57 protein-coding genes and 1 pseudogene (2 of these 58 cut by a window edge) are annotated in these 55,511 nt (G+C 67.1%); 31 read left to right on the top strand and 27 right to left on the bottom strand.

Annotated elements, in window-relative coordinates; all coding sequences use genetic code 11:
- The 6 genes from phnK to phnG all read right to left on the bottom strand — a co-directional run.
- A protein-coding gene (phnK, locus tag G5V65_RS12605) for a phosphonate C-P lyase system protein PhnK (protein ID WP_165050695.1) crosses the window boundary here: on the bottom strand, positions 1-661 show its 5' portion. The gene continues 116 nt to the left of window position 1, outside the view; the window shows 661 of its 777 coding nt (coding positions 1-661); the start codon lies at positions 659-661; its stop codon lies beyond the left edge, outside the window.
- Positions 662-693: 32 nt separating this feature from the next.
- Positions 694-1,572 (bottom strand): alpha-D-ribose 1-methylphosphonate 5-phosphate C-P-lyase PhnJ, encoded by an 879-nt coding sequence (locus G5V65_RS12600; protein ID WP_165050595.1) that lies wholly within the window; start codon positions 1,570-1,572, stop codon positions 694-696.
- Entirely contained in the window at positions 1,569-1,913 is a 345-nt protein-coding gene (locus G5V65_RS12595) for an endonuclease domain-containing protein (protein ID WP_165050593.1), read from the bottom strand. Before G5V65_RS12595 ends, G5V65_RS12600 begins: the two co-directional genes overlap by 4 nt.
- 188 nt (positions 1,914-2,101) lie before the next feature.
- The gene (locus tag G5V65_RS12590) at positions 2,102-3,196 is read right to left on the bottom strand and encodes a carbon-phosphorus lyase complex subunit PhnI (RefSeq protein WP_165050591.1); all 1,095 of its coding nucleotides are present in this window, start codon (positions 3,194-3,196) and stop codon (positions 2,102-2,104) included.
- On the bottom strand, positions 3,196-3,765 hold the full coding sequence (phnH, locus tag G5V65_RS12585) for a phosphonate C-P lyase system protein PhnH (protein WP_165050589.1): 570 nt from the start codon (positions 3,763-3,765) through the stop codon (positions 3,196-3,198). Before phnH ends, G5V65_RS12590 begins: the two co-directional genes overlap by 1 nt.
- Positions 3,762-4,190 carry a phosphonate C-P lyase system protein PhnG gene (gene phnG, locus G5V65_RS12580; protein ID WP_165050693.1) on the bottom strand — a complete coding sequence of 143 codons (429 nt, stop codon included), beginning with the start codon at positions 4,188-4,190 and terminating at the stop codon, positions 3,762-3,764. Before phnG ends, phnH begins: the two co-directional genes overlap by 4 nt.
- 167 nt (positions 4,191-4,357) lie before the next feature.
- On the opposite strand from phnG, the gene phnF reads away from it, so the two are divergent.
- Positions 4,358-5,074, top strand: a complete 717-nt coding sequence (phnF, locus tag G5V65_RS12575) for a phosphonate metabolism transcriptional regulator PhnF (protein ID WP_165050586.1) — start codon at positions 4,358-4,360, stop codon at positions 5,072-5,074.
- Between the two features lie 46 nt (positions 5,075-5,120).
- Positions 5,121-6,329: an alpha-D-ribose 1-methylphosphonate 5-triphosphate diphosphatase gene (locus G5V65_RS12570; RefSeq protein ID WP_241250556.1), complete on the top strand. Its 1,209-nt coding sequence runs from the start codon at positions 5,121-5,123 to the stop codon at positions 6,327-6,329.
- A 1-nt stretch (position 6,330) separates the two neighbouring features.
- Here G5V65_RS12570 and G5V65_RS22685 read toward each other — a convergent pair.
- From G5V65_RS22685 to G5V65_RS12535, 7 genes and pseudogenes are all read right to left on the bottom strand, one after another.
- Positions 6,331-6,954, bottom strand: a pseudogene (locus tag G5V65_RS22685) (chloramphenicol acetyltransferase).
- A complete protein-coding gene (gene phnE / locus G5V65_RS12560; protein ID WP_165050584.1) occupies positions 6,954-8,279 on the bottom strand; it encodes a phosphonate ABC transporter, permease protein PhnE in 1,326 nt (441 codons plus the stop codon). Before phnE (G5V65_RS12560) ends, G5V65_RS22685 begins: the two are co-directional and overlap by 1 nt.
- Before the next feature lie 2 nt (positions 8,280-8,281).
- Positions 8,282-9,160 (bottom strand): phosphonate ABC transporter, permease protein PhnE, encoded by an 879-nt coding sequence (gene phnE / locus G5V65_RS12555; RefSeq protein WP_165050582.1) that lies wholly within the window; start codon positions 9,158-9,160, stop codon positions 8,282-8,284.
- Between the two features lie 61 nt (positions 9,161-9,221).
- Positions 9,222-10,121 carry a phosphonate ABC transporter substrate-binding protein gene (gene phnD, locus G5V65_RS12550; RefSeq protein WP_165050580.1) on the bottom strand — a complete coding sequence of 300 codons (900 nt, stop codon included), beginning with the start codon at positions 10,119-10,121 and terminating at the stop codon, positions 9,222-9,224.
- Positions 10,122-10,174: 53 nt separating this feature from the next.
- Positions 10,175-10,999: a phosphonate ABC transporter ATP-binding protein gene (phnC, locus tag G5V65_RS12545; RefSeq protein ID WP_394352242.1), complete on the bottom strand. Its 825-nt coding sequence runs from the start codon at positions 10,997-10,999 to the stop codon at positions 10,175-10,177.
- Between the two features lie 115 nt (positions 11,000-11,114).
- Positions 11,115-12,392, bottom strand: coding sequence for a sensor histidine kinase (locus G5V65_RS12540; protein ID WP_165050578.1), 1,278 nt, complete (start codon positions 12,390-12,392; stop codon positions 11,115-11,117).
- Positions 12,389-13,042 (bottom strand): response regulator transcription factor, encoded by a 654-nt coding sequence (locus G5V65_RS12535; RefSeq protein ID WP_165050576.1) that lies wholly within the window; start codon positions 13,040-13,042, stop codon positions 12,389-12,391. Before G5V65_RS12535 ends, G5V65_RS12540 begins: the two co-directional genes overlap by 4 nt.
- Positions 13,043-13,157: 115 nt before the next feature.
- On the opposite strand from G5V65_RS12535, the gene G5V65_RS12530 reads away from it, so the two are divergent.
- Positions 13,158-14,864 carry a phosphoethanolamine transferase gene (locus tag G5V65_RS12530; protein WP_165050573.1) on the top strand — a complete coding sequence of 569 codons (1,707 nt, stop codon included), beginning with the start codon at positions 13,158-13,160 and terminating at the stop codon, positions 14,862-14,864.
- Positions 14,865-14,934: 70 nt separating this feature from the next.
- On the opposite strand, the gene G5V65_RS12525 is transcribed toward G5V65_RS12530, so the two are convergent.
- Positions 14,935-15,894 carry a helix-turn-helix domain-containing protein gene (locus G5V65_RS12525; protein WP_165050571.1) on the bottom strand — a complete coding sequence of 320 codons (960 nt, stop codon included), beginning with the start codon at positions 15,892-15,894 and terminating at the stop codon, positions 14,935-14,937.
- Positions 15,895-16,138: 244 nt separating this feature from the next.
- Here G5V65_RS12525 and G5V65_RS12520 point away from each other — a divergent pair, with 244 nt between their 5' ends.
- Complete coding sequence (locus G5V65_RS12520) at positions 16,139-17,569, top strand: mannose-1-phosphate guanylyltransferase/mannose-6-phosphate isomerase (protein ID WP_165050569.1); 1,431 nt, start codon at positions 16,139-16,141, stop codon at positions 17,567-17,569.
- A 10-nt stretch (positions 17,570-17,579) separates the two neighbouring features.
- Here the strand turns inward: G5V65_RS12520 and G5V65_RS12515 are convergent, their stop codons facing one another.
- On the bottom strand, positions 17,580-18,644 hold the full coding sequence (locus tag G5V65_RS12515) for a glycosyltransferase family 4 protein (protein WP_165050567.1): 1,065 nt from the start codon (positions 18,642-18,644) through the stop codon (positions 17,580-17,582).
- A 146-nt stretch (positions 18,645-18,790) separates the two neighbouring features.
- Here G5V65_RS12515 and G5V65_RS12510 point away from each other — a divergent pair, with 146 nt between their 5' ends.
- Positions 18,791-19,681, top strand: a complete 891-nt coding sequence (locus tag G5V65_RS12510; RefSeq protein WP_165050565.1) for a lysophospholipid acyltransferase family protein — start codon at positions 18,791-18,793, stop codon at positions 19,679-19,681.
- Here the strand turns inward: G5V65_RS12510 and G5V65_RS22680 are convergent.
- The 3 genes from G5V65_RS22680 to G5V65_RS12495 form a co-directional block, all read right to left on the bottom strand.
- A complete protein-coding gene (locus tag G5V65_RS22680) occupies positions 19,665-20,999 on the bottom strand; it encodes a 3-deoxy-D-manno-octulosonic acid transferase (RefSeq protein ID WP_206526786.1) in 1,335 nt (444 codons plus the stop codon). The genes G5V65_RS12510 and G5V65_RS22680 overlap by 17 nt on opposite strands.
- Positions 21,000-21,072: 73 nt before the next feature.
- On the bottom strand, positions 21,073-21,267 hold the full coding sequence (gene hemP, locus G5V65_RS22425) for a hemin uptake protein HemP (RefSeq protein ID WP_241250554.1): 195 nt from the start codon (positions 21,265-21,267) through the stop codon (positions 21,073-21,075).
- A complete protein-coding gene (locus G5V65_RS12495; RefSeq protein WP_165050563.1) occupies positions 21,264-21,425 on the bottom strand; it encodes a hypothetical protein in 162 nt (53 codons plus the stop codon). The genes hemP and G5V65_RS12495 overlap by 4 nt, the downstream gene beginning before the upstream one ends.
- Before the next feature lie 213 nt (positions 21,426-21,638).
- Between G5V65_RS12495 and G5V65_RS12490 the strand changes: the two genes are divergently transcribed.
- Positions 21,639-23,009, top strand: coding sequence for a phosphomannomutase (locus G5V65_RS12490; protein WP_165050561.1), 1,371 nt, complete (start codon positions 21,639-21,641; stop codon positions 23,007-23,009).
- A 330-nt stretch (positions 23,010-23,339) separates the two neighbouring features.
- Here the strand turns inward: G5V65_RS12490 and G5V65_RS12485 are convergent, their stop codons facing one another.
- Complete coding sequence (locus G5V65_RS12485) at positions 23,340-24,848, bottom strand: UxaA family hydrolase (RefSeq protein WP_165050559.1); 1,509 nt, start codon at positions 24,846-24,848, stop codon at positions 23,340-23,342.
- Between the two features lie 56 nt (positions 24,849-24,904).
- Between G5V65_RS12485 and G5V65_RS12480 the strand changes: the two genes are divergently transcribed.
- Complete coding sequence (locus tag G5V65_RS12480; RefSeq protein ID WP_165050557.1) at positions 24,905-25,633, top strand: GntR family transcriptional regulator; 729 nt, start codon at positions 24,905-24,907, stop codon at positions 25,631-25,633.
- A gap of 13 nt (positions 25,634-25,646) precedes the next feature.
- On the top strand, positions 25,647-26,612 hold the full coding sequence (locus G5V65_RS12475) for a sugar phosphate isomerase/epimerase family protein (protein ID WP_165050555.1): 966 nt from the start codon (positions 25,647-25,649) through the stop codon (positions 26,610-26,612).
- 134 nt (positions 26,613-26,746) lie between these two features.
- On the opposite strand, the gene G5V65_RS12470 is transcribed toward G5V65_RS12475, so the two are convergent.
- Both G5V65_RS12470 and G5V65_RS12465 read right to left on the bottom strand, forming a co-directional pair.
- Positions 26,747-27,580 (bottom strand): amidohydrolase family protein, encoded by an 834-nt coding sequence (locus tag G5V65_RS12470; RefSeq protein WP_165050553.1) that lies wholly within the window; start codon positions 27,578-27,580, stop codon positions 26,747-26,749.
- Between the two features lie 11 nt (positions 27,581-27,591).
- Entirely contained in the window at positions 27,592-28,614 is a 1,023-nt protein-coding gene (locus G5V65_RS12465) for an aldo/keto reductase (RefSeq protein ID WP_165050550.1), read from the bottom strand.
- A 93-nt stretch (positions 28,615-28,707) separates the two neighbouring features.
- Here G5V65_RS12465 and G5V65_RS12460 point away from each other — a divergent pair, with 93 nt between their 5' ends.
- From G5V65_RS12460 to G5V65_RS12445, 4 genes are all read left to right on the top strand, one after another.
- Positions 28,708-29,520: a BtpA/SgcQ family protein gene (locus G5V65_RS12460; protein WP_165050548.1), complete on the top strand. Its 813-nt coding sequence runs from the start codon at positions 28,708-28,710 to the stop codon at positions 29,518-29,520.
- A gap of 165 nt (positions 29,521-29,685) precedes the next feature.
- On the top strand, positions 29,686-30,765 hold the full coding sequence (locus G5V65_RS12455) for a M42 family metallopeptidase (protein WP_165050545.1): 1,080 nt from the start codon (positions 29,686-29,688) through the stop codon (positions 30,763-30,765).
- Positions 30,766-30,769: 4 nt separating this feature from the next.
- A complete protein-coding gene (locus G5V65_RS12450; RefSeq protein WP_165050543.1) occupies positions 30,770-32,251 on the top strand; it encodes an FGGY-family carbohydrate kinase in 1,482 nt (493 codons plus the stop codon).
- A complete protein-coding gene (locus G5V65_RS12445) occupies positions 32,251-32,982 on the top strand; it encodes a creatininase family protein (protein ID WP_165050540.1) in 732 nt (243 codons plus the stop codon). Before G5V65_RS12450 ends, G5V65_RS12445 begins: the two co-directional genes overlap by 1 nt.
- Before the next feature lie 12 nt (positions 32,983-32,994).
- Here G5V65_RS12445 and G5V65_RS12440 read toward each other — a convergent pair whose 3' ends face one another.
- From G5V65_RS12440 to G5V65_RS12420, 5 genes are all read right to left on the bottom strand, one after another.
- Positions 32,995-33,450 (bottom strand): RbsD/FucU family protein, encoded by a 456-nt coding sequence (locus tag G5V65_RS12440; protein ID WP_165050538.1) that lies wholly within the window; start codon positions 33,448-33,450, stop codon positions 32,995-32,997.
- A gap of 91 nt (positions 33,451-33,541) precedes the next feature.
- On the bottom strand, positions 33,542-34,465 hold the full coding sequence (locus G5V65_RS12435) for a carbohydrate ABC transporter permease (RefSeq protein WP_165050536.1): 924 nt from the start codon (positions 34,463-34,465) through the stop codon (positions 33,542-33,544).
- Positions 34,462-35,568 (bottom strand): ABC transporter permease subunit, encoded by a 1,107-nt coding sequence (locus tag G5V65_RS12430; protein WP_165050533.1) that lies wholly within the window; start codon positions 35,566-35,568, stop codon positions 34,462-34,464. The genes G5V65_RS12435 and G5V65_RS12430 overlap by 4 nt, the downstream gene beginning before the upstream one ends.
- A gap of 346 nt (positions 35,569-35,914) precedes the next feature.
- Positions 35,915-36,553: a hypothetical protein gene (locus G5V65_RS12425; RefSeq protein WP_165050531.1), complete on the bottom strand. Its 639-nt coding sequence runs from the start codon at positions 36,551-36,553 to the stop codon at positions 35,915-35,917.
- A gap of 106 nt (positions 36,554-36,659) precedes the next feature.
- Positions 36,660-38,291 (bottom strand): extracellular solute-binding protein, encoded by a 1,632-nt coding sequence (locus G5V65_RS12420; RefSeq protein WP_165050529.1) that lies wholly within the window; start codon positions 38,289-38,291, stop codon positions 36,660-36,662.
- A 261-nt stretch (positions 38,292-38,552) separates the two neighbouring features.
- Between G5V65_RS12420 and G5V65_RS12415 the strand changes: the two genes are divergently transcribed.
- The 18 genes from G5V65_RS12415 to G5V65_RS12330 all read left to right on the top strand — a co-directional run bounded on the left by G5V65_RS12415 (position 38,553) and on the right by G5V65_RS12330 (position 53,451).
- A complete protein-coding gene (locus G5V65_RS12415; RefSeq protein WP_165050526.1) occupies positions 38,553-39,605 on the top strand; it encodes an ABC transporter ATP-binding protein in 1,053 nt (350 codons plus the stop codon).
- A gap of 81 nt (positions 39,606-39,686) precedes the next feature.
- A complete protein-coding gene (locus G5V65_RS12410) occupies positions 39,687-40,139 on the top strand; it encodes an RbsD/FucU family protein (protein ID WP_165050525.1) in 453 nt (150 codons plus the stop codon).
- Positions 40,140-40,155: 16 nt separating this feature from the next.
- Entirely contained in the window at positions 40,156-41,079 is a 924-nt protein-coding gene (gene rbsK / locus G5V65_RS12405; RefSeq protein ID WP_165050523.1) for a ribokinase, read from the top strand.
- A gap of 325 nt (positions 41,080-41,404) precedes the next feature.
- Positions 41,405-42,091: an HAD family hydrolase gene (locus tag G5V65_RS12400; protein ID WP_165050520.1), complete on the top strand. Its 687-nt coding sequence runs from the start codon at positions 41,405-41,407 to the stop codon at positions 42,089-42,091.
- Positions 42,088-43,044 (top strand): sugar-binding transcriptional regulator, encoded by a 957-nt coding sequence (locus tag G5V65_RS12395; protein ID WP_165050518.1) that lies wholly within the window; start codon positions 42,088-42,090, stop codon positions 43,042-43,044. Before G5V65_RS12400 ends, G5V65_RS12395 begins: the two co-directional genes overlap by 4 nt.
- Positions 43,045-43,255: 211 nt before the next feature.
- Complete coding sequence (locus tag G5V65_RS12390) at positions 43,256-44,566, top strand: ABC transporter substrate-binding protein (protein WP_165050515.1); 1,311 nt, start codon at positions 43,256-43,258, stop codon at positions 44,564-44,566.
- A gap of 126 nt (positions 44,567-44,692) precedes the next feature.
- Complete coding sequence (locus G5V65_RS12385) at positions 44,693-45,565, top strand: carbohydrate ABC transporter permease (RefSeq protein ID WP_165050513.1); 873 nt, start codon at positions 44,693-44,695, stop codon at positions 45,563-45,565.
- A gap of 8 nt (positions 45,566-45,573) precedes the next feature.
- The gene (locus G5V65_RS12380; protein ID WP_165050510.1) at positions 45,574-46,404 is read left to right on the top strand and encodes a carbohydrate ABC transporter permease; all 831 of its coding nucleotides are present in this window, start codon (positions 45,574-45,576) and stop codon (positions 46,402-46,404) included.
- A gap of 7 nt (positions 46,405-46,411) precedes the next feature.
- Positions 46,412-47,410 carry an ABC transporter ATP-binding protein gene (locus G5V65_RS12375; protein WP_165050508.1) on the top strand — a complete coding sequence of 333 codons (999 nt, stop codon included), beginning with the start codon at positions 46,412-46,414 and terminating at the stop codon, positions 47,408-47,410.
- Positions 47,407-48,177, top strand: coding sequence for an L-iditol 2-dehydrogenase (locus G5V65_RS12370; RefSeq protein WP_165050506.1), 771 nt, complete (start codon positions 47,407-47,409; stop codon positions 48,175-48,177). The genes G5V65_RS12375 and G5V65_RS12370 overlap by 4 nt, the downstream gene beginning before the upstream one ends.
- Before the next feature lie 93 nt (positions 48,178-48,270).
- Positions 48,271-49,713 carry a mannitol dehydrogenase family protein gene (locus G5V65_RS12365; protein WP_165050504.1) on the top strand — a complete coding sequence of 481 codons (1,443 nt, stop codon included), beginning with the start codon at positions 48,271-48,273 and terminating at the stop codon, positions 49,711-49,713.
- Positions 49,714-49,901: 188 nt separating this feature from the next.
- Positions 49,902-50,741 (top strand): urease accessory protein UreD, encoded by an 840-nt coding sequence (locus G5V65_RS12360; protein ID WP_165050501.1) that lies wholly within the window; start codon positions 49,902-49,904, stop codon positions 50,739-50,741.
- Positions 50,738-51,040, top strand: coding sequence for an urease subunit gamma (locus G5V65_RS12355; RefSeq protein ID WP_165050499.1), 303 nt, complete (start codon positions 50,738-50,740; stop codon positions 51,038-51,040). The genes G5V65_RS12360 and G5V65_RS12355 overlap by 4 nt, the downstream gene beginning before the upstream one ends.
- A 12-nt stretch (positions 51,041-51,052) precedes the next feature.
- Positions 51,053-51,625, top strand: a complete 573-nt coding sequence (locus G5V65_RS12350) for a HupE/UreJ family protein (RefSeq protein WP_165050497.1) — start codon at positions 51,053-51,055, stop codon at positions 51,623-51,625.
- 14 nt (positions 51,626-51,639) lie between these two features.
- Positions 51,640-51,945, top strand: a complete 306-nt coding sequence (locus G5V65_RS12345; protein WP_165050495.1) for an urease subunit beta — start codon at positions 51,640-51,642, stop codon at positions 51,943-51,945.
- Positions 51,946-52,045: 100 nt separating this feature from the next.
- Positions 52,046-52,861 carry a cyclase family protein gene (locus G5V65_RS12340; RefSeq protein WP_165050493.1) on the top strand — a complete coding sequence of 272 codons (816 nt, stop codon included), beginning with the start codon at positions 52,046-52,048 and terminating at the stop codon, positions 52,859-52,861.
- On the top strand, positions 52,861-53,265 hold the full coding sequence (locus G5V65_RS12335; RefSeq protein ID WP_165050491.1) for a carboxymuconolactone decarboxylase family protein: 405 nt from the start codon (positions 52,861-52,863) through the stop codon (positions 53,263-53,265). The genes G5V65_RS12340 and G5V65_RS12335 overlap by 1 nt, the downstream gene beginning before the upstream one ends.
- A 6-nt stretch (positions 53,266-53,271) precedes the next feature.
- Positions 53,272-53,451, top strand: coding sequence for a hypothetical protein (locus G5V65_RS12330; RefSeq protein ID WP_165050489.1), 180 nt, complete (start codon positions 53,272-53,274; stop codon positions 53,449-53,451).
- A 26-nt stretch (positions 53,452-53,477) separates the two neighbouring features.
- Here G5V65_RS12330 and G5V65_RS12325 read toward each other — a convergent pair whose 3' ends face one another.
- Positions 53,478-54,344 (bottom strand): c-type cytochrome, encoded by an 867-nt coding sequence (locus G5V65_RS12325; RefSeq protein ID WP_241250553.1) that lies wholly within the window; start codon positions 54,342-54,344, stop codon positions 53,478-53,480.
- 163 nt (positions 54,345-54,507) lie between these two features.
- Between G5V65_RS12325 and ureC the strand changes: the two genes are divergently transcribed.
- On the top strand, positions 54,508-55,511 hold the 5' portion of the coding sequence (gene ureC / locus G5V65_RS12320; protein WP_165050487.1) for an urease subunit alpha. 739 nt of this gene lie beyond the right edge of the window; only the first 1,004 of its 1,743 coding nucleotides appear in the window; the start codon lies at positions 54,508-54,510; the stop codon falls past the right edge of the window.

Genomic DNA, 55,511 nt, shown 5'->3' with positions numbered 1-55,511 from the left:
GATCCGCCAGCAGACGCACCACCGCAAGGTCATGGGTGACGATGATCGCCGAAAGCCCCATCTCGCGCACCAGCCCGCGCAGCAGATCCAGAAGCCGCGCCTGCACGCTGACATCCAGCCCGCCGGTCGGTTCATCCATGAAGACAAGCCGCGGCCCGGTGACAAGGCTCCGCGCGATCTGCAGCCGCTGCTGCATGCCGCCCGAAAAGGCGCTCGGCCGGTCGTCGATCCGCTCGGCGGCGATCTCCACCCGCTCCAGCCAGTCCGTCGCCCGGGCGCGGATGTCGCCGTAATGGCGCGCGCCGACAGCCATCAGCCGCTCGCCCACATTGCCGCCCGCGCTCACCCCCATGCGCAACCCGTCGCGCGGATTCTGATGCACGAAGGCCCAGTCGCCGCGCGACAACCGCCGCCGTTCCGCTTCGGACATGGCCAGCACGTCGCGCGGGCCCGCGCCGGTGGCAAGGATCACCTCGCCCGCATCCGGCACCAGATGCCCCGCCAGACAGGAAAGCAGCGTCGATTTCCCCGATCCGCTCTCGCCCACGATCCCCATCACCTCGCCCGGCCACAGATCGAAGGACACATCCGCACAGCCGATCCGCGCGCCGTAAAACCGCGTCAGCCCGCGAACCGAAAGCAGCGGACCCTCGGGCTTCATCCCGGCGGAAATACCCAATTCCACGGCCCCCATCACGCCCTCCCCGCGGGCAGGGGTGCGGCCAACCGCCCCGAATGCCCCGCCGCCCGGCGGCACGTGCAGTGATCCGTATCGGAACAGACGAACATCCGCCCGCCCCGGTCATCGGTGATCACCTCGTCCAGATAACTGTCCACCGCACCGCAGAGGTCGCAGTCATGCGGGGCCTTGCCGGGATCGAAGGGGTGATCCTCGAAATCCAGGCTCACCACCTGCGTATGGGGCGGCAGCGCATAGATGCGCTGCTCGCGCCCCGCCCCGAAAAGCTGGATCGCCGCGCAGTCCGACAGCCGGGGATTGTCGAATTTCGGGATGGGCGAGGGATCCATGACATAGCGCCCCTCCACCCGCACCGGATAGGCATAGGAGGTGGCGATGGTGCCATGCCGGGCGATGTCTTCATAGAGCTTCACATGCATCAGGCCGTATTCCTCCAGGCTGTGCATCCTGCGCGTCTCGGTCTCGCGTGGTTCCAGAAAGCGCAGGGGTTCGGGGATCGGGACCTGGAAGACCAGGATCTGCCCCTCGCGCAGCGGATGTTCCGGAATGCGGTGGCGGGTCTGGATCACCGTCGCCGCGGTGGTAGAGGTGGTGGTGGCAACATGCGCGGTGCGTTCGAAGAACCGCCGGATCGAGACGGCGTTGGTGGTGTCATCCGCCCCCTGGTCGATTACCTTCAGCCGGTCCTCGGGCAAGAGACAGGCCGCCGTCACCTGCACCCCGCCGGTGCCCCAGCCATAGGGCATGGGCATCTCCCGCGCTGAAAAGGGTACCTGATAGCCCGGAACAGCGATCCCCTTCAGGATGGCGCGGCGGATCATGCGTTTTGTCCCTTCGTCCAGATAGGCGAAGTTGTAGCCCGGCCCGGTCATGCGGTGATCTCCCTTGCAAGGCGTCGCAGGGTTGCGGGAAGGTCGCCCAGCACATCGCGGGGCGGCAGGTGCAGACAGCGATATCCCAGAAGGGCAAGGCCCGATGCCGGGGCCCGATCCGCTGCGCGGTCATGGGTCTCGTCGATCAGGTCGATCGCGAAGCGATGGGCAGGGATCAGGAAATCCACGATCCAGGGCCCCACCGGGGCCTGCCTGCGCACCGCAAGCCCATGGAAGCGATGGCTCCGCAGGGCCTGCCACAGGGCCTGCTCCGCCGGGGTCATCGACGCGCGCAGGGCGCGGGCATGCAAACGCTGGCTGTCGTTGCGATAGGCCGGCATCCCGGATACCCCCTCCCCGACCCTCCCCCGTTCCGGGGGAGGGAGTGTGCAGGCCAGGCTTTCGCATGTCAGGGTTAACGTCATGTGAAGCGCGCCCCGGGTGATCGCAGGCCAGACTCTCCCTCCCCCGGAACGGGGGAGGGTCGGGGAGGGGGTGGCGCACGTCGCCGAGGAGGGGGTGACGCATCTCATTCCGCCGCCTCCGGCTCTGCGGCCGTTTCGGCCCGCAGCCTGCGCAGCAGTTCAAGCTCGCTCTGGAAATCCACGTAATGGGGCAGCTTGATATGTTCCAGAAAGCCCGTCGCCTGCACATTGTCGGCATGCATCAGCACGAATTCCTCGTCCTGCGCCGGGGCACCGGTGCCATCCTCGCCCAATTCCTTCCAGCGCAGCGCACGGTCCACCAGGCTCATGGCGATGGCCTTCCGCTCGGTCTGGCCAAAGGTCAGCCCGTAGCCCCGGGTAAACCGGGGCGGCGCGCCGCGCGATCCCAGAAACTGGTTGACCGTCTCGCATTCCGTCACCTCCACCTCGCCGATGGTCACGGCAAGGCCCAGTTCCGGGATCTCCATCGCGACATCCACCCAACCGATGCGCAATTCGCCCACAAAAGCATGGGTGCGGCCATAGCCGCGCTGCGTCGAATAGGCGAGCGACAGCAGGAACCCCTCATCCCCCCGCGCCAGCGCCTGCAACCGCAGCGCCCGTGTCGCGGGCAGTTCCATCGGCATCCGCGTCAAATCGGGCGGCGGCGTGTCGTCGCGGGGTGCGCCTTCGATCAGATCGTCCCGCTCCAGCAGTGCCGCCACATGCGGCACCGGCCCCGCCGCCGCCATGGCACGCGGGGTATCAGAGGGGGGAACGGCGCCGGGGCCATCGGCGGCCAGCCGGAAATCCAGCAGCCGGTGGGTATAGTCGAAGGTCGGCCCCAGCATCTGGCCACCCGGCACATCCTTGAAGGTGGCGCTGATCCGGCGCATCAGCCGCATCGCGGCGGTGTCGATCGGCTGCGACGCGCCAAGCCGGGGCAGGGTGGTCCGATAGGCGCGGATCAGGAAGATCGCCTCGATCAGATCGCCCCGGGCCTGCTTGATGGCCAGCGCCGCCAGATCCGGATCATGCAGGCTGCCCTCGGCCATGACGCGCGTCACCGCCAGGTGCAGTTGTGCGCGGATCTGCGCGACCGTCAGTTCCGCCACGCCCGGATCGCCGCGCCGCGCCTCGGCCAGCAGGGCATGGGCATTGTCGATGGCCCGCTCGCCACCCTTCACCGCGACATACATCAGACGTCCTCCACGCGGGTTGATCGGGGCAGGCCGGCGATCCGGTCGCCACAGGTCAGAAAGGCATCAAACCCCAGCGGGAACCGCGCCCGGTTGGCGCGGAAGGCGGCGATCTCGGGCAGCGACAGCCGCGCCTCGCCGCGAATGCCCGGGCCGCGCAGGCGCGCGCCCTCTGCCTCCAGCCGCGGGCAATCGATCACCAGCGTGGCCGCCCGGTCGGGATAGTCGGGCGTGCCGATGGCAAAGCGCGCGACAGGGTGCAGATCCTCCCAGCGGCCAAAGGCGAAGGCCGCCTCCTCTGCCCCGACCAGCGGCGCGCCGCAGTGAAAGGCCAGCCAGTCGCGCAGGTCGGGGCAATCATGCCCCCCCGCCAGATGGACCGGCGTCGTCCGGTCGAGCAGCACCAGCGCCAGCACCCCCGCAGCGGCCCCCAGCGGTGCCGGGGGCGCAGCCCCCCCCAGCCGCAGGATCAGCCCCGGCCGCGCCAGAACCTCCAGCAGCCCGCGAAAGCCGCGCGCGGCCTCTTCCGCGGGCCGGGCAAAGCCACCGGCAAGCGCTTCGGGCGTCATCTGTCCTCTCCCCTGACCATGGTGAAGAATTCGACCTTCGTCGCCGCCGCCTTCTCGGCCGCCACCTGTCGCCGCGCGGCCTCGTCCCGTGCCAGCGGGGCCAAGCATCGCACCCGCAGCACCTCCGCCGCTTCGGTCTGCATCAGCGCGTCGATCAGCGCTGCCCGCAGGGCATGGTCGCGGTCGCGCCCCTGAACATAGGCATGGCCCACCGCGCCCGAGGCGATGCGCAGCGAACAGCGCGTCACCGTCATTTCGCCCAGATTGAAGGGTGCCCCTGTCCCGCCGATCCGCCCCTGCACCATCACTGACCCGATTTCAGGCGCGCGCAGCAGATCATGCGCGGGCAAGGGCGCGGGGAACAGCGCGGCAAGCCGCGCGGGCCGCGCCCGGGCCAAAAGCGACATCCAGCCCTGCCGCGACATCGGCGGTGCATCGGCCGCGCTTTCAGGAGGCGTTTCGGGATCAGGGCCAGTGTCGGACATCAGGGCTTGCCGCCATTTATAGACAACTATACAAATCCCTATAGCGCAGGCCGCATGTCGCCGGTGCGAAGCTTTGGTGAAACTTCCATGACGATGGCGGGGGGCAGATGGGCAGACCGGCGATCTGGCACGAGATTGCCGAAACCCTGGCGCAGGAAATCGCCCGCGGCCATGCCCGCCCCGGCGACCGCCTGCCGACCGAGGCCGACCTTGCCGCGCGGTTCGGGGTGAACCGCCACACCGTCCGCCATGCGCTGGCCGATCTGGCCGCGCGCGGCCTAGTCCATGCCCGGCGCGGGGCAGGGGTCTTCGTCACCGCGCGCCCGGTCGATTATCCGCTGGGCCGCCGCGTCCGCTTTCACCAGGCGGTCGAGGCTCAGGGGCAGGTGCCCTCGCGCCAGTTGACCCGGATCGAAACCCACCCCGCCGACCGGGCCGAGGCCGAGGCGCTGGCGCTTGCCCCCGGCGACCCTGTCCATGTCGTCGAGGGCGTCTCCAGCGCGGATGGCCAGCCGCTCGCCGCCTTCCGCTCGGTCTTTCCCGGCTGGCTTGATGGCCTGCCCGAGGCGCTGCGGCAGGGCAACTCGGTCACCGCGGCGCTGGCGGCCTGCGGCGTGGCCGATTATACCCGCGCCGTCACCCGGCTTACGGCCAAATCGGCCCGGGCGGTGCTGGCGCTGCGTCTGCACCTGCCCGAAGGCGCGCCCATCCTGCGGGCCGTGGCGATCAATGTCGATCCCGCCGGGCGGCCCGTGGAATACGGCACCACATGGTTCGCCGGGGATCGCGTCTCGCTCACCATCGGTGACGACGCATCGTCATAGCCATGTTGCATGGCCCGGTTATCCACAGGCGAACCGCAACCTCCGGATGATCACCATGCCGCCCTTCCTGCCCCCGCTCTGCCTGACCGGTGCCGAGGTCCTGACCGGCGACACTCTCGTTCCGCGCCCCGTCGGGATTGCGGCAGGCCAGATCGTCGCGGCGCAGGGCGCGCAGGGGCAGGGCCTGCCTGCGGTCGATCTCTCGGGCTTCCTCCTCCTGCCCGGCATCATCGACCTGCATGGCGACGGCTTCGAACGCCAGCTGTTTCCCCGCCCCGGCGCGGCCTTCCCGCTGACCGCCGCGCTGGACGCCGTGGATCGCGAGGCCGCGGCCCATGGCATCACCACCGCCTATCTCGCCCAGGGCTGGAGCTGGGAAGGCGGCCTGCGTGGCCCCGATCAGGCCGAAACCCTGATGCAGGCGGTGCTGGATCATCGCGCCCGGGCGCTGACGGATCTGCGCGTGCAACTGCGCGCCGAAACCCATCTCGTGGCCGAAGCGCCGCGCCTGATCGCCGCCGTGGAACGCTTCCGCGTCGATTACGTCATCTTCAATGATCATCTGGAAGAAGGCTTCCGCATGCGGCGCGACAACCCCGATGCCTTTGCCCATTGGGCGCGGAAGGCCGGGCTGGATACCGCCGCGCTCACCGCAAGGATGGAGGCCGCGCGCCTTGCCGCCCGGCAGGTGCCGCGCGCTCTTTGCCTGATGGCCGATGCCTTCGACAGGCTGGGTGTCACCTATGGCAGCCATGACGATCCCGATGCCGAAACCCGCGAGGTCTATCGCATGATCGGCGCGCGCGTGGCGGAATTCCCGACCACCCGCCGCGCCGCCGCCGCTGCCCGCGCGGCAGGCGATCCGGTCCTTCTGGGTGCGCCCAATGTGGTGCGCGGCGGCTCGCAGGCGGGCAATGTCGCGGCGGCCGAGCTGATCCGCGCCGGGGCCTGCGACGGGCTTCTGTCGGATTACCACATGCCCGCCCTGCCGCTGGCGCCCTGGCGGCTGGCCGATGACGGGATCCTGCCCTTTGCCCGGGCCTGGGCTCTGGTGTCCTCGGGTCCGACGCGGGTGTTGCGCATGGTGGATCGTGGCACCATCGCCGAAGGGCTGCGCGCCGATCTGGCCATCGTCGATCCGGCCCGCCGCGAGGTGGTGGCAACCATTGCAGGCGGGCGGCTGTCACATCTCGCAGGCCGGGTGGCAGAGCGCTTCCTGCGCCTGCCAGACCTGGCCCGACTGGCTGCCGAATAGGTCAGGTCGCGCCTTCGTGACGGTCGAGGAATTCTTCCGCCCTCAGCCTGCGGAAATCGGCCAGCGCCGCGCGCAAGCGCGCATGGTCCCAGTCCCACCAGGCCAGCGCCAGCAGGCGGTCGATCACCCCGGGCGCAAAGCGCGCGCGCAGTGGTTGGGCCGGCACGCCCGCGACGATCATGAAGGGCGCGACATCCCGCGTCACCACCGCCCCCGCCGCCACGATGGCACCGATGCCCACCGTCACCTCGGGCTTGATGATCGCGCCATGGCCGATTCAGCAATCCGCGCCCAGCACCGTGCGCCGCGCCGCGCGGGCGGCGAAGAAGGCATCGTCATCCGACGCATCCTCCCAGTAATAGCTCGAACGATACAGGAAATGATGCTGCGCGGCATGGCTGAAGGGATGGTCGGTCGGCCCGATCCGCGTCATCGCCGCGATGTTCGAGAACTGCCCCACCGAGGTATTCGCGATATCGGCGAAGCGGTCGCAATAGGCATAGTCCCCGAAGCTGGAATTCAGGACACGCGCGCCCGCGCCGATCTCCACCCATGCGCCGAAGGTGGCGTTCTCCACCGTCGCGCCGGGATGCAGCAGGGGGTCGGTTGCGGAAAGCTTCGGCATCACGCCCCCTTGATCAGCTTGCGGCGCAACCAGCCCGAAAGGCTGTCCATCGCCATCACCATCAGCACGATCAGCACCATGTAATAACAGACCTCCTCCCAGTCCTTCTGGGTCTGGATCGCCTGGGTCAGCAGCAGCCCGATCCCGCCGCCGACAATGGCCCCCACCACCGTCGCGCTGCGGGTGTTCGATTCCAGCGCATAAAGAACCTGCGACAGCAACACCGGCAGGATCTGCGGCAGCATCCCGAACCGCGCCCGCTGCACGCCGTTTGCGCCGGTCGACCGGATGCCCTCGACCTGCTTCTCGTCGATGTTCTCCACCGCTTCCGAGAACGTCTTGCCGAAACTGCCCATATCCGTGATCAGGATCGCCAGCGCCCCCGTCATCGGCCCCGGCCCCCAGGCGCGCGACAGGATGATCGTCCAGATCAGCCCGTCCACCCCGCGCACGAAATCGAAGACGCGGCGCAGGGCAAAGCGGGCAGGGCCCAGCGGATTGACACCGCGCGCCGCCAGAAAGGCCAGGGGCAGCGACAGCACCGCCGCCCCGAAAGTGCCAAGGATCGCCATCAGCATCGTCTCGAAGATCGCCCAGGCCACATCGCCATGCCGCCACATCGGGTTGAACCAGAAATCCCCTGCCATGGCCGCGATATTGGCGCGCGCCGGATCGACCCTCTCTCCCCACAGCACCAGCCCGGCCAGTTCCAGCGGCCCCTTGCCGTGAAAGGGGCTGTCCAGCGTGAAGAAGAACAGCTCCCACCCCGGGAAATAGCGGAAGGTCTCCACCTTCGCGCGGGTATAGGCGAAACGGCCCTGCGCCGTGGTCACCGAGACGCGGTTGTCCGTTGCGCTGATCCAGTCGGGCAGGGGCAGCGGCGCGGTCAGCCGCAGACCGCCGCCTTCCGGGGCGATGTCGATGGTCCCGTATCCCGGCACCACATAGCGCGCCCCCGCCGGATCATAGGTCACGACATGGCCCGCGCCCAGATCAATGGTCGTGACTGCGCCCTGCACGCGCACCCAGTCGGGATAGCTGCCGTCGGGATAGCGCCCCTTCGCCTCGCCCTCGACGGCGGCGCTGACCGCGCCGCTGCGATTGTCGCGGGTGACATGCACCTTGTGCGACAGGAAATCCGACAGCAGGATCGCGGCATTCTCCATCCGCGCGCGCTGGGCAAGGCCCGGAATGTCAAAGGCCAGCACGACATAGCCCAGATAGACCAGCAGCAGCGCCGGGATCGCCAACGCGATCCTGCGGCGGCGGCGCAGCCTGTCCAGCAGCGCCTCTGCCCCCGACGGGGCATAGGGAATGGTGGTCATGGTCAGGACCCTTTCACAAGCCGGTGCCGCCAGTGATCCGACAGCCGGTCGATCACCACGATGGTCAGGAACAGCAGCAGGAAGATCGCGACGACCTGGTCATAGCGCCCGCCGCCCCATTGCATCGCGATCTTCAGCTCGTATCCGATACCCCCGGCCCCCACGAAACCCAGGATGGCCGAGGCCCGCAGGTTGATCTCCAGCCTGAGCAGCGCATAGGACAGCCAGTTCGGCGCCACCTGCGGGATCACCCCGAACCACATCCGCTGCGCCCAGGTCGCCCCGACCGAGGCCAGCCCCTCGACCGGTCGCAGATCGGCATTCTCCGCCACTTCCGAAAACAGCTTGCCCAGCACGCCCAGCGTATGGATCGTGATGGCGATCATGGCCGGAACCGGCCCGCCGCCCAGGATATAGATCAAGACCAGCGCGATCACGATTTCCGGGATGGCGCGCAGCGCATCGGTCACCCGGCGCAACAGCCCGATCAGCCGCGGCCAGCGCGCCAGCCCGCGCGTGATCAGCAGCGACAGGACCCCCGCCCCGATCACCCCCAGCAGGGTGGAGACCAGCGCGATATTGATCGTCTCCAGCAACGATCCCGCATTCTGCCACATCAGCCCCGGCAGGTTGGCCCGCTTGTCCCAGGCCTCTGTCAGAACCTCGGCCGGAAAATCGTCCAGCCGGTGCAACCCGTCGAGGAACCCCCCGGCATTGCGCTCCTGCGCCACAAGGAAGCCGGACGCCATGCTTGCCGCGAAGAAGACGAACAGAACCCCGCCATAAAGCCGCTTCCTGCGCGTCGCGGCCAGATAGGCCGCCCCGGGCGTGCCCGCATCGGGGCGCTTGCCCGGTTCCGGTCCGAAGGCGATATCGACCATGCTCCCCCCAGAAATGAAACGGCCGGACCCGTCGCAGGGCCCGGCCAGGATTGCATCCGTCTCAGTTCGAGGCTTCCTGCAGCTTGCGCGCCTCGATGATGCCCAGATAGTCCTCATGCCGCACCGGCACGAAATCCAGCGCCTCGCCCGCCGCCACGTTATAGGCACAGTCCTTGTCGGTCTCGTGCAGGTCGGCGACGATCTGGGTGACCTTGTCCTTCACCGCCTCTGGCAGCGCCTTGCGCAGCACGACCGGGCCTTCCGGGATCAGCGCCGACTGCCAGATCTGGACCAGATCGTTCATGTCCACCAGCCCGGCATCCGAAGCCTTGCGGAAGGCCCCCGAATTGAAGCCGTCCTCCCAGTTGCCCAGCCCGTCGGCCCAGCTCACGCCTGCGTCGAAATCGCCATTGGCGACGCCCACGATGGATTGCTCATGCCCGCCCGAGAATTTCACATCCGCGAAATACTGCTTCAGGTCGCCCAACTGCCCCTGCAGTTCCGCCGCAGGCACCAGATAGCCCGAGGTGGAGTTCGGATCGGCAAAGGCAAAGGTCTTGCCCTTGGCCTCTTCCATCGAGGTGATGCCGCTGTCGGCGCGGGCAAAGCCGAAGGCGTAATAGCCGGTGGTGCCGTCCACATTCTGCTTGGTCAGCCGCACCTCGACCGCTTCGGGATCGGTCAGATAGGTCTTGGCATAGGCCGAGGCCCCCAGCCATCCGAAATCCAGCGTCCCGCCCAGCAGGCCCTGGATCACGCCATCATAATCGGCCGGGGCAAAAAGCTTGACCGGAACGCCAAGCGCCTCTTCGATCTTGACGCGAAAGCATTCCTGGTTGGTCAGACGGTCCTGGGCATTCTCGCCGCCAAGGATGCCGATGTTGAATTCGGCGATCTCCTGCGCGGCGGCAGCCCCGGAAAGGGCAGAGGTGGCCACAAGAAGGGCAAGCAGCTTCTTCATCTTCGTCTCCATCTGGAAAGGGCCCCGGTCGCCGGGGCGCGGGGGGGGGGAAGTCAGGCCAGCAATTCGCGGGCATAGGCATCGTCGCCCCGCGTCCCGAGCGCCTCGATCGAGGTCGATGTCGCCGTCTCGGAAAACGAGGCATCGGCCCCGTAGATGTCGCGCGCCACGCCGGTGGTCAGCTGGTCGGGCGTGCCGTCAAAGACGATCCGCCCGTCGCGCATCCCGATCACCCGGTCGCAATAGCGCCGCGCGGTATCCAGCGTGTGCAGGTTGGCGATGACCAGGCGGTTGTCCTCGTCATGGATGCGCCGCAGGGTATCCATCACCACCTGGGCATTCATCGGATCAAGGCTGGCGATGGGCTCATCGGCCAGGATCACCTTCGGATCCTGCATCAGCGCCCGCGCAATGGCCACGCGCTGCTGCTGCCCACCCGAAAGCGCCTCGGCCCGCTTGGCGGCCTGTTCGGCGATGCCCAGCCGGTCAAGGATCGCCAGCGCCTTCAGCACGTCGTCATCCGGCCAGAAGCCAAAGATCGAAGGCAGCGTCGCCCGATGCGCCAGCCGCCCGTGCAGCACGTTCGAGACGACATCCATCCGCGGCACCAGATTGAACTGCTGGAAGATCATCGCGCATTGGCTCTGCCAGGCCCGCATCTCGGCCCCGCGCAGGGCAAGGATATCCCGCCCCTCGAAACGGATTTCCCCCGCGCTGGCATCGGTCAGGCGGTTCATCATGCGAAGGAAGGTGGATTTCCCCGCCCCCGACCGCCCGATCACCCCGACAAAGCCCGTCCGCTCCACCGAAAAGCTGATCCGGTCGACCGCGGCCTTCGTCCCGAACAGACGCGAGACATTCCTGACATCGAGCAGCATCCGAACCCCCTTCGGAATTGACTGCCCCCTCCCTAGGCGGGGAAGGTGACAGGCAGGCTGCACTTTGATGAAGCTTTTCCAAAACCCGCCGCTGCGGGCCCCGGGACGCCGCCGCTCAGGCCGCCGCGTCGGGCGGAAGCGGGAAGTCGAGGTCGATCTGCACCCGGCCGTTCCCGGCGCGCCGCGCCATGCGCACCCCCATGCTGCGCACCAGCGCCTCCGAGATCGACAGGCCAAGGCCAAGCCCCGCCGACCCTGCCCCCCGCGCAAAGCGCCCTTCGGGCAGGTCCGTCACGGCGGCGGGATTGGCGATGCTCAGTCGCCCGTCGCCCCGCAATTGCAGATCGACAGGGCCGGTTCCGTGCTGCTGGGCGTTCTCGATCAGGTTGCGCAGCAGGATCGCCACCGCATCCGCATCCGCCGCCACGTCCAGCCGCTCCAGATCCCCGTCATCCAGCCGGATCGGCTGGCCGCCACCCGCTCGCAGATCGGCCACCACCAGATCCAGCACCCGCCGCAGGTCGCAGGGCCCCCGGCCAAGGCCCAGCCCCGCTTCCTGCCGCGCCAGTTGCAGCAGCCGCTCCACCCGTCGGCTCAGCCCGTCCACCGCCTCCACCGCCGCCGCGGCATCGGGATCGGGCGAAAGCTCCAGCCGCCCGCGCAGGGCCGCCAGCGGCGTGCGCAATTCATGCGCGGCATTGGCGATGAAATCCCGCTCTGACCGGCGCAGCGCCTCGATCCGGCCCAGATAATGGTCGAAGGCCAGCGCCAGCGGCCGCAATTCCCGCGGCAGCCCCTCGGCCCCCACCGGCGACAGGTCGTCCGTGCTGCGCCCCGACACCGCCCCCGCCAGCCGCGCGACCGGCGCCGTGGCCTCGGCCACGATCCGCCGCAGGCCCCAGACCAGAAACCCGATCAGCGGCAGGGCCAGCAGAAGGAAGGCCGAGGCCGCCTCAAGCTTTTCCTCGCGCCGCAGATCGGTGGCATGGGCGGCCTCGATCACCACCCCCTCGGCGCTGCGCCGCAACACGCGCCAGCCCGGCAGATCATGGAAGCCATCCCCCTCCAGCGCGGGCCAGGGCGCCGGGGCAGGGGGCTGATCCGCGGGCAGGATACGCAGCACACGCTCGCTGTCGCTGGTCTGCACGCCCAAAGTGCGGGGGATGCTGCCTGCCTGCGCGGTGTCCAGATACAGAACCGTCGTCTCGACCAGCGCCTGCAACTCGCCGTCGAACATCTCGGTCATCTCGTGGTCCAGCACCACCGCTGACGCCAGGATCGTGGCCAGCCACCCTACCGCCACCAGCGCCAGCACCCGCCGCGTCAGCCGCCGCCGCAGCGACCAGGCGGGCGCGGAAGCGGGTTCAGGCGATGGCGCGGCCCCCTTCGTCATGGCAGCACATATCCCAGCCCGCGCCGCGTCTCGATCACGCCCGCGCCCAGCTTGCCCCTCAGACGCGAGACATAGACCTCCACCGCATTCCCCTCGATGATCGCGTCGAAACTGCCCAGCACCTCTTCCAGCGCGGCCTTGCTCAGCACCCGGCCCCGCGCGCCCAGCAGCGCATCGAACAGGGCCCATTCGCGCGATGTCAGGCGGATCTCCGCCCCGTCGCGCCACAGCCGCGCGGCGGCCCGGTCCACTTCCAGCCCCGCCAGCCCGATCCGCGTTTCCGGCAGCCCCTGGCCGCGCCGCGCATGGGCGCGGATGCGGGCCGACAATTCGCGCAGGTCAAAGGGCTTCACCACATAGTCATCCGCCCCCGCATCCAGCCCTGCGATCCGGTCGCTGATCTGGTCGCGCGCCGTGGCGATCAGTACCGGCGTCCGGTCCCCGGCCCGGCGCAGCGCCTTCAGCACCTCGATCCCCGGCCTGTCCGGCAGGCCCAGATCGAGGATGACGCAGGCATAGTCCGCCACCGCCAGCGCGGCCTCGGCCGTTTCGGCATCGGCGGCATGGTCCACCGCATGCCCTTCGCCCCGCAGGAACCGCAGGACGGTCTGCGCCAGATCCTCGGTATCTTCCACCAGCAAGAGCCGCATGCCCCCTTCTAGCGCAGCCCGCCCCACCGCGCGAGGGGGCATTCCGTAAGCTTGCTGCAAGCTTCGGCTGCGACAGGGCGCGAAAGACGATCCAACAGCAAGCCGCGAAAGACCCATGACCGACCATCCCGATGACAGCCGCGCCCCCCTTTCGGGCGCCGCCCTTGCCACCCGCCTGCCGGGCCTTCTCGCGGGCCTCCGCTCCCACCCGCTGCCGCGCCCCATCATCGGCCATACCGCGCTCAACCTGATCGTCTCGGCCTATATCCTTGCCATGCTGAATGCGGGCTTCTGGCGGCATATGGGGGAAATCTTCGGTGACACGCCGCTGCAATACGCGCTTTTCACCCTGTCGATCTTCGCGCTGACCATGCTCACGCTGGAATTCTTCGGACCCGGCCGCCTGCAGCGCCCCATCGCCGCCCTGCTGATCCTGGTATCGGCCAGCGCGAACCATTTCGAACAGAGCATGGGCATCCTCATCGACCGCGAGATGGTGCGCAACATCTTCGAAACCACCGTCACGGAATCGCGCCACCTCGTCACGCCGGGCGCGCTGCGCGCCATCATCCTGACCGGGGTCCTGCCCGCCGCGCTGGTCTTCTGGCCGCGCGTCGCGCGCGTCGGGCGCTGGCACCAGCTTTGGCGCTGGCCCCTTGGCGTGACCCTGTGCCTTGCCGTCCTTGTTGGCGGTTTGTTCAGCGATTTCAAAACATTCTCTGCCGTTCTTCGCGAAAGGAAGGAACTTCTCGCCGCCTATCAGCCAGGCGCAACCATCGGCGCCGTCGCCCGCTATGGCAAGCAGCAATGGAAATCCGGCCGGGTGGAACTGCGCACCGTCGCCACCGATGCCCGCCCCGGGCCGCTGCTGGCTGCCGCGCAAAAGCCCGTCCTCCTCGTCCTCTTTGCAGGCGAAACGGCGCGGGCGCAGAATTTCGGGCTGAACGGTTATGACCGGCAGACAACGCCTGGCCTTGCCGAACGCGGGGTGATCAACTTCCCCGATGTCGCCTCCTGCGGCACCTCTACCGCTGTCTCGCTGCCCTGCATGTTCTCGCCGCTTGCCCAGGCCGATTATTCCCGTGACGGCTTCCTGTCGCAGGAAAACCTGCTCGACGTGCTGGCCCGCGCGGGTTTTGCCACCCGCTGGATCGACAACAATACCGGCGATCAGCAGATCGCCGCCCGCACCGGATGGGACAGGGTGGATGCCACGCTCGATCCCGCCGCCTGCGCCGTCGAATGCACCGATGAGGTCTTCCTGCCCGTCATCGAAAGCACCCTGGCCGGGATCACGCAGAACACCGTCCTTGTCCTGCACATGATCGGCAATCACGGCCCGGCCTATTACCTGCGCTATCCCCGCGAAAGGGCGCAATTCACCCCCGATTGCCAAAGCGTCGAATTCGCCGATTGCACCCTTCCCGAAATCGTCAACGCCTATGACAACGGCATGCTGGAAACCGATCACGTCCTGTCGCGCAGCATCGACATGCTGGCCGCCACCGACAAGGCCCTGACGGCCATGCTCTATCTCTCCGACCATGGCGAATCGCTGGGCGAAGGCGGGCTCTACCTGCATGCCGCCCCGCTCTTCATGGCACCCGAGACACAGACCCGCGTGCCGATGGTGCTGTGGCTGGGCGAAGGTTTCCGCGATGCGCTTGGGCTCGACATGGATTGCCTGCGCGCCCGCGCGCAGGAACCCGCCAGCCAGGACAATCTCTTCCACTCCGTCCTGGGCCTTCTGGACATCTCCACCAAGGCCCGCGACCCCGCCCTTGACCGCGTCGGAACCTGTCGCATGGCGCAGACAGGCTAGGACGTGGGTCAGGCCGGGCCGGGGGACGGGAAACCCTCCGGCCCGTGCCCGATCCCTTCGCCGCGCGGCCCTAGCAGCCCCGCCCCGAAGGGCGGCGCTCCAGCTTGCGATGCAGGGTCGCCCGGCTCAGCCCCAGCGCGCGCGCCGCGGCCGAGACATTCCCCCCGGACCGCGCCAGCGCCCGTGTCAGCACCGCCCGTTCCGCCGCATCGAACCCGTCCCGCGCCTCAAGGCCCAGCACATCCGCCACCGGGCGCGGCGTCGCCGCCAGATCCCCCGTCAGGTTCAACTGCACCCGCGCCGCCCGCGTCGCCCCGATCACCAGGTCATCCGCATCCACCGCCAGCAGCGCGCCGCCCGCCCGGTCCGTTCCCGGCACCAGAACCAGCCGCGCGCCCGGGAATTCCGCGGCGAACAGATCCGCCTCCAGCCGCCGCGCCGCCTCGGCCACGGTTGCGCCGATCAGCCCGCCGATCGCCTCGGGCAGGTCCATCCGCGCGGTCGAGACGTCGATCACCGCCAGCATCTGCCCCCCCGGCCCATGCACCGGCGCCGAGGAACAGCTGAGCCCGATATTGCGCGCCAGGAAATGCTGGTCGCGATGGATCGTCACCGCCCGCCCCTCGGCCAGGCAGGTGCCGATCCCGTTCGTGCCCGCCTGCGCCTCGGACCACAGGGTTCCCGTCCACAGCCCGGCCGCCTCGAAGGCCGCGTCATCCCCCGCATGGCCCCGCCGCTCCAGCGCGATCCCTTCGGCATCAGCCAGCACGATGCAGGCCCCCAGTCCGCCCACCGTCAGGAACAGACGGTCCAGATGCGGCGCGGCCAGCGGCAGCAGCGCGCCCAGCCTTTCGCGCGCCAGCGCGATTTCCCCCGCGGTCAGCCGCCCCTCGGCCTTGCGCGCCGCCGGGTCCAGCCGGTGCAGCGTGGCCGACCGCGCCCAGGATGCCGCCACCGGCGACCGCGCCGCCAGCCCGCCCCGAATGGCGCTTTCGATCCGCTCGATATGCTGGCTGGCCGAAATCTGCATGTCGCCCCCTCTGCCCCCGCCGACCTGGCCACCCTGCGGCCCCCCGGCACAGTGCGCCTTGATCCTGGACAAATGCCCGCGCCGCGCAGGGCCGGATATGGCCAATGCGGTATATCGCCTCCGCAACCCCCACAAGACGACTTTGGTCGCGAGTCCTTCCCCCCCCCGCGCCGGGGTTGCCCCGGCCGCCAAAATCCGGCAACGATGCTGCGATATTTTTCGCCTTTCAAAAGGGTAAGGCCAGATGATCCATCCGGTTCTGTTGTGCGGGGGTTCGGGAACCCGGCTCTGGCCGCTGTCGCGCAAGAGCTTTCCCAAGCAGTTCACCCGCCTGATCGGCGAGGAAAGCCTGTTCCAGGCCTCGGCCCGCCGCCTTTCCGGCGAAGGTTTTGCGGCCCCCCTCGTGATCACCGGTTCGGATTACCGCTTCATCGTGACCGAACAGCTGCAGGCCGCGGGCGTCGATCCCGGCACCGTGCTGATCGAACCCGAAGGCCGCAACACCGCGCCCGCGGTGCTGGCCGCCGCCCTGCATTTGGCGCAGACCGATCCTTCGGCGCTGATGCTGGTCGCGCCTTCCGATCATGTGGTCCCCGATGCCGCGGCCTTCCGGGCCGCCGTCCGCGCGGGCGAAACCGCGGCCCGCGCGGGCCGCATCGTCACCTTCGGCATCCGCCCCACCCGGGCCGAAACCGGCTATGGCTGGCTGGAACTCACCGGCCCCGCCGCCGATGGCGTGCCCGTCGATCTGGCCCGCTTTGTCGAGAAACCGAAGCGCGACGCCGCCGAGGCGATGCTCGCCTCAGGCAATTTCCTGTGGAATGCGGGGATCTTCCTCTTTACCGCCGGCACCATGATCGACGCCTTCGCCACCCATGCGCCGGGCCTATTGCCCCCGGTCCGCGCGGCGGTCGATGCCGCGCGCCCTGATCTGGGCTTCCTCCGCCTTGAGGAAACCGCCTGGAAAGGGGCCGAGGCGATCTCGATCGACTATGCGGTGATGGAACGGGCGGGCAATCTGGTGGCCGTGCCCTTTGGCGCGGGCTGGTCCGATCTGGGCGGCTGGGATGCGGTGGCCACGGAAATGGCCGCTGACGCGCGCGGCAATGCGCTGGGCGGCAATGCCGTGGCCATCGACTGCGACAACACCCTCCTCAGGGCCGAGGATGGCGATGTCGAACTGGTGGGGATCGGGCTGAAGGACATCATTGCCATCGCCACCGGCGATGCTGTCCTCGTGGCCGACCGGTCCCGCGCGCAGGATGTGAAGCGCGCGGTCGAGGTGCTGCAGGCCAAGGGCGCCAAACAGGCCGAGGCTTTCCCCCGCGATCACCGCCCCTGGGGCTGGTTCGAAACCCTTGCCCTGTCCGACCGCTTTCAGGTCAAGCGGATCGTCGTCAAACCCGGCGCGGCGCTGTCCCTGCAATCGCACATGCACCGGTCCGAACACTGGATCGTGGTCAACGGCACCGCCCGCGTCACCGTGGATGACAGCGTCCATCTGGTGACGGAAAACCAGTCCGTCTACATCCCCCTTGGGGCCAAGCACCGGATGGAGAACCCCGGCAAGGTGCCCATGGTCCTGATCGAGGTGCAGACCGGCGCCTATCTGGGCGAGGATGACATCATCCGCTACGAGGATATCTATTCCCGCGGGCAGGGGGCGAAGGGCTGAGCCTGCGGGTTCACCGTCCCGCCCAGAGATCGTCATAGACGGCCCGGATCCCCGCGGCCTCCCGCTCCACCCCGAACAGGCGCAGCGCGCGCTCCCGCGCCGCCGCGGCCCATGCGGCATGGCGCGGCGCGTCCGACAGCAGCGCCACCGCCGCCTCTGCCGCCGCCTGCCAATCCTCCAGCGGCACCACCAGCCCCGCCTGATCATTCCCCCCCGCGCGGCCCGCGAATTCCTGGAAATGCCCGGTCCGCGAGGCGATGATCGGCACGCCGCAGGCCATCGCCTCGATCGGCGTCACGCCATAGCCCTCATATCGCGGCAGCGCCATCAGAAGGCCCGCCCCCTGCATCAGCGCGGGCATCCGCTCCGCCGCCACTTCGCCGGGAAAAAGGATCCGGCCCCCCAGCCCCGCCGCCGCCACCTCCGCCTTCAGCCCCTCGAGGAATGCCTCATCCCCGCCCTTGGCCATTCCTGCCACCACCGCCACCGCGCCGGGCAGGGCGGGCAGCGCCCGGATCATCGCCCGCACGAAAAGATCCGTCCCCTTCTCGGGCCGGATGCGCCCCACGGTCAGGATGCCATAGTCGCCCGGAAACCCGCTCGCCCGCCAGGCCGCCGCCCTGTCCGCCGCCGGGGCGAAGCGCGCCGTATCCACCCCATGCGGCACCACCGCCCGGCAGTCCGGCACGAAACCCGCTGCCGCTTCCGTCGTCGCGATCACCGCATCCATCCGCGAGATCAGCCAGCGCGGCCAGGCCGAATGCCGCCGCTGCGCCGCGCTGGTAAAGACGATCCGCACCGGCAGGCGCAGCACATCGCGGGCGAAAAGCGCAAGCTGCATCTCGGGGTTGCGGCGCACATGCCAGATGGAAAAGGCCCGCCCCTCGGGCGCCTCGCGCGCCAAGGCCAGCGCCGCCCGCCGCGTCACCGGCTCCGGGCAGCCGGGCAGGGCATGGCCCACCAGCACCACCCGCATCTGCCGCGCCTGACAGGCCAGCACCGCCGCCGCCGTGGCCGATACCCCGGTGAACCGGGGATTGAGGTTGGTGACATAAAGCTCGGGCGCCTTGGTCATGGGGTCATCCGCTGGGGCTCTGGCCCATAGACCTTGCCCCAAGGCCCGATGTCAACGCCCCCGACCGGCGCAGGCAAAGCGGTCGGGTTGTGGCGACGGCAGGGGGGCGATATATCCCGCAAGGTCCGTAAAGGGGCAGGGGAAGCATGGCCGTCAGGTCCGACAAAGCAGGCCGCATCGGCGCATGGATCACGGATCGCCTGATCCGCGCCGCGCTCTGGCTTGTCCTCAGCCTGCCCTTCGACGCCCGCCGCAGCCTTGCCGCCGCGCTGATGACGCGCATCGTCGCCCCCCTGGCAGGCTGGCGCAAACGCATCCGCGAAAACCTCGCCCTCGTCCGCCCCGACCTGCCCGAAGCCGAAGTCGCGCGCCTTGTCCGCGACGTGCCGCGCAGCATCGGCCGCACGCTGGCCGAACTCTATTCCGGCCCGGAATTCGTGGCCCGCGTGGCGCGCGAACCCCTGCAAGGCGCCGGGGTTGCCGCCCTGGAAGAGGCGCATCGCACCGGCCGCCCCGTCCTGCTCGTCACCGGGCATCTGGGCAATTACGACGCCATCCGCGGCGGCCTGATCGCCCGCGGCTACCGCGTGGGCGGCCTTTACCGCCCGATGGACAACCCCTTCTTCAACCATCACTACGTCGCCGCCATCTCGCGCATCGGCACGCCGCTTTTCCCGCGCGGGCGCAAGGGGCTCGCCGATATGGTCCGCTTCCTCAAGGGCGGGGGCATGGTCGGCGTGGTGCTGGATCAGTCGATGGGCGACGGCGCGATCCTGCGCTTCTTCGGGCATGAGGCGCTCACCGCCCTCTCCCCCGCCGAAATGGCGCTGCGCTACGACGCGCTGGTGGTGCCCACCTATGGCATCCGCCGCCCCGATGGCGGCTTCGACATGGTGATCGAGGCCCCGATCCCCCATGGCGATCCCGAAACCATGACCCAGGCCCTGAACGACAGCCTCGAGGCACAGGTCCGCGCCCATATGGACCAGTGGCTCTGGACGCACAGGCGCTGGAAGATGATCAACAAGACCTGGTAGGTGTTGCCACCGGCAGCAGCCCCAGGATCAGGCCCGCCGTCTCGGCCACCCCGTCCGCCTCGGCCGCCAGCACCGCCTCGGCCGCCGCCGTCAGGCCCGCCCGCGCCGCGGGATCGCCGCTCAACGCCGCCACCGCATGCGCCAGCGCCGCCGCATCGCCCACCACCCGCGCCGCGCCCGCGCCGTCCAGCCGGGCATAGAGATCGGCGAAATTGCCCACATGCGGCCCATGCAGGATGGCCGAGCCATGCAGCGCCGGCTCATAGGCATTGTGGCCCCCGATCCCCTGCACCAGCGACCCCCCGATGAAAGAGACCGGGCAGAGATCGAACCAAAGCCCCATCTCGCCCAGCGTATCGGCCAGGTAGACCTGTCCCCCCGGGGCCTCGCCCTGGCTGCGGCGGCTCTGTTCCAGCCCCGCCGCCGCGACCAGCCCCGCCACCTCGTCGCCGCGCGGCGGATGGCGCGGGGCCAGGATCAGCATCGCCTCGGGCCGCTCCGCGCAAAGCGCGCGATGCGCCGCCAGCACCGCCGCCTCCTCGCCCGGATGGGTCGATGCCGCCAGCCAGACCGGCCGGCCCGCCAGCGCCGCGCCCAGCCGCGCCCGTTCCGCCGCATCCACCGGCAGCCGCGCCGCCCCCCGCTTCAGCGTGCCCGTCACCCGCACCCGCGCCGGATCCGCGCCCAGCGCCACCAGACGTTCGGCCATCGCGCCATCCGTTGCCACCAGTGCGGCAAAGCGCCCAAGGATCGCCGCCGCCACGCCCCGCATCCGCGCCCAGCGCGCGGCCGACCGGTCCGACATCCGCGCATTGGCCAGAATCAGCGGGATGCCCCGCCGATGGGTGGAATGGATCAGCCGCGGCCAGAACTCGCTCTCCACCATCACCGCGACATCGGGCCGCCAATGCGCGAGGAACCGCTCCACCGGCCCCGGCACATCCACCGGCAGATATTGCAGGATCACCCGATCCGGCACGCGGCCCTGCATCAGATCCATCGCCGTCACCGTGGTGCAGGTCAGCAGCACATGCAGGTCGCCCCGCGCCGTCAGCGCCTGCAACAGGGGCAGCACCGACAGGCTTTCCCCCACACTTACCGCATGAACCCAGATCAGCGCCCCGTCCGGGCGTGGCAGGGCGGTCCGCCCCAGCTTCTCGCGCCAGCGCGCCGGGTCTTCCTTGCCACGCGCCCGCCGCACCCGCAAAGCCACCGCCGCAAGGGCAGGCCCCAGCACCCGCCCCAGCCCCAGCACGACCGACAGCACCGCCGAAGGCGGCGGTGCATCGGGCGGGGAAACGGCGCGCGCATCGGTCATGCCGGAGCCTTACACCGCCCCGCGCGCCCTGTCACTTCACCCCGAAGCGCGGGCACCACCGCAGGGGGCGTGCCTATTTCGTCAGGATCAGCTTGCCCGCCCGCGTGATGCGCAGGGCATAGACCTGTCCATCCAGCAGGATGCGGGCCTGCACGCCCCCCCGCGTCAGGACGCGGGCATCATGCATCGGGGCCGCATCCTGCGGCAGCGTCACCACCGGGCGGGGCTGCGCGCCCTGCAGGCGCATCGGATCGGGACGCATGTTCATCGGCCTGCCTCCATCCGGTCGAACAGGGCCTCCAGCCCCGAAGCGGCGCTGCCGGGCATCCAACCCGTCAGCGCCTGGCGCAGCAGATCGGCCATGTCCGGGGAAAGGTTCGGGACCAGTGCCGGGGACGGACCTGCGGCCAGCGGTCGGTATGTCATGCGGGGAAAACGGATCATCTCGCCAACTTTCTCTGGGATGAAGGGGCAGGGGCGCCGGGCTGACCGCATGGGCTGGCTGGGAGATGCAAGTAACCTATCAAAACAGTCGGGAATGTAAACCTGATTCTTTTGCTAAGCTTTTCCTCCCGCAGCACACCCTTTCCCCGCCCCCCGCCGCCTGCTAACCAGATCGCACAAAAACCGGAGCTTCCCATGCCTGCCGACAGCCTGACCTGCTTCAAGGCCTATGATGTGCGTGGCCGCCTTGGCCATGACCTCGACGAAGCCATCGCCGCCCGCATCGGCCGCGCCTTCGCCGAAGTGCTGGGCACCACCCGCGTGGTGCTGGGCCGCGACATCCGCGCCTCGTCGCAAAGCCTGGCCGATGCCGTGGCGCAGGGCCTGATGGAGGCCGGGGCAGAGGTGCTCGATCTCGGGCTTTGCGGCACCGAAGAGGTCTATTTCGCCACCGGCCATCTGGGCGCGGATGGTGGCATCTGCGTCACCGCCTCGCATAATCCGATGGATTACAACGGGATGAAGATGGTCCGCGCCGGATCCGCGCCGCTGGATGCCGCAACCGGCCTTGCCGCGATCCGCGCGCTGGCGGAATCGCAGGACTTCGCCCCCGCCCGCCCGGGCGGCCGCCGCAGCGATGCCTCTGCCACCCGCGCGGCCTATGTCGAACGCGTGCTTTCCTTCGTCGATCCCGCCGCGCTGCGCCCGCTCCATATCCTCGTCAATGCCGGCAATGGCGCGGCCGGGCCGACCTTCGATGCCATCGCCGCCGAACTGGCCCGCCGCGGCGCGCCGCTGCGCTTCACCCGGCTCCATCACACCCCCGACGGCAGCTTTCCGAACGGCATCCCCAACCCGCTCCTGCCGGAAAACCAGCCGGTCACCGCGCGCGCCGTGATCGCCGAGGGGGCCGATCTCGGCGTCGCCTTCGACGGCGATTTCGACCGCTGCTTCTTCTTCGATCACGAAGGCGGCTTCGTGCCGGGCGAATATGTCGTGGGCCTCCTGGCCGAGGTCTTCTGCGCCAAGGAACCCGGCGCCGCCATCGTCCACGATCCGCGCGTGATCCTCGCCACCCGGGCCGCCGTCGCCCGGGCAGGGGGCCGCGCCATCATGGCCCGCACGGGCCATGCCTTCCTGAAACAGGCGCTCCGCGACCATGACGCCGTCTATGGCGGCGAAATGTCGGCGCATCACTATTTCCGCGATTTCTTCGCCTGCGACAGCGGCATGATCCCCTGGCTTCTGGTGGCCGAACTGATGGGCCGCAGCGGCCAGTCGCTGGCCGCCCTTCTGGCCGACCGCCGCGCGGCCTTCCCGTCGTCCGGAGAGATCAACTTCCGCGTCCCCGACGTCCGCGCCGCCATCGCCATGGTCGATGCCCGCTACGCCCCCCGCGCCGAAAGCCGCGACGAAACCGATGGCCTCTCGCTCGATTTCGGGACCTGGCGGATGAACCTGCGCGGCTCGAATACCGAACCGCTCCTGCGCCTCAACGTCGAATCCCGCGCCCGCCCCGATCTGGTGGAACAGGCCGTGGCCGAGATCACGGCGCTTCTTGCCTGACCGCGTATCTGGCCCGGCCGTTGAATTTGGGTATTTGGGCCAAGATGAAGACCATGACAGTTCCCCTTCATCTTGGCCGAAATACCCGCAGGGGGTGAATGGCCGCGCCAGCGGACAGAGGGGGCGGCACGCCCCTTTTGACGTGGAGCGGGATGAGCGCGCCCCGCGCGGCACGCGACCCAAAAGGCTTGCGCGTCCCCCGAAAGGGGGGCGCGCTCCGCCGGATCACCGTCCGTCGCCGCCCCGCGTTAACCTTAACGCCACGTCAACCCAACGCCCGCCGCGTGCCCACGGCTAGCGGCACAGAAGGCGGCACAGCCTCCGGCACCGTCACATCACCGCCCCGATCTGCCAGGGCACGAATTCCGCCCCGCCAAAGCCCAATTCCTCCGACAGCGTCTTCTTCCCCGAAGCGACCTCGACAATCCGGGCCAGGATCTCTTCGCCCTTGGCCTCGATGCTGACGCCTTCGGTCAGGATATCCCCGCAGTTGATATCCATGTCCTCCGCCATCCGCGCATACATCTCGGAATTCGTCGCCAGCTTGATGCAGGGGCTGGGCTTGTAGCCCGACACCGACCCCCGCCCCGTGGTGAAGACGATCATCGTGGCCCCGCTGGCAATCTGCCCGGTCACCGAACAGGGGTCGTAGCCGGGGCTGTCCATATAGACAAACCCATTGGTATCAATGGGTTCCCCGAACTTGTAGACAGCCGCCAAGGGCGCGGTCCCCCCCTTCGCCACGGCACCCAGCGACTTTTCAAGGATCGTCGTCAACCCGCCCTTCTTGTTCCCCGGTGACGGGTTGTTGTCCATCTCCCCATCATTCCTGGCGGTATAGTCCTCCCACCAGCGGATGCGTTCGATCAACCGCTCCCCCACCTCCGGCCGCACGGCCCGGCGCGTCAACAGATGCTCCGCCCCATAGATCTCCGGCGTCTCGGACAGGATCGTCGTTCCCCCCATCCTGACCAGCAGGTCGGATGCATGTCCCAAGGCCGGGTTCGCCGTGATACCGGAATAGCCATCCGACCCCCCGCATTGCAGCCCCACGATCAGCTTGGACACAGGCGCGGGACGCCGCTCTACCCGCGACGCAACCTCTGCCATTTCCCGAAGTATTTCCAACGCCTTGGCAATCGTCGCCCGCGTCCCGCCCGTGCCCTGGATGGTCATGTAGCGGAAATTCCCGTCCGGCCGCAGCCGCCCCTGGCCCACAAGGTCCGGCACCTGCATCACCTCGCATCCCAGCCCCACCAGCAGGATGCCCCCGAAATTGGCGTTGCGGGCATAGCCCTTCAGCGTCCGCATCAGGGTCTGATATCCCTCATTCGTCCCCGACATGCCGCAGCCCGTCTGGTGGACGATGGGCACGATGCCATCGACATTCGGCATCCCGTTCAGCACCGGGTCCTTCTCCGCCGCTTCCGCAATGAAACGCGCGACCGAACCCGAACAGTTCACGCTCGTCAGGATACCGATGTAATTCCGCGTGCCGACCTGCCCATCCGCCCGATGATACCCCATGAATTCAAGCGGTTGCAGCGAGGGCAGGGGCCTGCATTCCGCCCCGATGGCATAATCGTCCGTATGCGGCGCCATGCCCAGATTATGCGAATGCACATGCGCCCCGGCCGCGATCTCCTCCACCGCCTGCCCGATGATCTGGCCATAGCGCAGCACGTTCTCGCCCCGCGCGATCCCCCGCGCCGCGATCTTGTGCCCGCGCGGCACCGGCCCCGTCAGCGCAATCCCCTCCACCACGGCCCCCTTCGGCAGATCGGCCAGCGCGATCACCACATTATCCGCCCCGTGCAACCGGATCACGCCTTCCGCCATATGCCCCCCTTGCAGCCCTTCCTTGACAGGGGGCCGTGCATGCCTAACATGTTAGCATGTTACAGCCGCCCGAACCCTCTTCACAAGTGCCTTCCGAAGCGCGCCTCGCGCCGCTTGACCATTTCTCCGGCAGCCTTGGCCAGCGCGTCTACCAGACCCTGCGCGAGGCGATCCTCTCGCTCGCCTATCGCCCGGGCGAGATCCTGCGCAAACCGGAAATCTGCGATGCGCTCGGCGTCTCGCGCAGCCCCGTCGCCGATGCCGTGGCGCGGCTGGCGGCCGAGGGGTTGGTGGATGTCGTCCCGCAGGCGGGCACCTTCGTCGCCCGTTTCTCGATGGAAGAGATCCGCGAAGGCGCCTTCCTGCGCGAGGCGATCGAAGTGGCCGCAATCGAACGCGTGGCCGAAACGATCACCGAGGATCAGCTCACCCAACTGCGCCGCAACCTCACCGTGCAGGCGGCGCTGATTGCCGATGGGGATGTGCCGGGCTTCTACCAGACCGATGCCCGCATGCACGAACTGCTGCTCTCCTTCACCGGCTTCCGCAAACTTGCCCAGGTCAGCGAGACGGCCTGGCTCCATGTCAACCGCGCGCGGCAACTCATCCTGCCCGTCCCGGGCCGCATCGCCGCGACACTGGACGAACACCGCGCCATCCTCACCGCACTCGAGGCGCGCGATCCCCAGGCCGCGCGGCTTGCCACGCAGCACCATCTGCGGCAATTGATCACCTATCTCGAACCGCTGGAACGCGACCGGCCCGATCTCTTCGATCCGGCCTGAAAGGCTTGCCCCCATGACGATCCCCAATCGCCCGCGCTATGCAACGCGCCTGAATGCCTTCAAACGCAAGGGCGACACGGTGGCCGACATGATCACAAGGGCAGGGGAGGTGGGTGGATTGAACGCCGCCGACCTGAACTTTCCCGACCATTTCGATCATCACACCCCGGAAGAACTGACCGGAATCTTGCAAGATTCGAACATGGCGCTGAACGGCCTCGCCATGCGCTATTACACCGACCCGGGTTTCAAACTGGGTGCCTTCACCCATCCCGATGCCACCGTCCGCCGCGCCGCCATCGACATCACGAAGCAGGGTCTCGACGCCTTGGCGCAGATGGGCGGGCAGGTGATGACCATCTGGCTGGGCCAGGACGGCTTCGATTACAGCTTCCAGGGCGACTACAATCGCATGTGGGATGACACCCTCTCGGGCCTTGCGGAAATCTGCGACCACAACCCCGCCCTCGACATCTCCATCGAATACAAACCGAACGAGCCGCGCTCCTGGTCCGTCCTGCCCGACATGGCCACGACGCTTCATGCCATCCGCGACCTGAACCGCCCCAATCTCGGCGTCACGCTCGACTTCTGCCACATGCTTTTCGCCGGAGAGATGCCCGCGAAATCCGCCACCCTCGCCGCCCGCCACTGCCGCATCATGGGCGTCCACCTGAACGATGGCTATGCCAAACGCGACGATGGGCTGATCGCGGGCACTGTCCACCCGATCCAGACGGTCGAACTCTTCTGGACGCTTGACCGTATCGGCTATGACGGCGTCATCTATTTCGACACCTTCCCCGATCACGGCGGCATGGACCCGGTGCAGGAATCCCGCGCCAATCTCGCCCTCACCGAACGCCTGCGCGCCGTCGCCGCCTCCCTCAAGGACGACCCCACCCTCACCGCCGCCATGGCAAAACAGGACGCGGCCACCGCCACCCGCCTCATCGCCCGCGCCCTTTACGGCGCCTGAGGCAATCCCCTTCGTCTTGGCTCAAATACCCTCGGGGGGTGCGGGGGGCGAAGCGCCCCCGCCCTGAGCCGAAGCGCGAATGCGCGCAGGCGAGGCAAAGAACTTGCGCCGCGCCCTTCGCGCGGCGCTCCGCTTCACAACCCGTAAAACCCCGCCGCCGTCCCGCCAAAGACCAACGCGCGGTCCACATCCGACAGGCCCGCCGTCAACTCCAGCGCCGCCGCCCGCCAATCCGCATATTCCCCGCGCAACCGGCAGACCGGCCAGTCCGACCCCCACATCACCCGCTCTGCCCCGAAGGCCGCGAAGACGTGGTCCACGTAAGGCCGCAAATCCTCCACCGTCCAATCCGCATCCGCCTCGGTGATCAGGGCGGAGAACTTCACCACTGCCGCCGTCTCATCCGCGATCCGGCTCATGCCGTCGGCCCAGAAGCGGAAATGCGCCTCCGACTTCTCACGGATCTGCGGCTTCATGCAGTGATCGACCACGACCTGCATCGTCGGATAGCGCTTCAGGATCGTCAGGAAATTCGCCAGATGGCGGGGAAATCCCAGCGCATCGAAGCGCAAGCCAAGGTCGCACAACGCGCGGAAGGCCCATTGCACATCCTCGCGCAGCATCCAGCCGTCATCCGGCAGGTCCTGGATCATGGGCCGGACGCCCTTGAACTTCGGATGCCCCGACAGGCGCTGCAATTCGGCAAGGTCGGCGGGCCGTTCGAAATCCACCCAGCCCACCACGCCCAGAACCCAAGGCGTCGCATCGGCGATGCCCAGCATGTATTCCGTCTCGGCCACGGTCGGCGCGGCCTGCACCAGAACCGTGCCCTCCACCCCTGCCGCCTGCAATTGCGGCCACAGCTCGAAGGGCGCATAGGGCCGCGACAGGACGGGATCGTCCTTCGGCATCCAGCCGTAATCGCCCCGCCCGGGGTGCCAGAAATGCTGATGCGCGTCGATCTGCATGGCCTTCCCCCTCATACCGGCGCGTCGGGGTGGATCAACCCCTCGGCCTTCATCGCCTCCCACAGCGCGGGCGGTATCTCTGCCGCCGCTGCCGCGAGGTTGCTTTCCATCTCGAACAGGCTCTGCCCGCCGGGGATCACAGACACGACGGCGGGATGCCGCGTGCAGAACTGGAAGGCCGCATCGACCAGCCGCACGCCATGCGCCTGACACAGCGCCTGCAAACGCCCCGCCTTTTCCATCGCCCAATCCGGCGCGTCGTTATAGCGGTACTGCGCCCCCGGCCGTGGCCCCGTGGCAAGGATGCCGGAATTGTAAGGTCCACCCACGACCACCCCGACCCCCCGCGCGGCGGCGGGGTCCATGAAGCCCGTCAGCGACTCGGTCCGCAGCAGCGAATATTCCCCCGCCAGCAGGAAGATGTCGAAATCCCCCCGATCCAGCAGCCAGCGGCAGGGTTCCCACTCATTCACCCCCGCGCCGAAGGCCCGGATCACCCCTTCTTCCCGCAGCTTCACCAGCGCGCGATAGCCGCCTGCCATGAACTCTGCCAAGCGCGCATCCAGCGCCGCCTGAGAGCCGTGGTTGAAGATGTCCAGATCATGGGCATAGAGGATGTCGATCCGGTCTATTCCCAACCGCTCCAGCGAAAACTCCACTGACCGGAATACGGCATCGTAACCGTAATCGTAAACCTCGTTCCGCGATGGCACGTCGAACCACTTGCCGAACCCGTCGCGCTTGTCAGGTGTCGTCGCCCTGAACAGCCGCCCGATCTTTGACGAGATGACATATTCATCCCGCGGCTTCCCCCGAAGGAAACGGTTCAACCGCGTCTCCGACAGACCCAGCCCGTAAAGCGGCGCGGTGTCGTAATAGCGGATACCGCCGTCCCATGCCGCCTGTAGCACCGCATGGGCATCGTCATCCGAAATCGCGCGGAAGAGGTTGCCGATCGGGGCCGACCCGAATCCCAGAACGGTAAAGTCCAAGCCCCCGTTGCCCAACCTGTCCCAGTGCCGCGTGTCCTGCATCTTTCCCTCCGCCCGTAACTGACATGCTAGTATGTTCCCCCTTCCGGTCCAATCCCTTTCCGTCTAGCCTTCGCCCATCTCGGGAGGATGAGAATGTCACGGTTCGAAAAGGTCTTCGGTGCGGGCAGGAAGCCCGTCATCGCCATGGTGCATCTGGGCGCGCTGCCCGGAACGCCCCTGCATGACAAGGCGGGCGGGGTGGAGGCGATCATCGCGGGTGCCGCCGCCGACCTTGCCGCGTTGCAGGCGGCGGGCGTCGATGCCGTGATGTTCGGGAACGAGAATGACAGGCCTTACGAGTTGAAGGTGGACACCGCCTCGACCGCGACGATGGCCTATGTGATCGGCCGCCTGCGCGACCGGATCACCGTGCCCTTCGGCGTGAACGTGCTGTGGGACCCGCTGGCCAGCGTGGCGCTGGCTGCCGCGACGGGCGCGGCCTTCCTGCGCGAGATATTCACGGGGACTTACGCCAGCGACATGGGGATATGGGCGCCCGACGCGGGGGCCGCGCAGCGCTACCAGCACCGTCTGGGCAACACGGATTGCGCGCTGCTCTACAACGTCTCGGCGGAATTCGCAGGCTCGCTTGATCCCCGTTCACTGCCCGACCGCGCGCGGTCGGCGGTGTTTTCGTCCATCCCCGATGCGGTGCTGGTATCCGGCGCGATCACGGGCGAGGCGGCGGAGATGCGCGATCTGGAGGCGGTGAAGCGGGTCCTGCCCAGGACGCCGGTTCTGGCCAATACGGGCGTGAAACATGCGACCATCGCGGATGTGCTGCGCGTGGCGGATGGCTGCATCGTGGGATCGGCGCTGAAGCAGGGCGGCGACACATGGGCCGCCGTCGATGCCGACCGCGCGACGGATTTCATGGACAAGGCCCGCGCGGCGAGGGGGTATTGATGCCTGCAAAGCGGAGCGCTGACGCGCAAGCCTTTCCTGTCGCCTCCCGCGCGTGCCGCGCGTCCGGCTCCGCGTTCAGGGGGCGCACGCGCCCCCTCTTGGCCGTGCCGGCCAATTCACCCCCTGTGGGTATTTTTGCCAGGATGAAGGGGCAGGGGAAGCAGGATGCTGCGTGATCTCATCCGCGATTACATGCTGATCCCCGGTCTTGCGGGGCATGAAGATCGCATCCGCGCGCGCATTGCGGCAGATCTGGATGCGCTGGGGATTGCGCATCGGACGGATCGGCTGGGGAACCTGTCGGCCACGCTGGAGGGCGATCCGGCGGCGCCTTCGGTATTGGTCTTCACCCATATGGACCAGTTGGGGTTCATCGTGCGGAAGGTGGAGGCGTCGGGGCTGATCCGGCTGGAACGGCTGGGCGGCGTGCCAGAGCGGGCGCTGGCGGCGCAGGCGGTGGTGATCTGTTCCCGCAAGGGCGATATCCCCGCGCTGATCGCCAACAAGAGCCACCATGCGACCACGCCCGAGGAGAAGTATCGCGTGGTGCCTTACGCCGAGCTTTACGTTGATGCCGGTTTCGCCTCGAAGGCCGAGGCGGAGGCGGCGGGCCTGCGCATCGGCGATCCGGTCGTCTATCGCCCGCATGTGATGGAACTGGCCAATGGGCGGCTGGCGGGGACCAGTGCGGATGACCGCGCGGGCTGTGCCGCGCTGGTCGATCTTGCGGCGCGGCTGCGGGATCGGGCGCCGGGGCCGGCCGTCCACCTCGTCTGGTCGGTGCAGGAGGAATACAACCTGCGCGGCGTCTTGCCCGCGGCGGCGGCGGCAAAGCCCGACATCGCCTTCCAGATCGACCTGCTGCTGGCCTGCGACACGCCGGACATGGTGGCGCGGGGCGACGTGACCTTGGGTGGCGGCCCCGGCATCAGCCTCTATTCCTTCCACGGGCGCGGCACGCTGAATGGGGTGATCCCGCATCCGGCGCTGGTGGCCCTGATGGAGGACACGGCACAGGCCGAGGGGCTCCCCCTGCAACGGTCCGCCCATACCGGCGCGCTGACAGACCTGTCCTATATCCAGTTCATGGGCGAAGAGGGGGTGGCCTGTCTCGATGTCGGCTTCCCCATGCGCTACACCCATTCCGCGCTGGAGGTGGTGGACCCTGCCGATGTCGCGCAGATGGTGCTGCTGCTGCAATCGGCCATCGCCCGCATCACCCCCGGCTTCAACCTGATCCGCTGATCCCATGACACACACGCTCGGCATCGACATAGGAACCTTCGAATCCAAGGGCGTTCTGGTGGACGGCACGGGCCGCATCGTCGCCACCGCCACGCGACCCCACAGGATGCTGGTGCCGCGTCCCGGCTGGGCGGAGCATCGCGCGGAGGAGGATTGGTGGGGCGATTTCGTCCACATCACCCGCGCGCTTCTGGCAGAGTCGGGGGTGGCGGCGACGGATATCGCCTGCGTCGCGGCATCGGCGATAGGGCCCTGCATGCTGCCCGTGGATGCGGATGGTGCGCCGTTGATGAACGGCGTCCTCTACGGTGTCGATACGCGGGCGGCGGTGGAGATCGAGGATCTGACCACCCGCATCGGCGCGGATCGGATCATGCAGGTCTGCGGCAATGCGCTGACCTCGCAATCCGTGGGGCCGAAGATCCTGTGGTTGAAGAACCGGCAACCCGAGCTTTACGCGCGGACGGCGAAAGTCCTCACCTCCACCTCCTACATCACGTGGAAGCTGACGGGGGAATATGTCATCGACCACTATACGGCGGCCAATTTCTCGCCCCTTTACGACGTGAACGCGCTGGCCTGGACCGATGCGCTGGCGCCCGACATCCTGCCTCTGGAGAAGCTGCCGCGCCTGATGTGGTCCACCGACATCGCGGGCCATGTGACAGCGGCGGCGGCGGCCGAGACGGGGCTGGCGATCGGCACGCCCGTCACCTGCGGCACCATCGACGCGGCGGCGGAAGCCGTCAGCGTGGGCGTGCAGCGGCCGGGCGAGATGATGATGATGTACGGGTCGACCATATTCATCATCCAGGTGACGTCGGACCCCGTCCGCGATGCGCGGCTGTGGTATGCGCCGTGGTTGTGGCCCGGCATGCATGCCTCGATGGCGGGGCTGGCGACATCCGGCACGCTGACGCATTGGTTCCGCGACCAGTTCGCGCGGGATACGTCCTTCGGCAACCTGGCGGCAGAGGCGGCGGCAAGTCCGAAGGGCGCGAAGGGGTTGATCTGCCTGCCCTATTTCAGCGGGGAACGGACGCCGATCCACGACCCCCTCGCCAAGGGCGCCTTCTTCGGGCTCGACCTCACCCATACGCGCGGCGACATGTTCCGCGCGGTGCTGGAGGGGATCGCATCCGGCACCGCCCATGTGCTGGACACCTATCGCGCGCTTGGGGCCTTTCCCGACCGCATCCTCGCCGTGGGGGGCGGGACGAAGAACGCGGTCTGGATGCAGGCCACATCCGATATCGGCGGGGCGGGGCAGATCGTCTGCGAAAAGACGGTGGGGGCGAGCTACGGGAACGCCTTCCTTGCCGCCACCGCCGTGGGCAAGGCGCTGCCCGACCAGATCGTGGAATGGAACCCCGTCGCGCGGACGGTGCGGCCCGAAACCGTGGCGGCCTATGCGCGGCAATATCCGCTGTTCAAGCGGCTTTACGCCCAGACCCGCGACATAGCGCATGAACTGGGCGGTGCGTGATGCGCTATGACCGCATGCGCCCGCATCAGGTGCAGGCGGCGATTGCCGCAGGGACACCGGTCGTCCTGCCGCTGGGTGTAATGGAACATCACGGTGGCCACCTGCCCGCAGGGGTGGACCTGCTGGCCGTGACCGAAATCCTCGACCGTCTGGGGGATGAGATCGTCACCCTGCCGCCCTTCGCCTATGGCGCGGCCTCCCATGCCGTCGCGGGGCCGGAGCATGGCACGACGCTGCATGTGGATGCATCCGCCCTCGTGCCGTTTTTCGAGGCGCTGTGTGCCTCGCTCATCCGCGCGGGGTTCCGCAATGTCCATGCGGTGATCCACCACCAGTCGGAAAACATCGCGCAGGGCATGCCCACCGACCTTGCCTTCCGCCTTGCCGCCCGCAACGCGATCTTCCGGCATCTGGAGGCGGAGCGCGGCGCGGGCTGGTGGGGCCGGCGCGACATGGCAGATTACTATGCCCAACACGGGCAGGGAACCGACCCTTTCAACTGGATCCGCCTGCATCCGCTGTTTCCGAAGAACGACGTCTTTCCCTTCGATCATGCGGGAGAGGGCGAGACGGCACTCATGCTGGCCCTTGCCCCCGACACCGTTGCGATGGAACGGGCAGGGGAGGGTGATCCCTGGTGGACCGAAACCGCCCCCCGCGCCACGGCGGCAAGGGGAGAAGAAGGGGTGCAGCTGGCGCTGGCGCATCTGCGCAAGGTGCTTGGCCTCTGAGACAGCGCCCGCCTAAAGCTCTGGCAAGTCCACCACGCCCTTCTTCAGGATGAAGCACCCGTAAGGCCCGCTATCGCTGGTGCGGATGATGGCGAAGGACCGCTTCGCCGCCTCGTAGAAGGCGAACCGCTCCAGCGCCTGCACCTGCACGGCCCGCCCCTCGGCCAGATCCACCACCGCCTGCATCCGCGCGAAGATCGGCACCACCCCGTCGGGGTCGCCCACCACCTGCATCCGGCTGACCGGCGCGGGAACGAAGCTATCCAGCGGCATCAGCGTCAGGATTGCCCGCGCCGCCGTTGGGATGTCGCAGCCCGCCATGTCGACCAGCCGCCCATAGGTCGTTTCCGCCGCGATCGTCGCCGCAGGATGGTTCACATCGCAGATCACCAGATCGTCGCCATGGCCCATCAGCATCAGCACATGCACGATCTCTGCCGACAGCCGCGGATCCATTCCCTTCAGCATCGCCACCCCCCGCGCGGCCAACGAATTTCCTGCGAAAATTCAGGCCGCGCGGGGCTGATTTTTCGCAGAAAAATCGTGGCCCCGCAGGCCGTCACTTCACCGCCCCCGCGGCCATTCCCTTGATGATGTATTTCTCCAGCACCACCCCGATCACGATCAGGGGCAGGATCGCCGCAAAGGACAGCGCGGCCATCGACCACCACGATATGCCCTGGCTCCCTGTCTGGCTGGCCACCATCACGGGCAGCGTATTGGCATAGGTCGATGTCAGCAGCGCCGCGAAGAAATACTCGTTCCAGGTCAGCACAAGCGACAGGATGAAGGCCGCCACCATCCCCGGCAGGGCGATGGGCAGGATGATCGTGGCGAATGCCCCCCAGATCGAAAGCCCGTCCACCAGCGCCGCCTCCTCCAGCTCCGTCGGGATCGAGCCGAACTGGTCGCGCATGATCCAGATCACGATGGGCAGCACCGACAGCGTATAAAGCAGGATCAGCCCCACCCGCGTATCCAAGAGCGCCAGTTCCCGGTACAGCACCAGGAAGGGCAGGGCCAGAACCACCGGCGGCAGGATCAGCTGGCTCAGGAAGAAAAAGCTGATATCGGCGTTCTTCATGAAGCCGAAGCGATAGTTGAACCGCGACAGGCCATAGGCCGCCAGGCTGCCCAAGGCCACCGCCAGCGCCGAGGACGTGACCGAGATCACCGCCGAATTCAGGAAGCGCTTCATGAACTCTGCCCGCACCGTGCTTTCATTGCCGATCGTATCCGGCGACAGGCCCAGCGACCGCCAACCCAGCCAGGCGGGTTGGTAATCCACCCAAGGCACCATGTTCCCCTTCATCACGTTGGGCGCCATCTTGAAGCTGGTCGTGATCGTCCAGTAGATCGGGAACAGGCAGATCACCGTCCACAGGATCAGCACGCCGTAAATGGCGATCCGGCTGGTCCACCACTTGGCGCGGTGGCGGCGGTCGGCCTCGGAATCGCGGAAGATCTGCGTGGTGGCGGTCATGTCCGGGGCCTCATCCAGCGGTCGGCGAGTTTCATCAGGATCGTCATGGCGATCACGATGACCACCAGATAGACAAAGGCCAGCAGCGTGCCGTAACCCACATTCGACCTCTCGCGATATTCGCGGAAGATGAAGCTGGTGACGGTATCCGTCGCCCCCCCCGGCCCGCCCGAGGTGACGTTGATCACCACATCCGCCAGCTTCAGCTTGAAGATGATGCGGATCAGGATCGCCGTGATCGACACGGGCAGCATCAGCGGGAATGTCACCTCCCAGAAATTCCGCCAGCCATTCGCGCCGTCAACCTTCGCCGCCTCGTTCAACTCCTTGGGGATGGCCTGCAGCCCCGCCAGGATCATGATCATCATGAAGGGGATATAGGTCCAGGCATCCATCACCATGATGGTCGCCCGCGCGATCTCGGGCGAACCGAAGAAGGACGGATTCTCCACCCCAAGGAACCGCGCCAGCCGCGACAGCGGGCCATAGCGCGCCTCCAGCATGGATTTGCCGATCATCCAGGACACCGCCACCGGCGACAGCATCAGCGGCAGCAGGAAGGCCACGCGAAAGAACTTCCGCGCCCGGATCTGCGCGTTCAGAAGCAGCGCAAGGCCGAATGCGATGGCATATTCCACAAGGATCGCCAGCGAATAAAGCACCATGTTCCACAGCGCGTTCCAGTAGAACGGGTCCGTCCACATCTGCCGGATATTGTCCAACCCGTTGAACTGCCGCCCCGTCGGGCTCGACAGGTTCCAGTCGCTGAAGGCGATGATCAGGCCGAACAGCAGCGGAAAGATCGTCAGCGCCGCCACGAAGATCGCTGCCGGCAGCACGAAGAGCGTGCGCTTCCCATGCTCGCCATTGATCAGCACCTGCCCCCAGCACAGCGCGACGGCCCAGGTGCAAAAGGCGTAAAGCGTGGGCCGCCAGTTGGCAAAGCCGAACTCTGCCTGCCCCGTGGCCTGCAGGAACTGCAATCCCCCCACCAGAGCCGTCAGCCCCGCCGTGCCCCAGATGATCGCCCGGCCAAAGCGCTTGCGCCCTTCGGGGATGTTGTCGTTCGTCACGACATGAAGAAGATCGCCTTCGCTGCTCACCTGCTCCCCCCGGAACGGTGCGCCAGAGCGGCGCACGGGTCATGCTAGCATGTTAGTCGGGGGGTGGGGCGGGTGGCAAGCGTGCCAGCAGGGCAAGGGTCGAAAAAGAAACGGCCCGCCACGAAGGGCGGGCCTTGATCAGTAGGACGGGGGGTCCGTCACCGCTTGCGCGGCGCTGCCGACCATGTTCCCCGGCCCGACGCCGGTGGGCATAGCAGTGCATGATACGCTTCTCAACGGAGAATGTTGCCATAGGCTATTGCATAGCTGCGTTGGGCTGATGGAACCCTTCTGATAAAGGGAGCAAACGCATAGGGTAAAACTATTTTTTCAGTGCTGGTGTGACTTAGCTTTTTCGCTCCATAAGCTTTCTGCGTCTGTCGATAATAGCTTTCGCTTCAAGAAAGCCATCATCTTGGTCTGATGGTTTTGGCTCCGGAAGCTTTGACGCGCGGATCGCTGTTTGAAGGTAATTCACCAGAGAGTAACTGTCTTCTAGAATTTCCCTAATGCCTTGCTTGAGTTCTGGATAAGCCGCAATAAATGAGCCAAAAGCAAATAATCCGGCATATAGTTTACCACGTATTGAGCCTTCAGATAACTCACCCAAGCGGAAATACGTTGGGATGGACCTGCGTCTATTTTTCCAAGTTTGGCGTTCGATTTGTCGCGACAATGAATACAAGAACTGATCGCCGTTTAAATCTTTTTTGCTCAATGCCGCGTCAAATGAGAAATCTAGACTGAAATCTGCTGTCTGGATTTCGTACCCGTTACGTTGAAAATTAAAATTTGCCATTCGAGCATCAATAATCCAGTTTCCGCTGGGTGTCCTGATGAACTTGCTGTTTTTAAGTATATCGCCGAACGGCGTGCGCTCATTGGGTTGATCTGCGATTTGCAAAATCTGATCTACGCTTGGGCCGTCAACTTCTTCTATCTTCGCAGACAAAAGGTCGATTTGAAGATGGCGATTTGAAGCCAAGCCACACCTCTAAAGCTTACGACAGTGGACTACTGTTTACGCCTCGCAAAACGCCCGCCACGGTTCCCCGCAGCGGGCGCTCTCATCCTACCCCGTCAGGGGCCGATCACATCCCCAGGCTCGCCTTGTACAGCGCGATCTGGCTGTCGCGGCCGATCTGGTCGGTGATCTTCTCCCAGGCCGCCGCAATCGCATCCGCCGTTTCCTGCGCCGATGCGTACTGCCCGGCGAAGCCCTTGGACAATTCGTCCTCGGCCACCGAATAGTACTGGAAGATGCCCGGGATGCGCGGCTCGATGGCCGCGTTCGGGTGGTTGTAGCTGTCGAGGTTCGATCCCAGATAATCCTCGATATAGGCCCGGTCATAGCCCGCCGCTTCCCATTCCTCGTACTGGAAGTGCGAGTTGCGGTAGGGCTGGAAGCCCGACGGATAGGCCGCCGTCCACAGCGACAGGTCCTTGCCGCCCAGATGCGCCGCCGCCGACCAGGCCGCCTTGCGCTTCTTCTCGTCGCCCGAAACGCGGCTGGTGACATAGATGCCCCAGCCGATATAGGCCATCAGCGGCGCTTCGTTGGCGGTTTCCTCCCAGGCCCCGGCGGCCGAGTTGTAGCGGCGGTCAGAGCCGGGGTTGATGCCAAAGCCCACCACATCCCCCACGACCGAGGTATCCGAGGTGCGCGCCGACGATCCGATATCGCCCCACCACATCAGCATCGAACCGGTGCCCGCCAGGAACTGGCTGAAGCCGGTGGTGCCGGGATCGGCGTTGATCTGGTCGGCCGGATAGGCGCCTGCCGCGATCAGATCCATCACGTCCTGGATGGCCTGCACCCAGCCCGGATTGTTCACGCGCGGCTTCATCGTGTCGGGGTCGAACAGCCAGGCCGGATCGTCGGGGTGTTTCACATAGGCCGCGGCGCGGTTGGCGATGAAATACATCCCGAACCCGCCCCAGCCCTTCAGCGGATCCAGATAGCCATGCGCGGGCTGCCCGGTCAGCGGGTCGGTCTGCCCGATCAGCGCCTTCGACACCTCGTTCACCTGCTGCCAGGTCTTCGGCACCTCGGCCCCGCCGATGGCGCCCTCGCCGAAATAGTCGGTCCGATAGGCGAAGGTGTGGCAGTCGCCGTCGATGGTGATGCGATAGGTCTTGCCATCCCAGGTGCCGACCGGCGGCTGCAGGTAACCCACCAGGTCATCCGCCTCGATCTGCGTCTTCACCCAGTCGGGCATCTCGTCCAGCAGGCCACGGCCCGCCGTGTCGCCCTCGAAGGGCGCGCCCATCTCGATGATGTCGAAATCGACCGTGCCGGTGGCGATGGATTGCTGCAGGCGCGCGTTGTAATCGGCCTGCGCCAGGTCGATCCAGTTGATCTTGGCCCCGGTATAGGCCTCCCACGGCTTGAGAAAGCCGCGGAACAGGAAGTTGTGCAGGTTCTGGTTGTTCAGGCCGAGGAAGGTCAGCTCCACGCCCGCGAATTCGCCCTCCGCCACATTGGCCTTGGTCGCGCCCAGGCACATCTCGCCCACCTTCTGCCAGTCGGCATCGGTCGGGCTGCCCATGCCCACGCCGGGGATCTTCAGGATCTCGGCCCGGACATTGCCCTCCTGCGCCATGGCCGGACGCAGGCCCATCGCGCCGGAAACCGCCGTCACCGCGCCCAGCGCCGTCGCCCCTTGCAGCATGCGGCGGCGGCTCATCCGCGCCTGCATGATCTCATATGCTCCAACCTTCACGTCGATATCCTCCCTGGGTGCGGCCGGTCGCCGCCATGGCGCCAGCCCTCTTGATTGATCGAGACGTCCGGAATGCCCAAGGCCGCGCGACGCGGTCCTCACGATCAGAAAAGGGCCTCCCAACCCCGTGCGGCAGCACTCCCTGCGCGAACCTTGGCGCGGGGGAGGCCCCCTGTCAAGTTTCTAACATGTTAGTATGATTAGTGCGTGGACAGGCCCCGCTTCACCCGCTACCAAAAGGGAAACCTTGGGAGGGGTGGCATGGCCGAAGTCACGATCCGCGCGCTGAAAAAGTCCTATGGCGGGCTGCAGGTCGTCCATGGTCTGGATCTCGATATCGTGGATGGCGAATTCGTCGTGCTGGTCGGCCCCTCGGGCTGCGGCAAGTCCACGCTCCTGCGCATGATCGCAGGGCTGGAAGAGGTGACCTCGGGCGATATCCGCATCGGCGAGCGGCGGGTGAACAACCTGCCGCCCTCCGAGCGCGACATCGCGATGGTGTTCCAGAACTACGCGCTCTACCCGCACAAGACGGTGGCCGCCAATATGGGCTTCGCGCTCAAGATGCGCGGGATGGACAAGGCCGAGATCGACCAACGCGTCAAGCGCGCGGCCGAAGTCCTGGGCCTGACGCCCTATCTCGACCGTTTCCCCCGCGCCCTCTCGGGCGGGCAGCGCCAGCGCGTCGCCATGGGCCGCGCCATCGTGCGCGATCCGCAGGTGTTCCTCTTCGATGAACCGCTCTCCAACCTCGACGCGAAACTCCGCGTCCAGATGCGCACCGAAATCCGCGAACTGCACCAGCGGCTGAAAACCACCACCGTCTACGTCACCCATGACCAGATCGAAGCCATGACCATGGCCGACAAGATCGTCGTCATGCAGGGCGGCCGGATCGAACAGGTCGGCGCGCCCCTGGAACTCTACGACCGGCCCGCCAATACCTTCGTGGCAAGCTTCATCGGCTCGCCCTCGATGAACATGATCGAAGGCACCGTGCAGGGCGGCACCGTCAGGGCAGGGGGCGCGACCCTGCCGCTGCCGCCGGGCATGAAGGTGGCCGAGGGGCGCGAGGTGATCTATGGCATCCGCCCCGAAAACCTCGGGGACTCGCCCGACGGGATCAGGGGCACCATCGCCGTGGTCGAACCGACCGGATCGGAAACCCATGTCGTCGTCCGCATCGAAGGCCGCGAACTTGTCGCCGTCTTCCGCGACCGGATCAGCCACCGCCCCGGCGACCAGATCACGCTCGCCCCTGTCGATCCGGCCGGCGTCCACCTTTTCGACAAGGCGACCGGCACCCGCTTCTGACGCCCCGCCACGGCTTGACCCCGCCGCCCCGGCGCGGCACGTTTCGCAGCAACAGGGCGGACCACCGCCGAGGGAGGAATGATGCTCAAGGGTATAGACAACCGGCTGAATGCCGATGTGCTGCGCGTGCTGCGCGCCATGGGCCATGGCGATGTGCTGATCGTGGCCGATACCAACTTCCCCTCCGACAGCGTGGCCCGCGCCACCGTGACCGGCGAACTCCTCCGCATGGAAAACCTCACCTGCGCCGAGGCCGTGCAGGCCATCCTCTCCGTCCTGCCGCTCGACACCTTCGTCGATGATTTCGCCGGACGGATGGAGGTGGTGGGCAATCCCGCCGAACTCCCCCCCGTCCAGCAAGAGGTGCAGGCCGAGATCGACCACGCCGAAGGCCGCCACCGCCCGATGATCGGCATCGAACGCTTTGCCTTCTACGACATGGCCCGCCAGTCCTATGCCGTCATCCAGACGGGCGAGCGTCGCTTCTACGGCTGCTTCATGTTCCGCAAGGGCGTCATCCCGCCCGAATCCTGATCCGATAGGTTCCCCCATGTCCGACATCGTCATCCTCGGCATCTTCGTGGCCGACACCGCCTATCGCGCCGACCGCCAGCCGAAGATGGGCGAAACCATCCTCGGCACCTCCTTCGCCCTCGGGCCGGGGGGGAAGGGGTCGAACCAATCCGTCGCCGCTGCCATGGCCGGGGGGGATGTCACCTTCATCAGCCGTCTGGGCAAGGACGCCTTCGCCGATATCGCGCGGGCGACATGGGCCAAGGCCGGGGTGAAATCCGCCATCACCGAAGACGGCGAGAGCTATACGGGCGCGGCCTATATCTTCCTTGAAAACGCCACCGGCAACAACGCCATCATCGTGGCCGCAGGCGCCGCAGGCCGCATCTCGGCTCAGGATGTCGAGGCGAACCGTTCCCTGATCGAAGGCGCCAAGGTCTTCATCACCCAACTCGAACAGCCGATCCCGGCCGCCCGCCGCGCGCTGGAAATCGCCCGCGCGGCCGGGGTCCGCACGATCCTGAACCCCGCGCCCGCCGCCGAACTCGACGATGCCTTCCTTGCGCTTTGCGACATCGTCACCCCGAACGAGTCGGAAACCGAAAGCCTGACCGGCCTGCCCGTGACGACCATCCCCGAGGCCGAGACCGCCGCCCGCGCGCTGCTGGCCCGGGGGGTGGGCGCCTGCCTGATCACGCTGGGCGAACGCGGCGCGCTCTATGTGGACCGCGATCGCAGCTTCCACGTCCCCGTCATCAGCGCGGGCAAGGTGCTGGATACGACGGGGGCAGGGGATGCCTTCAACGGCGGCTTCGCCGTGGCGCTGACCGAAGGGCGCGACCTGCCCGATGCCGTCCGCTTCGGTTGTGCGACGGCAGGCATATCGGTGACGCGGGCAGGCACCGCCCCGGCCATGCCCGCACGGGCCGAAATCGACGCGCTTCTGGCGGCCCAGGGGTAGCGGTTCCTGACGCAGGAACCGCGACGGAATTTGACGCAAATTCCGGGGCCGCGCCTCGCGGCCCTTCCGGTTTCTGTGTCAGAAACCGTCGCGGAATTTGCGTCAAATTCCGCCTTCCTGCCGCCCGAAATCCCGATGGAATCGCTCGGTGACCCGATGGTTAACGAAACTTTCGGCCAGCGCGCGCCTGCACCGCCGTCTGCACTGCGCCGCTGCACCGGCCGCTGCCCCCGGAATCCGCCAAAATCCCGCAGATTAATCCAGCGTTCCCAATGCCTTGCGCCATCCCGTTGACACCCCGTTCCCCGCGCCCCACTCTCCGCCCATGACCACTCCCCAGCTCCTCATCTTCGATTGCGATGGCGTGTTGATCGACAGCGAAGTCATCTCCGCCCGCCAACTCATCGCCGAACTCAAGGGCTACGGGGTCGAGATGGACATGGCCTTCGTCTCCCGTCATTTCCTCGGCCGCTCCTATCCCGTCGTGCTGAAGGAAGTGCGCGAAGGCTGGGGCGTGCAACTGCCCGACAGGTTCGAGGCCGATTACCGCGCCCGCCTTCTTGCGGCCTTCGAACGCGATCTCGCGCCCATGCCGGGGATCCGCGAAACCCTTCGCGATCTGGCGATTCCCTATTGCCTCGCCACCTCCTCCAGCCCCGAACGCATGCGCAAATCCCTTGAAATCACGGGGCTTTCCGCCCTGTTCCAGGGCCGCGCCTTCACCGCCTCGGAAGTGGCGCGCGGCAAGCCCGCGCCGGATCTCTTCCTCCATGCCGCCGCCCGCATGGGGGCGGACCCCGCCGCCTGCATCGTGTTGGAAGACAGCCTGAACGGCATCCGCGCGGGCCTTGCCGCCGGCATGCGCGTCTGGCGCTTCACCGGGGGCAGCCATCTGAAAGGGCTTGACCTCACCCCGCCCGAAGATGCCATTCCTGAGGCGAGTTTCTGCGATTTCCCCGCCCTGCGCGCCGCGCATCCGGGGCTTTTCGCCGCCGAACGAGTGACGCCATGACCCTGCACGATACAGAGCCCAGCCAAAGCGACGATGCCGCCCGTGCGGGCTGGCTCTATTACGTCGCGGGGCTCACGCAGGACCAGATCGCCCGCGAACTCGGCGTCAGCCGCCAACGCGCCCAGCGCCTCGTCAGCCGCGCCATGGCCGAGGGGTTGATCCATGTCCGCATCGAACATCCGATCGCGGCCTGTCTTGAACTGGAACAGGCACTTACGGACCGTTTCGGCCTGATCCGCGCCCGCGTGGCCCCCGGCCTCGGCCCCGGCGCGGATGCCGTCCGCGCCATCGCCCCGGCGGCGGCGCAAGAGCTGGAACGCTTCCTTTCCATGCCCGATCCGCTGGTCATCGCGCTGGGCACGGGCCGCGCCCTGCGGGGCATGGTCGATGCCATGACAACGATGGACGCCCCCCAGCACCGCCTTGTTTCCATGATCGGCAACATCGCCCCCGACGGCTCGGCCTCGTTCTTCGATGTCATCATGCGCATCGCCGACAAGGTCCGCGCCCCGCATTACCCCATGGCCATGCCGGTGATTTCCTCGACGGTGGAAGAGTTTGCCGCCTTCACCGCGCTTGCCCCCATCGCCCGCGTCCGCGAACTGGCCCAGCGGGCCGATGTCGTCTTCGTGGGGGTGGGCCAGATGGGCGATGACGCGCCGCTGCTGGCCGACGGCTTCATCACCCGCGCCGAACTCGCCGCCCTGCAAAAGCGCGGCGCGGTGGGCGAGGTGGCGGGCTGGGTCTTCGATGCCGAAGGCAACTACCTGGAAAAGCCCGAAAACACCCGCCATGGCGGGGTGCGCATCGTGCCGCGCCTGGCCCGCCCTGCCATCGGCGTGGCGGCAGGCCCGTCCAAGGTGCCCGCCATCCGTGCGGCGCTGAAGGCGGGTCTCCTGAACGGCATCGTCACCGACGAAGCCACCGCCAGAGCGATTCTGCTGCAGCGCTGATACCGCAGTGCGGCATGGCCGCGACGCTGCCTTAACGGTCCGGCAACCCTGTCCGGGCAGGATCCCGTTCACCTTCTGATCAGCTTTCAGGCGGAATTTCTGCCCAGTCGATGCATCTTTGCCCGACAAACGACTTGACGCAGACGGGCAGAATGTGGGTATTTGCTCATTAAGCGATTAAATGCTCAGTCGCTTCTATGGGAGGATACCAATGAACATCTCGCTTCGCGCGCTTCTCGGCGCGACGGTTTCGTTTACCCTTGCGGGTGCCGCTCTGGCCGAAACCACCATCACCGTGGCCACCGTGAACAATGGCGACATGATCCGCATGCAGGGTCTGATGGACGACTTCTATGCCAAGCATCCCGACATCAAGGTCGAATGGGTGACGCTGGAAGAGAACGTCCTGCGCCAGAACGTGACCACCGACATCGCCACCGGTGGCGGCCAGTATGACGTGCTGACCATCGGCACCTACGAGGTTCCGATCTGGGGCAAGCAGGGCTGGCTCACCTCGCTCAACGACCTGCCCGCCGAATATGACGTGGACGATCTCCTCCCCGCGATCCGGGGCGGCCTGACGGTGGATGGCAATCTTTATGCCGCGCCCTTCTACGGCGAATCCTCGATGGTCATGTATCGCAAGGACCTGATGGAAGCCGCGGGCCTGACGATGCCCGACGCGCCGACCTGGGCCGATATCGAAAAGGCCGCCGCCGCGATGACCAACCGCGACGCCGACATCAACGGCGTCTGCCTGCGCGGCAAGGCCGGCTGGGGCGAGAACATGGCCTTCCTCACCGCCATGTCCAACTCCTTCGGCGCGCGCTGGTTCGATGAAAACTGGAACCCCCAGTTCGATCAGCCGGAATGGAAGGCCACGCTCGATTTCTACCTGAACCTGATGAACAATTACGGCCCCGCAGGCGCCTCGAACAACGGGTTCAACGAGAACCTCACGCTCTTCAACCAGGGCAAGTGCGGCATGTGGATCGACGCCACCGTGGCGGCCTCCTTCGTGACGGGCAAGGACAGCACCGTTGCTGACAAGGTCGGCTTCGCGCTCGCTCCCGACAATGGCCTGGGCAAGCGCGGCAACTGGCTCTGGGCCTGGAGCCTTGCGATCCCGTCCTCGTCGGATGCGCCGGATGCGGCCAAGACCTTCGTCAACTGGGCAACCAGCAAGGGCTATCTGGAACTCGTCGCCTCCAAGGAAGGCTGGGCGAACGTGCCTCCGGGCACCCGCACCTCGCTTTATGAAAACCCGGAATACCAGAAGGTGCCCTTCGCCAAGATGACGCTGGACAGCATCAACTCGGCCGATCCGAATGCCCCGACTGTCAAGCCGGTTCCCTATGTCGGCGTGCAATTCGTGGCCATCCCGGAATTCCAGGGGCTGGGCACAACCGTGGGCGAAATCTTCTCGGCCGCGCTGGCCGGGCAGAAGACCGCGGACGAGGCCCTGGCCGAGGCGCAGACCGCCGTCGCGGATGAGATGAAGGCCGCAGGCTACATCCAGTAAACCCATCCGCGGGGCTGGCCTCCCACCGGCCCCGCACCCGGCCTGCCTGCGCTCCTCCTTGGCGCAGGCAGCCATTCCCCCTCCATCGCGCCAGGTGCCCTGGCCCCGATCCGAAGGCGAAACCCCATGTCCACACAGTCCAGCCGTCTTGCCGCACGTGTGATGGTGGCCCCGTCGGTGGTGCTTCTGTTCATCTGGATGGCCGTGCCTCTGGCCATGACGCTCTACTACTCCTTCCGCCTCTACCGCCTGCTGTCGCCGGACCGGACGGGCTGGGTGGGCTTCACCAACTACCTCTGGTTCTTCAATTCCCCTGATTTCTGGCTGGCGCTGTGGAACACGCTGGCGCTGGTGGGGGGGGTGCTGATCATCACCGTGATGCTGGGCATCCTGATCGCGCTCTTGATCGACCAGCCGGTGAAAGGGCAGGGGATGCTGCGCATCCTCGTGATCGCGCCCTTCTTCGTGATGCCGCCGGTGGCGGCCTCGATCTGGGAAAACCTGTTCATGCATCCGCAGAACGGCCTTCTGGCCGCCGTCGCGCGGGGCTTCGGGGCGCAACCCATCCTGTTCCTTGAAGAATATCCGCTGCTCTCCGTCATCGGGATCGTGTCCTGGGAATGGCTGCCCTTTGCCACGCTGATCCTTCTGACCTCGCTGCAATCGCTGTCCTCCGAACAGCTTGAAGCGGCCGAGATGGACGGCGCCTCGGCCCTCAACCGCCTGCGCCACATCATCCTGCCCCACATGACCCGGGCGATCACGGTGGTCATCCTGATCCAGACCATCTTCCTTCTGGGCATCTTCGGCGAGATCTTCACCACCACCCAGGGCGGGCCGGGATCGGCCTCCACCACGCTGCCCTACATGATCTTCAAGCAGGCCATCGCCGCCAAGGACATCGGCCGCGCCGCCGCCGGGGGGATCATCGCCGTGATCCTTGCCAATATCGTCGCCTATTTCCTGATGCGCGGCATTGGCCGCCATCTCGACGCCTGAGGTATCCCATGGCCCGCGCCGTTTCCCCCCGCCGCAAGACGCTGACCACCCTCGCCGCATGGTCGGTGGCCTTCATCATCTTCTTCCCCGTCCTGTGGATGATCCTGACCAGCTTCAAGACCGAAGCCTCCGCCGTCGCCTCGCCGCCCGAACTTTTGGGCGCGGACTGGACGCTGGAAAACTATGCCGAGGTCTGGCAGCGCTCCGACTATCCGCGCTTCTTCTGGAACTCGGTCGTCATCTCGCTCGGCTCCACCCTGCTGGGCCTTGCCGTCGCGATCCCCGCCGCCTGGGCCATGGCCTTCGTGCCGGGCAAGCGGACCAAGGATCTTCTGATGTGGATGCTTTCCACCAAGATGATGCCCGCCGTGGCGGTGATGATCCCGCTTTACCTTCTGTTCCTGAAACTCGGCCTGATCGACACGCGCTTCGGCCTTGTCATCGCGCTGATGCTGATGAACCTGCCGATCATCGTCTGGATGCTCTACACCTATTTCCGCGAAATCCCGGGCGAAATCCTCGAAGCGGCCCGCATGGATGGCGCGGGGCTGGTCAAGGAGATCCTCTATGTCCTTACCCCCATGGCGCTGCCCGGCATCGCCTCCACCCTGCTCCTGAACGTCATCCTCGCCTGGAACGAGGCCTTCTGGACGATCATCCTGACCACCACCAAGGCCGCCCCCCTGTCCGCCTTCATCGCCAGTTTCTCGGCCCCGCAGGGCCTGTTCTACGCAAAGCTCAGCGCGGCCAGCACCATGGCCATCGCGCCGATCCTGATCCTTGGCTGGTTCAGCCAGAAGCAACTCGTCCGCGGCCTGACATTCGGCGCGGTGAAGTGAGGTTCCCATGGGCAAGATAACGCTCCAGCACGTCAACAAATCCTTCGGCGAGGTTGCGGTCATCCCCGACATCAACCTTCAGATCGAGGATGGCGAATTCGTCGTCTTCGTCGGCCCCTCGGGCTGTGGCAAGTCCACCCTGCTGCGCCTGATCGCCGGGCTGGAGGATGTCACCGCAGGCCGGATCGACATCGACGGCACCGATGCCACCCATCTGCCCCCCGCCCGGCGCGGGCTGGCCATGGTGTTCCAAAGCTATGCGCTCTATCCCCACATGACGGTGCGCAAGAACATCGCCTTCCCGCTCAAGATGGCGGGCCTGTCCGAGGAGGAACAGGAAAAGAAGGTCCAGCACGCCGCGCGCATCCTGAACCTGTCCAACTACCTTGATCGCCGCCCCGGCCAGCTTTCGGGCGGCCAGCGCCAGCGCGTCGCCATCGGCCGCGCCATCGTGCGCGAACCGGCAGCCTTCCTGTTCGACGAGCCGCTCTCCAACCTCGATGCCGCCCTGCGCGTGACGATGCGGCAGGAAATCACCGAACTGCACCAGTCGCTGAAGACCACGATGATCTATGTCACCCATGACCAGGTCGAAGCCATGACCATGGCCGACAAGATCGTCGTGCTGAACGCGGGCAATATCGAACAGGTGGGCTCGCCCCTCGACCTGTACCACCGCCCCGCCAACCTCTTCGTTGCGGGCTTCATCGGCAGCCCCCGGATGAACCTGATCGAAGGGGCCGAGGCCGCGCGCCATCAGGCCGCCACCATCGGCATCCGCCCCGAACATCTGGACATCACAGAAGGCGGGCCCTGGCAGGGCACCGTCGGCCTGACCGAACATCTCGGCTCCGACACCTTCCTCAAGGTCACGCTGGACACAGGCGAATTGCTGACCGTCCGCGCCAATGGCGAGGTGGCCCTGCGCCATGGCGACCGCGTCGCCCTTGCCCCGCAGCAGGGCAAGATCCACCGCTTCGGCCCCGACGGAAAGGCCCTGGCATGAGGTTGCAAGGCAAGACCGCCCTGATCACCGGCGCGGCGCGCGGCATCGGCCTCGAATTCGCCCGCGCCTATATCGCTGAAGGCGCGCGCGTGGCGCTGGCCGATATCAACGCCGATGCCGTGGCCGCCGCCGCCGCCGCGCTTGGCCCGCAGGCCATCGCCGTGCAGATGGATGTCACAAGCCAGGACAGCATCGAGGCAGGCTTTGCCGCGGCCATCGCCGGGCTTGGCCATCTCGACATCCTGATCAACAACGCGGCCCTCTTTTCCGCAGCCCCCATCGCCGAAATCACCCGCGCCGACCATGACCGGCTCTTCGCCGTCAATGTCGCGGGCACGCTCTTCTGCATGCAGGCCGCCGCCCGCCACATGATCGCGCGCGGGCAGGGGGGCACGATCATCAACATGGCCAGCCAGGCCGGCCGCCGCGGCGAAAGCCTGGTCGCCGTCTATTGCGCCACCAAGGCCGCCGTCATCAGCCTCACGCAATCCGCCGGGCTGAACCTCATCGCCCATGGCATCAACGTCAACGCCATCGCCCCGGGCGTCGTGGATGGCGAACACTGGGACGGGGTCGATGCCTTCTTCGCCAAATACGAAGGCAAGGCGCCGGGCCAGAAAAAGCGCGAAGTGGGCGCGGCCGTTCCCTTCGGGCGCATGGGCACGGCCGGGGATCTGACCGGCATGGCCATCTTCCTTGCCACGCCCGAGGCGAAATACATCGTCGCCCAATGCTTCGGCGTCGATGGCGGCAACTGGATGGCCTGATCATGCGCCGCCCGCCGTTCCCGCTGTAAACCTTTGCCTAATCCTGCGGCGGCACCCCCGCCGCAGGTCATCCCAGACCACCCGAGGCCCAGAATGACCGTCCATCCCCATGCGCTTCCCGCCTATGACCGCAGCCGCCTCAGCCCCGGCATCGTGCATATCGGCCTTGGCAATTTCCACCGCGCGCATATGGCCGTCTATCTGGACGATCTGTTCGCCCTTGGCGAAGGCATGGATTGGGCCATCATCGGCGCAGGCGTTCGGGCCACCGACGCGCGGATGCGCGACGCGCTCAAGGCGCAGGACTGTCTGTCCACCGTCATCGAACTCGATCCCGCGGGCAAGACCGCACGGCGCATCGGCGCGATGATCGACTTCCTCGAGGTGCAGCCCGACAATGCCGCGCTCATCGCCGCCATGTCCCGCCCCGAGATCCGCATCGTCTCGCTCACCGTGACAGAGGGCGGCTATTACGTCGATCCGGCCACCGGCCGCTTCGATCCCGCCCATCCTGACATCGTCGCTGATGCGCAGCATCTCGACCGCCCCGCCACCGTCTTCGGCGCGATCCTGGCCGCGCTCAAGGCGCGTCGCGCGGCGGGTCTTGCGCCCTTCACCGTGATGTCCTGCGACAACCTTCCCGGCAACGGCCATGTCACCCGGGCCGCAGTCGCGGGCCTTGCGCGCCTCTCCGATCCCGCGCTGGCGGATTGGGTCGAGACAGAGGTCGCCTTCCCCAACGGCATGGTGGACCGCATCACCCCCGCCACCGGCCCGCGCGAACGCGCCATGGCCGCGGCCTTCGGCCTTGCCGATGATCCCGTGCCCGTCACCTGCGAACCTTTCCGCCAATGGGTGCTTGAGGACAATTTCCCCGCAGGCCGCCCGGCGCTGGAAAAGGTCGGCGTCACCTTCACCCCCCATGTCCACGCCTATGAGGCGATGAAGATCCGCATCCTGAACGGCGGCCATGCGATCATCGCCTATCCCGGCGGCCTGATGGATATCGAATATGTGCATGAGGCGATGGCCGAACCGCTGATCGCGGGCTTTCTGGAAAAGGTGGAACGCGAGGAAATCATCCCGATCGCCCCCCCCGTGCCGGACACGAATATTAACGATTACTTCACCTTGATCCGCGAGCGTTTCTCGAACCCCGAGGTGGCCGATACCGAACGCAGGCTCTGCCTTGACGGGTCGAACCGGCAGCCGAAATTCATCATCCCCTCCATCGCCGACAATCTGGCGCGCGGGATCCTGCCGCGCGGCCTGCTTCTGGAATCGGCGCTATGGTGCCGGTATTGCATGGGAATTTCGGATTCCGGCAAGCTGATCGAGGCCAATGATCCGAACTGGGACAGGCTGCAGGCCAATGCCCGCGCCGCCGCCGCCGATCCTGCGGCCTGGCTGGGGATGGAGGATATCTATGGCGATCTCGCGCAGAACCGAGACTGCCTTGCCATCTTCGGGGCCTTCCTGTCCGATCTCGGCGCAAGGGGCACCCGCGCCGTTCTGGCCGATTTCCTGAAGGGCTGAGGTCGCGCGCCGCCACCCCTGGCGCAATCCCGCAGCGCCTTTCGCCTTTGCCCATGATTTGGGCAATCCGCCCGAAATCCGGGCGCATGCCGGGCATTCGGGCAGCCCGGCCTTTCCGCCCCCCCGGCTTGCGTTGAACCGCCTCCCGCCTCGGCCTTGGATGAGGCGGAATCCACCGGCCGAGTTCGATGACCGCCCACACCACCATCCCCACCCCCCAGATGCAGCGCAGCCGCGGCGAGGCGGCGGTGCGCCTGCGTCAGGACGGTGGGCGGGTCCGTCTGGTGGACCTGCGGCAGCAGGACTCGGCCAAGGCCATCCTGCCCCGCGTGGGGGCTGTGCCGGAAGTGGTCTTCCTGAACACCTCGGGCGGCCTGACGGGCGGGGATCGGCTGTCCTACTCCCTGCATCTGGGCGATGGCGTGCGGGCCATCGCCACCACGCAAACCGCCGAACGCGCCTATCGCGCCGCCTCCGGCACCGCCCGGGTCGAGGTGGCGCTGGGCGTCGGTGCGGGTGGCTGGCTCGACTGGCTGCCCCAGGAAACCATCCTCTTCGACGCCGCCTCCCTCGACCGCACCACGCGCATCGACCTTGCCCCCGATGCCGGCTGCCTCGCGCTCGAGGCGGTGGTGCTGGGCCGCCATGCCATGGGCGAGACGGTCCACCACCTCGCCTTCCGTGACCGGCGCGAGATCCGGCGCAACGGCGCGCTCCTGCATCTGGAACCCCTCGTTCTGGAAACCGCCGCCCTTGCCGCCGGGCAGGCCGTTCTGGGCGGCGCGCGCTGCTTTGCCAGCCTTGTCATGCTGGCCCCGGGCCTTGGCGATGCCTTGGCCCCCCTGCGGCGCGTGCTGGATGAACCGGGCGTGCAGGCCGCGGCCTCGGCCTATGACGGCAGGCTGGTCCTGCGCGCCATGGCGCAGGACGGCTGGCCGCTGCGCCGCCAGATCGCGCGGGCGCTTTCCGTCCTGCGGCGCGGCGCAGTCCTGCCGCGCGTCTGGCAATATCAGGAGAACGGTCGATGAACCTGACCCCCCGCGAAAAGGACAAGCTGCTCGTCAGCCTCGCCGCCATGGTGGCGCGCGGCAGGCTTGGCCGCGGCGTGAAACTCAACCACCCCGAGGCGGTCGCCCTCATCACCGATTTCGTTGTCGAAGGCGCGCGCGACGGCCGCTCGGTGGCCGATCTGATGGAGGCGGGCGCCCATGTCGTCACCCGCGATCAATGCATGGCCGGGATCCCCGAGATGATCCATTCCGTCCAGGTCGAGGCCACCTTCCCCGACGGCACGAAACTCGTGACCGTCCATCATCCCATACGCTGAAAGGTATCCGCCATGGCAATCCGGTCTTCCCTGCTTCTGTCGGCCCTCCTCGTGGCCATGCCCGCGGCCGTTCTGGCCCATGAAGGGCACGGCTCCGGCTTCCTTTCCGGTCTTGGCCATCCCGTCGGCGGCATGGATCACCTGCTGGCGATGCTGGCCGTCGGCCTCTGGGCCGCGATGCTGGGCGGGCGGGCGCTCTGGGCGCTGCCGCTGGCCTTTGTCGGGGCGATGCTGGCCGGGGGGATGCTTGGCCTCGCGGGTCTGCCCCTGCCGGGGGTAGAGCCGATGATCCTTGCCTCGGTCGTCCTTCTGGGCGTGGCGGCGGCCCTCGCGCTGCGCCTTCCGCCGGGCTGGGCGGCGTTGGCCGTGGCGGCCTTCGGCCTCTTCCACGGCCATGCCCATGGGGCCGAAGGGCCGGAGACGGGGCTTGCGCTCTATGCGGCGGGCTTTGCCCTGGCGACGATGGGGCTGCATCTCGTGGGGCTTGCCATCGGGCTTGCCCTGAACCGCCTTGCCGCAAGCGGAACGCTTCGGCTTCTGGGCGTCGGCACGGCGCTGGGCGGCCTGTCGCTGGTCTTCGGCTAAGGGGGGCGCCTGCGATGATCCCGGGTGAGATTTTCCCAGCCGAGGGCGAGATAATCCTGAATGACGGGGCCGAGGTGACGGTTCTGATGGTCGCCAATACCGGCGACCGCCCGGTGCAGGTGGGCAGCCACTACCATTTCGCCGAAACCAATCCGGGTCTGGCCTTCGACCGGGCGGCCGCGATGGGCAAGCGGCTGGACATCCCGGCCGGAACGGCGGTGCGCTTCGAACCGGGCCAAAGCCGCGAGGTGCATCTGGTGCCGCTGTCAGGCGGGCGCGAGGTCTATGGTTTCAACGCAAGGGTGATGGGGCCGCTGTGACTTCGCTTGACGCGAGGGCTGGGCGGATGGAACGCTGAACGCCTCGGGCGGATGCCGGACCGGCCCCGTCCGTTGCAACCAGCAGAGAGAGGATTGACCGATGTGTGATGCCTGTCTGATCGACTCCGTGAAGAAATCCATGCTGTCGCGCCGCGCCCTGTTCACCGGCGCCGCCGCAACCACCGCTGCCGTCATGGCCTCGGGCCTGACCACGGCCAAGCCCGCGCTTGCGCAGGCCGCAGGCCGTGTGGTGGACCTGACCCATGCCTATGACGGCGCTTTCCCCACCTTCGACGGCAATCCCGGCATCCTTTACGAACCGGCGGTGAAATTCGCCGATTCCGGCTATCAGCTCTGGAAGCTGACGATCTACGAACATACCGGCACCCATATCGACGCGCCGCTGCATTTCACCGAAGACGGCACCTCCGTCGCCGATCTCGCCCCCGAACGTCTGGTCTGCCCGCTCTGCATCATCGACCTGAAGGCAAAGGCCGCGGAAGATCCCAACGCCATGGTCGAACCCGCCGATATCGAAGCCTGGGTCAGCGCCAATGGCGAAATCCCCGCCGGATCCTGCGTCGCGATGAATTCCGGCTGGGCGGCGAAGGTGGGCGATCCTTCCTTCCGCAACGATCCCGAAGGCAAGTTCGCCTTCCCCGGCTTCAGCAAGGCCGCGACGGACATGCTGGCGGGGCTCGACGTGGCTTGCATCGGGGTGGACACGCTCTCGCTCGATCCCGGCAATTCCGCCGATTTCGCGGTGCATTTCAGCTGGCTTCCGGGCGGGCGCTTCGGGATCGAGAACCTCGCCGGACTTGACGGCCTGCCCGCCACCGGCGCGACCGTCTTCATCGGCGCGCCCAAGCACAAGGGCGGCACGGGCGGCCCGGCCCGCGTGATGGCGGTGGTCTGATGGCCGTGGTTCCGATCCTTTCGGACGCAGAGGCGGGGGCCGAGGCCCTCGCCGTCTTCGACGACATCCGCACCAAACGGCAGACCGATTACGTCAACAACTTCTGGCGCGCGCTGGCCGCCGATCCGGCCTTGCTGCGCGCCACATGGGACCGGCTGCAGGCGGTGATGGGGCCCGGCACGCTCGATCCGCTGGTCAAGGAGATGATCTATGTCGCCGTCTCGGTCGCCAATGGATGCAGCTATTGCATCCATTCCCACACGGCGGCGGCACGGGCAAAGGGCATGACCGAGGCACAGCATGGCGAATTGCTGGCCGTGATCGCCATGGCCGCGCAGACCAACGCGCTGGCCACAGCGCTGCAGGTGCCGGTGGATGAACGGTTTGACGTAAAGGGAGGGTAGGGGATAATGCCTTGCGACGCGATCCGCATGCAGATGGAGCTGGCTTTCGGCGCGCTTGAAATGCAGCAGCGCATGCTCAGCGGGGCATGGCAGCTTGCCCTCTGGTGGATGCCGGGGGCGGTGCCTGCCTTGTCCGCGCAGGCCCATCCCGGCACTCCTGCGGGAAAGCGGCGGGCGAAGGGATGATTGCCCCCTCCGCCCTCCGGCGGTGGTCAGCCCTGATCGGGGATCGGGGGCAGACTGCGCAGATACAGGATCACGGCCGCCAGATCATCGGGCGTGAAGGCCTTGAAATGCCCATAGGGCATGGGCGGCAGCATCGCGCTGCCATCGGGGCGCCTGCCTTCGGTGATCATGGCCGCGATCTCGGCATCGTCATAGCCTGCCAGCCCATCCGCATGGCTGGTCAGGTTCGACGCGACCGAAGTGCCCCAGGGCCCGTGAAATTCGAACCCTCCCGCGCCAAGATGGGTGCCCACCATCGGCCCCTGCGGCCCCATGGTTGTATGACATTCCATGCAATGCGCGACAGGCCCGGCCAGATAGGCCCCATATTCCGCCGTCACTCCTGCCGGCGGCGCGCTGACGCTTTCGACCGGGGGGCCATAGGCGGGGGGCAGCGGGATACGATACTCCGAAACAGGCAAGGGCGCGGCGCTTTCCACGGCGGGCAGGCTGCGCAGGAACATCACCATCGAGGCAAGGTCGTCATCCGACAGGCCGCGATACATGGTGAAGGGCATCGGTGGCCCGATCAGCGTGCCGTCGGGACGCAGCCCCTCGCGGATGGCCTTCGCCAGATCCGCGTCGGACCAACCCGCTATCCGCCCGGCAGGCGTCAGGTTGGGGGCTACGGCACGGAAGGGCTCGATATCCTCCACCACGCGGCCCGTCAGTTCGAGATCCATCAGAGGGCCTTCGGGCCCCATCGGGGTGTGGCAATTCCCGCATCCGCCCGGCCCGCGGACGAGGTATTCGCCGCGCTCAAGGCTGGGTTCGGCATTCGCGGCGCTTGCCATCATGAGAATTGCCGAAAGCAGGGCAGGCAGATGCCCGCGAAAAGTGACGTCCCTCGTCATGGCTTTTTCCTTGATTTTGTTGGGTTCGGCTTACCAGGCGACCCCCGTGCCGCGGCACGGGCCACATATCCGAAAGCATGCACCCGGCCCCCCGCTTGCGTCAATCTGTCAGCGGCGCGGCACGCGCTGATCCTGCCATCCCGCCCCCTTCAGGAGTGATCCGATGCCCTTCGCCATCTCCCGCGCCGCCTATGCCGACATGTATGGTCCCACCGTGGGGGACAGGCTGCGACTGGGCGATACCGATCTGATCATCGAGGTGGAGCGTGACCTGATCGCCGAACGCTCTGCCGGTGGGGCCAATGCCCCGCGCTATGGCGAAGAGGTGAAGTTCGGCGGCGGCAAGGTCATCCGCGACGGCATGGGGCAAAGCCAGATCACCCGCGCGGCTGGGGCGATGGACACGGTGATTACCAATGCGCTGATTGTGGACTGGACGGGGATCTACAAGGCCGATGTCGGCCTGCGCGACGGGCGGATCGCCAGGATCGGCAAGGCCGGCAATCCCGATACGCAGCCGGGCGTCGACGTGATCATCGGCCCGGGGACCGAGATCATCGCGGGCGAGGGGCGCATCCTGACGGCGGGCGGCATGGACGCCCATATCCATTTCATCGCGCCCCAGCAGATCGACGATGCGCTGCATTCCGGCATCACCACCATGCTGGGCGGCGGCACCGGGCCTGCCCATGGCACGCTGGCCACCACCTGCACGCCGGGGCCCTGGCACATCATGCGGATGATGCAGGCGGCGGATGCCTTTCCCATGAACCTCGCCTTTGCGGGCAAGGGCAATGCCTCGCTTCCCGCCGCGCTGGAGGAACAGGTCCGCGCCGGGGCCTCCTGCCTGAAACTGCACGAGGATTGGGGCACAACCCCCGCCGCCATCGACTGCTGCCTGACGGTGGCCGATGCGATGGATGTTCAGGTGATGATCCATACCGACACGCTGAACGAATCCGGCTTCGTCGAAAACACCCTCGCCGCGATCCGCGGGCGCACCATCCATGCCTTCCACACCGAAGGGGCAGGGGGCGGCCACGCGCCCGACATCATCAAGGTGGTGGGCAGCCAGAACATCCTGCCGTCCTCCACCAACCCCACGATGCCCTATACGGTGAACACGATCGAAGAACATCTCGACATGCTGATGGTCTGCCACCACCT

The organism is Paragemmobacter kunshanensis (assembly GCF_011059185.1).
Lineage (GTDB): Bacteria > Pseudomonadota > Alphaproteobacteria > Rhodobacterales > Rhodobacteraceae > Paragemmobacter > Paragemmobacter kunshanensis.
This window is presented reverse-complemented; position numbering and strand designations above follow the sequence as displayed.

Coding starts and splice junctions, on each gene's coding strand:
- G5V65_RS12595 (WP_165050593.1), bottom strand. CDS start 1,913: ATGCCGGCCTATCGCAACGACAGCCAGCGTTTGCATGCCCGCGCCCTG.
- phnD (WP_165050580.1), bottom strand. CDS start 10,121: ATGAAGAAGCTGCTTGCCCTTCTTGTGGCCACCTCTGCCCTTTCCGGG.
- G5V65_RS12355 (WP_165050499.1), top strand. CDS start 50,738: ATGAACCTGACCCCCCGCGAAAAGGACAAGCTGCTCGTCAGCCTCGCC.
- G5V65_RS12415 (WP_165050526.1), top strand. CDS start 38,553: ATGGCCGAAGTCACGATCCGCGCGCTGAAAAAGTCCTATGGCGGGCTG.
- G5V65_RS12600 (WP_165050595.1), bottom strand. CDS start 1,572: ATGACCGGGCCGGGCTACAACTTCGCCTATCTGGACGAAGGGACAAAA.
- G5V65_RS12395 (WP_165050518.1), top strand. CDS start 42,088: ATGACCCTGCACGATACAGAGCCCAGCCAAAGCGACGATGCCGCCCGT.
- phnC (WP_394352242.1), bottom strand. CDS start 10,999: ATGCTGCTCGATGTCAGGAATGTCTCGCGTCTGTTCGGGACGAAGGCC.
- G5V65_RS12475 (WP_165050555.1), top strand. CDS start 25,647: ATGACGATCCCCAATCGCCCGCGCTATGCAACGCGCCTGAATGCCTTC.
- G5V65_RS12360 (WP_165050501.1), top strand. CDS start 49,902: ATGACCGCCCACACCACCATCCCCACCCCCCAGATGCAGCGCAGCCGC.
- hemP (WP_241250554.1), bottom strand. CDS start 21,267: ATGAACATGCGTCCCGATCCGATGCGCCTGCAGGGCGCGCAGCCCCGC.
- G5V65_RS12465 (WP_165050550.1), bottom strand. CDS start 28,614: ATGCAGGACACGCGGCACTGGGACAGGTTGGGCAACGGGGGCTTGGAC.
- rbsK (WP_165050523.1), top strand. CDS start 40,156: ATGTCCGACATCGTCATCCTCGGCATCTTCGTGGCCGACACCGCCTAT.
- G5V65_RS12435 (WP_165050536.1), bottom strand. CDS start 34,465: ATGACCGCCACCACGCAGATCTTCCGCGATTCCGAGGCCGACCGCCGC.
- G5V65_RS12455 (WP_165050545.1), top strand. CDS start 29,686: ATGCTGCGTGATCTCATCCGCGATTACATGCTGATCCCCGGTCTTGCG.
- G5V65_RS12525 (WP_165050571.1), bottom strand. CDS start 15,894: ATGCAGATTTCGGCCAGCCAGCATATCGAGCGGATCGAAAGCGCCATT.
- G5V65_RS12375 (WP_165050508.1), top strand. CDS start 46,412: ATGGGCAAGATAACGCTCCAGCACGTCAACAAATCCTTCGGCGAGGTT.
- G5V65_RS12440 (WP_165050538.1), bottom strand. CDS start 33,450: ATGCTGAAGGGAATGGATCCGCGGCTGTCGGCAGAGATCGTGCATGTG.
- G5V65_RS12590 (WP_165050591.1), bottom strand. CDS start 3,196: ATGTATGTCGCGGTGAAGGGTGGCGAGCGGGCCATCGACAATGCCCAT.
- G5V65_RS12400 (WP_165050520.1), top strand. CDS start 41,405: ATGACCACTCCCCAGCTCCTCATCTTCGATTGCGATGGCGTGTTGATC.
- G5V65_RS12410 (WP_165050525.1), top strand. CDS start 39,687: ATGCTCAAGGGTATAGACAACCGGCTGAATGCCGATGTGCTGCGCGTG.
- G5V65_RS12340 (WP_165050493.1), top strand. CDS start 52,046: ATGTGTGATGCCTGTCTGATCGACTCCGTGAAGAAATCCATGCTGTCG.
- G5V65_RS12520 (WP_165050569.1), top strand. CDS start 16,139: ATGATCCATCCGGTTCTGTTGTGCGGGGGTTCGGGAACCCGGCTCTGG.
- G5V65_RS12570 (WP_241250556.1), top strand. CDS start 5,121: ATGATCACCATGCCGCCCTTCCTGCCCCCGCTCTGCCTGACCGGTGCC.
- G5V65_RS12380 (WP_165050510.1), top strand. CDS start 45,574: ATGGCCCGCGCCGTTTCCCCCCGCCGCAAGACGCTGACCACCCTCGCC.
- G5V65_RS12460 (WP_165050548.1), top strand. CDS start 28,708: ATGTCACGGTTCGAAAAGGTCTTCGGTGCGGGCAGGAAGCCCGTCATC.
- G5V65_RS12495 (WP_165050563.1), bottom strand. CDS start 21,425: ATGACATACCGACCGCTGGCCGCAGGTCCGTCCCCGGCACTGGTCCCG.
- G5V65_RS12350 (WP_165050497.1), top strand. CDS start 51,053: ATGGCAATCCGGTCTTCCCTGCTTCTGTCGGCCCTCCTCGTGGCCATG.
- G5V65_RS12330 (WP_165050489.1), top strand. CDS start 53,272: ATGCCTTGCGACGCGATCCGCATGCAGATGGAGCTGGCTTTCGGCGCG.
- G5V65_RS12345 (WP_165050495.1), top strand. CDS start 51,640: ATGATCCCGGGTGAGATTTTCCCAGCCGAGGGCGAGATAATCCTGAAT.
- G5V65_RS12385 (WP_165050513.1), top strand. CDS start 44,693: ATGTCCACACAGTCCAGCCGTCTTGCCGCACGTGTGATGGTGGCCCCG.
- phnE (WP_165050584.1), bottom strand. CDS start 8,279: ATGACCACCATTCCCTATGCCCCGTCGGGGGCAGAGGCGCTGCTGGAC.
- phnG (WP_165050693.1), bottom strand. CDS start 4,190: ATGTCGCGGCAGGGCTGGATGTCGCTTTTGGCCCGGGCGCGGCCCGCG.
- G5V65_RS12515 (WP_165050567.1), bottom strand. CDS start 18,644: ATGACCAAGGCGCCCGAGCTTTATGTCACCAACCTCAATCCCCGGTTC.
- phnE (WP_165050582.1), bottom strand. CDS start 9,160: ATGGTCGATATCGCCTTCGGACCGGAACCGGGCAAGCGCCCCGATGCG.
- G5V65_RS12490 (WP_165050561.1), top strand. CDS start 21,639: ATGCCTGCCGACAGCCTGACCTGCTTCAAGGCCTATGATGTGCGTGGC.
- G5V65_RS12325 (WP_241250553.1), bottom strand. CDS start 54,344: ATGACGAGGGACGTCACTTTTCGCGGGCATCTGCCTGCCCTGCTTTCG.
- G5V65_RS12535 (WP_165050576.1), bottom strand. CDS start 13,042: ATGCGGCTCTTGCTGGTGGAAGATACCGAGGATCTGGCGCAGACCGTC.
- G5V65_RS22680 (WP_206526786.1), bottom strand. CDS start 20,999: ATGACCGATGCGCGCGCCGTTTCCCCGCCCGATGCACCGCCGCCTTCG.
- G5V65_RS12450 (WP_165050543.1), top strand. CDS start 30,770: ATGACACACACGCTCGGCATCGACATAGGAACCTTCGAATCCAAGGGC.
- phnH (WP_165050589.1), bottom strand. CDS start 3,765: ATGACGCCCGAAGCGCTTGCCGGTGGCTTTGCCCGGCCCGCGGAAGAG.
- G5V65_RS12485 (WP_165050559.1), bottom strand. CDS start 24,848: ATGGCGGAAGGCGTGATCCGGTTGCACGGGGCGGATAATGTGGTGATC.
- G5V65_RS12480 (WP_165050557.1), top strand. CDS start 24,905: ATGTTACAGCCGCCCGAACCCTCTTCACAAGTGCCTTCCGAAGCGCGC.
- G5V65_RS12370 (WP_165050506.1), top strand. CDS start 47,407: ATGAGGTTGCAAGGCAAGACCGCCCTGATCACCGGCGCGGCGCGCGGC.
- G5V65_RS12335 (WP_165050491.1), top strand. CDS start 52,861: ATGGCCGTGGTTCCGATCCTTTCGGACGCAGAGGCGGGGGCCGAGGCC.
- G5V65_RS12540 (WP_165050578.1), bottom strand. CDS start 12,392: ATGACGAAGGGGGCCGCGCCATCGCCTGAACCCGCTTCCGCGCCCGCC.
- phnF (WP_165050586.1), top strand. CDS start 4,358: ATGGGCAGACCGGCGATCTGGCACGAGATTGCCGAAACCCTGGCGCAG.
- G5V65_RS12390 (WP_165050515.1), top strand. CDS start 43,256: ATGAACATCTCGCTTCGCGCGCTTCTCGGCGCGACGGTTTCGTTTACC.
- G5V65_RS12365 (WP_165050504.1), top strand. CDS start 48,271: ATGACCGTCCATCCCCATGCGCTTCCCGCCTATGACCGCAGCCGCCTC.
- G5V65_RS12470 (WP_165050553.1), bottom strand. CDS start 27,580: ATGCAGATCGACGCGCATCAGCATTTCTGGCACCCCGGGCGGGGCGAT.
- G5V65_RS12445 (WP_165050540.1), top strand. CDS start 32,251: ATGCGCTATGACCGCATGCGCCCGCATCAGGTGCAGGCGGCGATTGCC.
- G5V65_RS12530 (WP_165050573.1), top strand. CDS start 13,158: ATGACCGACCATCCCGATGACAGCCGCGCCCCCCTTTCGGGCGCCGCC.
- G5V65_RS12510 (WP_165050565.1), top strand. CDS start 18,791: ATGGCCGTCAGGTCCGACAAAGCAGGCCGCATCGGCGCATGGATCACG.